At 38.5% G+C, this 57671-nt stretch carries 57 protein-coding genes and 1 riboswitch (1 of these 58 only partly in view); of the genes, 15 read left to right on the top strand and 42 right to left on the bottom strand.

Annotation, left to right across the window (positions count from 1 at the left end):
• The 3 genes in view from AC1Q6O_RS07365 to AC1Q6O_RS07355 are tightly spaced (at most 23 nt apart) and all read right to left on the bottom strand, a layout consistent with a single transcriptional unit that may run on beyond the window.
• Positions 1-499, bottom strand: the start of a protein-coding gene (locus AC1Q6O_RS07365; protein ID WP_008175749.1) for a FecCD family ABC transporter permease. Its footprint begins 503 nt before the window's first position; the window shows 499 of its 1002 coding nt (coding positions 1-499); it begins with the start codon at positions 497-499; the stop codon falls past the left edge of the window.
• Between the two features lie 23 nt (positions 500-522).
• Entirely contained in the window at positions 523-1449 is a 927-nt protein-coding gene (locus tag AC1Q6O_RS07360) for an iron-hydroxamate ABC transporter substrate-binding protein (RefSeq protein WP_008175747.1), read from the bottom strand.
• Between the two features lie 16 nt (positions 1450-1465).
• Positions 1466-2254, bottom strand: a complete 789-nt coding sequence (locus tag AC1Q6O_RS07355; RefSeq protein WP_036125139.1) for an ABC transporter ATP-binding protein — start codon at positions 2252-2254, stop codon at positions 1466-1468.
• A gap of 147 nt (positions 2255-2401) precedes the next feature.
• On the opposite strand from AC1Q6O_RS07355, the gene AC1Q6O_RS07350 reads away from it, so the two are divergent.
• Positions 2402-3451, top strand: coding sequence for an NAD(P)/FAD-dependent oxidoreductase (locus AC1Q6O_RS07350; protein ID WP_090001867.1), 1050 nt, complete (start codon positions 2402-2404; stop codon positions 3449-3451).
• Positions 3452-3501: 50 nt separating this feature from the next.
• On the opposite strand, the gene AC1Q6O_RS07345 is transcribed toward AC1Q6O_RS07350, so the two are convergent.
• Positions 3502-3747, bottom strand: coding sequence for a hypothetical protein (locus AC1Q6O_RS07345; protein WP_036225075.1), 246 nt, complete (start codon positions 3745-3747; stop codon positions 3502-3504).
• 182 nt (positions 3748-3929) lie between these two features.
• On the opposite strand from AC1Q6O_RS07345, the gene AC1Q6O_RS07340 reads away from it, so the two are divergent.
• The 4 genes from AC1Q6O_RS07340 (at position 3930) to AC1Q6O_RS07325 (ending at position 7636) form a co-directional block, all read left to right on the top strand.
• A complete protein-coding gene (locus AC1Q6O_RS07340; protein ID WP_239354471.1) occupies positions 3930-4637 on the top strand; it encodes a class I SAM-dependent methyltransferase in 708 nt (235 codons plus the stop codon).
• Between the two features lie 141 nt (positions 4638-4778).
• Positions 4779-5927, top strand: coding sequence for a DUF418 domain-containing protein (locus AC1Q6O_RS07335; RefSeq protein WP_492401018.1), 1149 nt, complete (start codon positions 4779-4781; stop codon positions 5925-5927).
• A gap of 78 nt (positions 5928-6005) precedes the next feature.
• Positions 6006-7034: a sensor histidine kinase gene (locus AC1Q6O_RS07330; RefSeq protein WP_375105506.1), complete on the top strand. Its 1029-nt coding sequence runs from the start codon at positions 6006-6008 to the stop codon at positions 7032-7034.
• Positions 7031-7636 carry a response regulator transcription factor gene (locus AC1Q6O_RS07325; protein ID WP_008175733.1) on the top strand — a complete coding sequence of 202 codons (606 nt, stop codon included), beginning with the start codon at positions 7031-7033 and terminating at the stop codon, positions 7634-7636. Before AC1Q6O_RS07330 ends, AC1Q6O_RS07325 begins: the two co-directional genes overlap by 4 nt.
• 58 nt (positions 7637-7694) lie before the next feature.
• Here AC1Q6O_RS07325 and AC1Q6O_RS07320 read toward each other — a convergent pair whose 3' ends face one another.
• The 8 genes from AC1Q6O_RS07320 to AC1Q6O_RS07285 all read right to left on the bottom strand — a co-directional run bounded on the left by AC1Q6O_RS07320 (position 7695) and on the right by AC1Q6O_RS07285 (position 15925).
• On the bottom strand, positions 7695-8780 hold the full coding sequence (locus AC1Q6O_RS07320) for an Ig-like domain-containing protein (protein ID WP_089984918.1): 1086 nt from the start codon (positions 8778-8780) through the stop codon (positions 7695-7697).
• Positions 8781-9056: 276 nt separating this feature from the next.
• Positions 9057-9767: an ankyrin repeat domain-containing protein gene (locus tag AC1Q6O_RS07315; RefSeq protein WP_107921848.1), complete on the bottom strand. Its 711-nt coding sequence runs from the start codon at positions 9765-9767 to the stop codon at positions 9057-9059.
• 141 nt (positions 9768-9908) lie between these two features.
• Positions 9909-10595 carry a response regulator transcription factor gene (locus AC1Q6O_RS07310; RefSeq protein WP_036125131.1) on the bottom strand — a complete coding sequence of 229 codons (687 nt, stop codon included), beginning with the start codon at positions 10593-10595 and terminating at the stop codon, positions 9909-9911.
• On the bottom strand, positions 10573-12051 hold the full coding sequence (locus AC1Q6O_RS07305; protein WP_089984921.1) for a sensor histidine kinase: 1479 nt from the start codon (positions 12049-12051) through the stop codon (positions 10573-10575). Before AC1Q6O_RS07305 ends, AC1Q6O_RS07310 begins: the two co-directional genes overlap by 23 nt.
• Before the next feature lie 184 nt (positions 12052-12235).
• Positions 12236-13597: a PepSY-associated TM helix domain-containing protein gene (locus tag AC1Q6O_RS07300; protein ID WP_089984923.1), complete on the bottom strand. Its 1362-nt coding sequence runs from the start codon at positions 13595-13597 to the stop codon at positions 12236-12238.
• Between the two features lie 391 nt (positions 13598-13988).
• On the bottom strand, positions 13989-15008 hold the full coding sequence (locus AC1Q6O_RS07295; protein ID WP_492401017.1) for a 2,3-butanediol dehydrogenase: 1020 nt from the start codon (positions 15006-15008) through the stop codon (positions 13989-13991).
• A gap of 17 nt (positions 15009-15025) precedes the next feature.
• Positions 15026-15670, bottom strand: coding sequence for a TetR/AcrR family transcriptional regulator (locus AC1Q6O_RS07290; protein ID WP_342532571.1), 645 nt, complete (start codon positions 15668-15670; stop codon positions 15026-15028).
• A gap of 87 nt (positions 15671-15757) precedes the next feature.
• A complete protein-coding gene (locus AC1Q6O_RS07285; protein ID WP_008175715.1) occupies positions 15758-15925 on the bottom strand; it encodes a hypothetical protein in 168 nt (55 codons plus the stop codon).
• Positions 15926-16141: 216 nt separating this feature from the next.
• Positions 16142-16330, bottom strand: a riboswitch (cobalamin riboswitch).
• A gap of 185 nt (positions 16331-16515) precedes the next feature.
• On the opposite strand from AC1Q6O_RS07285, the gene AC1Q6O_RS07280 reads away from it, so the two are divergent.
• The 4 genes from AC1Q6O_RS07280 to AC1Q6O_RS07265 all read left to right on the top strand — a co-directional run bounded on the left by AC1Q6O_RS07280 (position 16516) and on the right by AC1Q6O_RS07265 (position 19859).
• Positions 16516-17229, top strand: a complete 714-nt coding sequence (locus AC1Q6O_RS07280; RefSeq protein ID WP_164908689.1) for an MBL fold metallo-hydrolase — start codon at positions 16516-16518, stop codon at positions 17227-17229.
• Between the two features lie 11 nt (positions 17230-17240).
• Entirely contained in the window at positions 17241-17825 is a 585-nt protein-coding gene (locus AC1Q6O_RS07275) for a TetR/AcrR family transcriptional regulator (protein WP_008175711.1), read from the top strand.
• Between the two features lie 79 nt (positions 17826-17904).
• The gene (locus AC1Q6O_RS07270) at positions 17905-18270 is read left to right on the top strand and encodes a VOC family protein (protein ID WP_043989996.1); all 366 of its coding nucleotides are present in this window, start codon (positions 17905-17907) and stop codon (positions 18268-18270) included.
• Positions 18271-18512: 242 nt separating this feature from the next.
• Positions 18513-19859 (top strand): C40 family peptidase, encoded by a 1347-nt coding sequence (locus AC1Q6O_RS07265; RefSeq protein ID WP_090001856.1) that lies wholly within the window; start codon positions 18513-18515, stop codon positions 19857-19859.
• A gap of 49 nt (positions 19860-19908) precedes the next feature.
• On the opposite strand, the gene AC1Q6O_RS07260 is transcribed toward AC1Q6O_RS07265, so the two are convergent.
• Positions 19909-21282 (bottom strand): UDP-N-acetylmuramoyl-tripeptide--D-alanyl-D-alanine ligase, encoded by a 1374-nt coding sequence (locus AC1Q6O_RS07260; protein ID WP_258955257.1) that lies wholly within the window; start codon positions 21280-21282, stop codon positions 19909-19911.
• A 161-nt stretch (positions 21283-21443) separates the two neighbouring features.
• Entirely contained in the window at positions 21444-22838 is a 1395-nt protein-coding gene (locus AC1Q6O_RS07255) for a Mur ligase family protein (RefSeq protein WP_089984933.1), read from the bottom strand.
• A gap of 140 nt (positions 22839-22978) precedes the next feature.
• On the opposite strand from AC1Q6O_RS07255, the gene AC1Q6O_RS07250 reads away from it, so the two are divergent.
• Positions 22979-24190 (top strand): ATP-grasp domain-containing protein, encoded by a 1212-nt coding sequence (locus AC1Q6O_RS07250; RefSeq protein WP_008175700.1) that lies wholly within the window; start codon positions 22979-22981, stop codon positions 24188-24190.
• Positions 24191-24272: 82 nt separating this feature from the next.
• On the opposite strand, the gene AC1Q6O_RS07245 is transcribed toward AC1Q6O_RS07250, so the two are convergent.
• The 9 genes from AC1Q6O_RS07245 to AC1Q6O_RS07205 all read right to left on the bottom strand — a co-directional run bounded on the left by AC1Q6O_RS07245 (position 24273) and on the right by AC1Q6O_RS07205 (position 32161).
• Positions 24273-26507, bottom strand: a complete 2235-nt coding sequence (locus AC1Q6O_RS07245; protein WP_090001852.1) for a YheC/YheD family protein — start codon at positions 26505-26507, stop codon at positions 24273-24275.
• A 79-nt stretch (positions 26508-26586) separates the two neighbouring features.
• Complete coding sequence (locus AC1Q6O_RS07240) at positions 26587-27018, bottom strand: hypothetical protein (RefSeq protein ID WP_008175697.1); 432 nt, start codon at positions 27016-27018, stop codon at positions 26587-26589.
• A gap of 158 nt (positions 27019-27176) precedes the next feature.
• Complete coding sequence (locus AC1Q6O_RS07235; RefSeq protein WP_492401016.1) at positions 27177-27839, bottom strand: HAD family hydrolase; 663 nt, start codon at positions 27837-27839, stop codon at positions 27177-27179.
• A gap of 109 nt (positions 27840-27948) precedes the next feature.
• Complete coding sequence (locus tag AC1Q6O_RS07230) at positions 27949-28320, bottom strand: DMT family transporter (protein ID WP_342532559.1); 372 nt, start codon at positions 28318-28320, stop codon at positions 27949-27951.
• Between the two features lie 12 nt (positions 28321-28332).
• Positions 28333-28656 carry a DMT family transporter gene (locus tag AC1Q6O_RS07225; protein WP_008175689.1) on the bottom strand — a complete coding sequence of 108 codons (324 nt, stop codon included), beginning with the start codon at positions 28654-28656 and terminating at the stop codon, positions 28333-28335.
• Positions 28657-28699: 43 nt separating this feature from the next.
• Entirely contained in the window at positions 28700-28912 is a 213-nt protein-coding gene (locus AC1Q6O_RS07220; protein WP_008175687.1) for a helix-turn-helix domain-containing protein, read from the bottom strand.
• A gap of 11 nt (positions 28913-28923) precedes the next feature.
• Entirely contained in the window at positions 28924-29562 is a 639-nt protein-coding gene (locus AC1Q6O_RS07215) for a DUF2975 domain-containing protein (protein ID WP_427071650.1), read from the bottom strand.
• A 135-nt stretch (positions 29563-29697) separates the two neighbouring features.
• Positions 29698-31215: an ABC transporter permease/substrate-binding protein gene (locus tag AC1Q6O_RS07210; protein ID WP_492401015.1), complete on the bottom strand. Its 1518-nt coding sequence runs from the start codon at positions 31213-31215 to the stop codon at positions 29698-29700.
• Positions 31208-32161: an ABC transporter ATP-binding protein gene (locus AC1Q6O_RS07205; RefSeq protein WP_492401014.1), complete on the bottom strand. Its 954-nt coding sequence runs from the start codon at positions 32159-32161 to the stop codon at positions 31208-31210. The genes AC1Q6O_RS07210 and AC1Q6O_RS07205 overlap by 8 nt, the downstream gene beginning before the upstream one ends.
• Positions 32162-32435: 274 nt before the next feature.
• Here AC1Q6O_RS07205 and AC1Q6O_RS07200 point away from each other — a divergent pair, with 274 nt between their 5' ends.
• From AC1Q6O_RS07200 to AC1Q6O_RS07190, 3 genes are all read left to right on the top strand, one after another.
• Positions 32436-33830 (top strand): hypothetical protein, encoded by a 1395-nt coding sequence (locus tag AC1Q6O_RS07200; protein WP_427071649.1) that lies wholly within the window; start codon positions 32436-32438, stop codon positions 33828-33830.
• A gap of 156 nt (positions 33831-33986) precedes the next feature.
• Complete coding sequence (locus AC1Q6O_RS07195; RefSeq protein ID WP_008175677.1) at positions 33987-34745, top strand: glucosaminidase domain-containing protein; 759 nt, start codon at positions 33987-33989, stop codon at positions 34743-34745.
• A 114-nt stretch (positions 34746-34859) separates the two neighbouring features.
• Positions 34860-35303, top strand: a complete 444-nt coding sequence (locus AC1Q6O_RS07190) for a hypothetical protein (protein ID WP_237068764.1) — start codon at positions 34860-34862, stop codon at positions 35301-35303.
• A 639-nt stretch (positions 35304-35942) separates the two neighbouring features.
• Here the strand turns inward: AC1Q6O_RS07190 and AC1Q6O_RS07185 are convergent.
• The 14 genes from AC1Q6O_RS07185 to AC1Q6O_RS07120 form a co-directional block, all read right to left on the bottom strand.
• Positions 35943-36275 carry a histidine kinase gene (locus AC1Q6O_RS07185; protein WP_089984948.1) on the bottom strand — a complete coding sequence of 111 codons (333 nt, stop codon included), beginning with the start codon at positions 36273-36275 and terminating at the stop codon, positions 35943-35945.
• 132 nt (positions 36276-36407) lie between these two features.
• Positions 36408-36779, bottom strand: coding sequence for a hypothetical protein (locus AC1Q6O_RS07180; RefSeq protein ID WP_427071648.1), 372 nt, complete (start codon positions 36777-36779; stop codon positions 36408-36410).
• A 97-nt stretch (positions 36780-36876) separates the two neighbouring features.
• Positions 36877-37707 (bottom strand): C40 family peptidase, encoded by an 831-nt coding sequence (locus tag AC1Q6O_RS07175; RefSeq protein ID WP_090001841.1) that lies wholly within the window; start codon positions 37705-37707, stop codon positions 36877-36879.
• On the bottom strand, positions 37704-38489 hold the full coding sequence (locus AC1Q6O_RS07170; protein ID WP_139150581.1) for a serine hydrolase: 786 nt from the start codon (positions 38487-38489) through the stop codon (positions 37704-37706). Before AC1Q6O_RS07170 ends, AC1Q6O_RS07175 begins: the two co-directional genes overlap by 4 nt.
• 7 nt (positions 38490-38496) lie before the next feature.
• On the bottom strand, positions 38497-39429 hold the full coding sequence (locus tag AC1Q6O_RS07165; RefSeq protein ID WP_008175664.1) for a S66 peptidase family protein: 933 nt from the start codon (positions 39427-39429) through the stop codon (positions 38497-38499).
• Positions 39426-40379 (bottom strand): ATP-binding cassette domain-containing protein, encoded by a 954-nt coding sequence (locus AC1Q6O_RS07160; protein WP_216604677.1) that lies wholly within the window; start codon positions 40377-40379, stop codon positions 39426-39428. The genes AC1Q6O_RS07165 and AC1Q6O_RS07160 overlap by 4 nt, the downstream gene beginning before the upstream one ends.
• A complete protein-coding gene (locus AC1Q6O_RS07155) occupies positions 40366-41439 on the bottom strand; it encodes an ABC transporter ATP-binding protein (RefSeq protein WP_008175660.1) in 1074 nt (357 codons plus the stop codon). The genes AC1Q6O_RS07160 and AC1Q6O_RS07155 overlap by 14 nt, the downstream gene beginning before the upstream one ends.
• Positions 41432-42406, bottom strand: coding sequence for an ABC transporter permease (locus AC1Q6O_RS07150; RefSeq protein ID WP_008175658.1), 975 nt, complete (start codon positions 42404-42406; stop codon positions 41432-41434). Before AC1Q6O_RS07150 ends, AC1Q6O_RS07155 begins: the two co-directional genes overlap by 8 nt.
• Positions 42406-43350 carry an ABC transporter permease gene (locus AC1Q6O_RS07145; protein ID WP_036125095.1) on the bottom strand — a complete coding sequence of 315 codons (945 nt, stop codon included), beginning with the start codon at positions 43348-43350 and terminating at the stop codon, positions 42406-42408. Before AC1Q6O_RS07145 ends, AC1Q6O_RS07150 begins: the two co-directional genes overlap by 1 nt.
• Positions 43351-43433: 83 nt before the next feature.
• Complete coding sequence (locus AC1Q6O_RS07140) at positions 43434-45263, bottom strand: peptide ABC transporter substrate-binding protein (RefSeq protein ID WP_216604678.1); 1830 nt, start codon at positions 45261-45263, stop codon at positions 43434-43436.
• 196 nt (positions 45264-45459) lie between these two features.
• Entirely contained in the window at positions 45460-46254 is a 795-nt protein-coding gene (locus tag AC1Q6O_RS07135; protein WP_089984958.1) for a M55 family metallopeptidase, read from the bottom strand.
• Positions 46251-46817, bottom strand: coding sequence for a M15 family metallopeptidase (locus AC1Q6O_RS07130; RefSeq protein WP_338061743.1), 567 nt, complete (start codon positions 46815-46817; stop codon positions 46251-46253). Before AC1Q6O_RS07130 ends, AC1Q6O_RS07135 begins: the two co-directional genes overlap by 4 nt.
• Before the next feature lie 451 nt (positions 46818-47268).
• Complete coding sequence (locus tag AC1Q6O_RS07125) at positions 47269-48327, bottom strand: DmpA family aminopeptidase (protein ID WP_089984962.1); 1059 nt, start codon at positions 48325-48327, stop codon at positions 47269-47271.
• Between the two features lies 1 nt (position 48328).
• Positions 48329-49027, bottom strand: coding sequence for an aspartate/glutamate racemase family protein (locus AC1Q6O_RS07120; RefSeq protein ID WP_008175646.1), 699 nt, complete (start codon positions 49025-49027; stop codon positions 48329-48331).
• A 185-nt stretch (positions 49028-49212) separates the two neighbouring features.
• Here AC1Q6O_RS07120 and AC1Q6O_RS07115 point away from each other — a divergent pair, with 185 nt between their 5' ends.
• Positions 49213-50607, top strand: a complete 1395-nt coding sequence (locus AC1Q6O_RS07115) for an alanine/glycine:cation symporter family protein (protein ID WP_008175645.1) — start codon at positions 49213-49215, stop codon at positions 50605-50607.
• Between the two features lie 44 nt (positions 50608-50651).
• On the opposite strand, the gene AC1Q6O_RS07110 is transcribed toward AC1Q6O_RS07115, so the two are convergent.
• The 3 genes from AC1Q6O_RS07110 to AC1Q6O_RS07100 form a co-directional block, all read right to left on the bottom strand.
• A complete protein-coding gene (locus AC1Q6O_RS07110; protein WP_008175644.1) occupies positions 50652-52613 on the bottom strand; it encodes a methyl-accepting chemotaxis protein in 1962 nt (653 codons plus the stop codon).
• A gap of 364 nt (positions 52614-52977) precedes the next feature.
• Positions 52978-54657 carry a methyl-accepting chemotaxis protein gene (locus AC1Q6O_RS07105; protein ID WP_089984964.1) on the bottom strand — a complete coding sequence of 560 codons (1680 nt, stop codon included), beginning with the start codon at positions 54655-54657 and terminating at the stop codon, positions 52978-52980.
• 156 nt (positions 54658-54813) lie between these two features.
• On the bottom strand, positions 54814-55635 hold the full coding sequence (locus AC1Q6O_RS07100) for a hypothetical protein (RefSeq protein ID WP_089984966.1): 822 nt from the start codon (positions 55633-55635) through the stop codon (positions 54814-54816).
• A 104-nt stretch (positions 55636-55739) separates the two neighbouring features.
• Between AC1Q6O_RS07100 and AC1Q6O_RS07095 the strand changes: the two genes are divergently transcribed.
• Positions 55740-56294, top strand: coding sequence for a delta-aminolevulinic acid dehydratase (locus tag AC1Q6O_RS07095; protein WP_492401013.1), 555 nt, complete (start codon positions 55740-55742; stop codon positions 56292-56294).
• A 37-nt stretch (positions 56295-56331) separates the two neighbouring features.
• Here AC1Q6O_RS07095 and AC1Q6O_RS07090 read toward each other — a convergent pair whose 3' ends face one another.
• Positions 56332-56871 carry a DUF1572 family protein gene (locus tag AC1Q6O_RS07090; protein WP_089984968.1) on the bottom strand — a complete coding sequence of 180 codons (540 nt, stop codon included), beginning with the start codon at positions 56869-56871 and terminating at the stop codon, positions 56332-56334.
• 113 nt (positions 56872-56984) lie between these two features.
• Positions 56985-57593 carry an SCO family protein gene (locus AC1Q6O_RS07085; protein ID WP_089984970.1) on the bottom strand — a complete coding sequence of 203 codons (609 nt, stop codon included), beginning with the start codon at positions 57591-57593 and terminating at the stop codon, positions 56985-56987.
• Between the last annotated feature and the right edge of the window lie 78 nt (positions 57594-57671).

Genomic DNA, 57671 nt, shown 5'->3' with positions numbered 1-57671 from the left:
CAGCAACCGCTTGTAATAAAGCAGTAACTGCTGCACCAGCTAAAACAAGTCTCAATGGAGAGAAACCTTTCTTAGTAGAGGCACCGATCCCATAAACGATCATCATACCAATTCCAGCCCCAATAAAGCAGGCTAAAATTAACGTATAATAGGAAAATTTCGGGATAAACGCCATCGTTAAAGCAAGGGCAGCATTTGCCCCTGCTGTTAAACCAAGTAGCCCTGGATCAGCTAATGGATTGCGTGTAACCCCCTGCATAATCGCTCCCGCAACTGCGAGTGCACTGCCAACAAAAATGGCAGCAATGATACGAGGAAATCGAATTTCACGTAAAATCGTGTAATGCTTACCACCACTTTGTCCGACAATTGCTTGATAGACATCTTGAATGCTCGTATTCGCTGCACCTAAGCACAGCGAGATACTAGCCGTGCCGATTAATACGATCAATGCAAGCAATACCTGAAGCCAAAATGGTAACTGTCGAAACTTTGTCATTTGCCTTCGCTACTCTCTACTAATTATTGTAAAAATTTTTCTTCAAAGAACTTTAGTTGATGTTCTAAAGTGATCGGGTCATTGAAATAAAAGGCATTTGCATTCACTTCAAATAAATGACCATTTTTCACTGCTTCTAAATCTTTAAACCATGCTGCATCTGTAAATGAGTTATCTTGGTCTTGGAACATACTGAAAATCACATAATCCCCTGCATAATCCCCTAAAACTTCTTGAGAAATTGCATAGTAGCCAGGCTCTAAAGCTGTTTCTTTAACTTTTTCAGGCATTTTCAAGCCCATTTCTTGATATAAAATCTCTGTTCCACGACCCCAGTTATCGCCATAAATATAAAATTGTTTATTAAAGTTTTCCGCCACTGTTACAGTTGCATCTTCACCGATTTTTTCTTTAATTTTTTTACCTGATTCTGCTGCACGTGCTTTAAAATCTTCTACCCATGCTGTTGCTTCTTTTTCTTTATTGACAACTTTACCGATTTCAATAAATTGTTGTAAATAATCTACTTTCCCATACGTAAATAATACAGTTGGTGCAATTTCTGATAATTTATCAGCATTTTCAATACCATTTAAACCAATGATTAAGTCTGGCTCTAGCTCAAGAATTTTTTCAACATCTGTATTTTCAACAACTACTGCATCTTTAATAGCATCTTCAAAGTTTGGATTTTTTGCTGCCCATGCATCTACACCGACAACATCAACATCAAGCTGTAATAAATCCCCTACAAAAGAAGATAATACGACTACACGTTTAGGGTTTGCCGGTACTTCAATAGGACCTGCTTCTGATTGATAAGTAATTGTCTCAGCTGAAGTTGCTTCTTTCGAGCCTTCATCAGCCTTTTCTGTTTTCTCTTCTTTATTGCCGCACGCCGCAAGTACGAGTACAAGCATCATAAACATTGGTAATAACCACTTCTTCATTGTCTTTCATTCTCCTTTAAACGGTTTGTAATAAGTTATATGTAATGCACATTGGTTTGTTCGTTCGTGGATCTTGACCAATTACAGCATCAATATTAAACACTTTTTTTAATACTTCTGGAACCATGACTTCTTCAGCTGTTCCAAATTTCACAAGCTCTCCTTGTGACAGTGCCACAATATAATCAGAAAAACGTGCAGCTTGATTTAAATCATGGAGGACCATAACAATCGTGCGCCCTTGTTCTTCATTGAGCTTATAAAGTAACTCTAGAACCTCTAATTGATGTGCCATGTCTAAATAGGTTGTCGGCTCATCTAAAAATATAATGTCGGTTTCTTGAGCTAAAGACATTGCAATCCACACTCGTTGACGCTGTCCACCTGATAAAGCATCTACAGATTGTAAGCGGAAGTCTTCTGTTTTTGTCACTTGTAAAGCCCAGTCAATGACCTCTTTATCTTTCTGTGATAAATTGCCAAAGCCCTTTTGATAGGGAAATCGACCGTAGGATACAAGCTCTTCCACTGTTAAACCATGTGCACTTTCTGGGCTTTGCGGTAAAATAGCCAGTTCTTTCGCCAATTCTTTCGTGTTCATCTTGGAAATATTTTGACCATCCAGAATGACCTGTCCACTCTCATGCTTTAAAATACGTGTAATGGCCTTTAATAAGGTAGACTTTCCGCAACCATTTGATCCAATGATCGTTGTGATTTTGCCATCTGGAATTTGCAGCGATAAGTCATGCACAATCGTTTTATTCTCATAACCAACACGAATCGATTCTACTTCTAAACGCAATTCGGACCCTCTCTTTCTTTTTACTTCATTCCATGCTATTATAGGCACTGTTAAAAATGATAATCATTATCACTAAAATTAGTCTAATTTTATGATAAGATTTTGTCAATTACTTTTTTACTATTAATTAAGGATGTGGCAATAAAAATGCAACATGTGTATGATGTGACAATTATTGGCGGAGGCCCTGCTGGCTTGTATAGCGCCTTTTATAGTGGTTTACGAGGATTAAAAACAAAATTAATAGAGAGCCAATCTCAACTTGGTGGAAAAGTATTACTTTATCCTGAAAAGCTTATTTGGGATATAGGAGGTCACCCCCCTATTTTAGGCGAGAAATTTGTTAAACAATTGATCCAGCAAGCTAAAACATTTGACCCTACGATCCTAACAAACACAAAAGTAGATTTTATTGAACAACAAGAAAATCTATTTATTGTACATACAGCAACTGGTGAAAGGCATTATTCAAAAACAGTTCTACTAGCGGTTGGTGGAGGGATTATTAATCCTCAGAAACTAACGCTGGAAGGTGCTGAGAAATATGAAATGTCCAATTTACACTATACCGTTCAATCCTACAAACGTTTTGTAAATAGGGATATCCTTATCTCTGGTGGCGGCAATGCGGCCATTGATTGGGCTGTCGAACTGAGCCCTATCGCTAAAAGTGTGACAGTGGTTTACCGTAAAGAAACATTATCAGCGCATGAGGCAACCGTAAAAGAAGCTATTGATGCTGGCGTCCTTATTGAATGTAATACGACGATTACAAAGCTTTTAGCAAATGACGATAAAACGGCTATTCAATTAGTGAGATGTGAAAACTCAAAAACAAAGGAAAGCTACACTCGTCAAATTGATGAGGTCATCATTAGTCATGGCTATAATTGTGAAGCGTCCCTCACGTTTGATGAAGCGATTTCGATTCCTAAAAAGGATGATTATTATTTTGAAGGCAAAGCAACAGGTGAAACCGTACAGCCTGGTATTTTTGCGGCAGGAGATATTTTATCATTTGAAGGAAAAATTAATTTGCTACTTGGGACATTCCAAGATGCAGCCAATGCGGTCAACTCTATTAAAACTTATTTAGAGCCAACTGCTTATCGCCATGGAATGGTGTCCTCTCATAATGAACTATTTAAAGAGAAAAACCGCTCCATTATCGAAAAGGAACTTGTCCCATCCCATTAATCATAATAGAAACCCTCTTAAGAAAGCATTCTTATGAGGGTTTCTTTCTTTTATCTGAATAAACTTAATAGTGCCCCCATCTGTCTTAACATATTTACGCCATTCGTAATCGTTCCAGCATGACCCATAATTGTATTTAGATGATCTGGCAACCTCCCTCCTATTCTAGGACCTTGAAATTGCTGATTGGGTGGATAGTTAGGTTGCATCGCTCTACCTCGAAATGGAGGACCAAAAGTTCCCATATTGTTTGAAGGATAGACTCCTCTTCTATAATTCGGCTGAAAATGTGGCATTTATACACCTCCTATCTAAAAGCTCTTCCCTAGTATATGTGCGTCTTTTATGAAGGAATTAGACGTATGAAGAAGTATCAAAAATTATCTATTTTTGTCCTATAAAAAATAGGGATTTCTAGCTTTTTACCATATGTAAGGGAACCATACTAGTTTTCTTTTCATACTATATAAAAAAGAAGGTGGTTTTCATTCAAAATTCTAATTATCTCCAATTTTTAGCGAAATTTGGTGTGGGTGGTGCCCATCCTGGGGGCATTAATCTATCAAAGGAAATCATGAAGAATGAGCGTATTCTACCAGCCTCACATATTTTAGATGTTGGCTGTGGAACAGGACAAACAGCTGCCTATTTGGCTTCCCATTATGCAGCCCACGTAACGGGTATCGATATCAATCCCATCATGATAGAAAAGGCGCGTCACCGCATGAAAAAAGCACATGTATCAGTCAATATCATTCAAGGCTCGATTGAGGAAACATCATTACCCAATGAAGCATTTGACTTTGTCCTTGCTGAATCAGTTCTTGCCTTTGTAAATAAACAACGTGCATTGCAAGAGATTTTCCGTTTATTGAAAAAAGGTGGACGCTTAATTGCCATTGAATTTACCGTCCCTATGCTCCTTTCCACACAGCAGGCAGACGACATCCAACAATTTTACGGATTTGATGCGCTCCTCACGAAAAAGGATTGGGTTGCTTTATTCCAAGAGACAGGGTTTCAAGATATTCGCATACAAAAAAACAAGGATATCTTATCCAAGCCAGAATTCCACATTTCTAAGGATATCGAATCCACCTTGTATGATGTCATGGATCAGCATATGAGGATGAACGAAAAATACGATACTATTTTAGATTATCGCATCTATATATGTACAAAATAATCTTTTAGCCAGCATACAAAGCGTTGCTGGTTTTTTGTTATGACACCTGTCATATAGTTTCTTTGACTCGTGTGAATAGGTTTTCCCCTCCTGTTTTTCTTATCATGAATTTAAGAAAAACAAAGAAAGAGTGATAGAACAATGCAAACACAACAAAGGCTTCCCTTTATCGATATGCTAAGAGGCTTCGCTGTCTTAGGAACGCTCGGAACAAATATTTGGATTTTTGCTTATCTCGGTGATTTATCGTATATCACAACGAGTAATTATACTGGTTGGTGGTCTTTCAATGATTTTTTACGAATGTTAGTGCTATTTTTCGTCAATGGAAAGCTCCTAGGATTATTAACGATTATGTTTGGAGTAGGTTTACAGCTAAAATACCAGCAAGCACTTCGTAAAGGAAATGCTTGGCCAGGCATGTATCTATGGACGATTGTCTTTTTAGGGTTGGAGGGACTGCTTCATTACACACTTGTCATGGAATATGATATTTTAATGAGCTACGCCGTTACGGCTTTTATCGTGGCTATTGTAATTAGATTAGGCGACAAAGTGATGACATGGGCTTTCTATCTTTTTGGTAGCTTTCATGTCCTCCTCATTCTCTTTATTTTTGTCATTTCCTTGCTTGCTGGTAGCGTTTCCCTAAATGGTATTGAAACTGTTGCAGCCATCTATGAAAATGGTACATGGCTGGAGCAAGTACAGCATCGCGTAACAAACTTTTTATTTTATCGGACAGAAGCTATTTTTATTATCCCTATGAATGTTTTTTTATTTATTCTTGGCGTCAAGTTCATGCGCAATGAGGTTTTTTCACCAACGAATAAAGGTCATCAGGCTCGGCAAAAGCTGTTTACAATCGGTGTATTCATTGGCATTCCATTAAATTTGCTAATTTTTATTCCAGGGGGGCTTTTTGATTTACCTGTTCGTTATTTATGTGCTCCGATTCTATCGATTGGCTATATTGGAATTTTAGGTAAACTGGTAGAATATAAGAGGCTAGATTGGCTTTGGCAACGATTTGCCAATGTCGGCAAAATGTCATTAAGCTGTTATGTGCTGCAAAATGTGCTGGCGTCTATTATTTTTTACGGCTGGGGACTTGGCATAGGTGGTCATGTAAATAGCATTCTTATCATAAGTATTTGGATTGCCCTTTCTTGCCTACAGCTAGTACTAGCAACATTTTGGCAGCAGCAGTTCCATATTGGCCCGATGGAATGGGTACGTAAAAAAACGATTCACGCGCTGACAAAGAATAAGCAACAGAGGATGGTGTAAGCCATAAAAATATATCCCAGAGAACAAGTTAAACATTATTTAATTATCGATGTTGTATCTATAATTGTATTAGTAGCCATGGTGTTATGGTCTCAATCCGCTCTCCCTTTCATAGCTAAATTAGCTATTTTATTCTTGTACCTAGGTGCCTTCTATATGGCTTTATGGAATCGAGATTGGAAGCTACTACTTGCCTCAATTATAGGCTTCCTTCTTATTACCATCCTTGCTATTTACGAGGACATCTTCATGCTTATTTTCGGATTTACCTTTGCCGATTTATTAGGAAGAGCGAAATCAAAATGGCATATTGCTAGCGGAATTTTAGGGATGGCTGTCATGTTTTTAATCGTTTTCTTGGCGACCACAAATTCCCTAGCACTTGTTGATTCACAGGTACTAGTACCCATGATGATCATTCAATTGGTATTCCCTATCCTCATTTATTTTGTAGAAAAATCGAAAAATCTACAAAACGAATTGACAGATGTTAATACCCAGCTTGTTCAGCAGGAGGAAAGACAGCGCATTGCTAGAGATCTTCATGACACCATTGGTCACACCCTGACGATGATTAAAGTGAAAACAGAATTGACTACTAAACTTATCGACCGGGATCCTTCCAGTGTCAAACAAGAATTAAACGACATATTAGCTACAACGCGTACAGCCCTAAAGCAAGTACGTGAGCTTGTTTCGGATATGAATTTCGTGTCTCTACAAACGGAGCTGCACCACTGCCAGCAGCTATTACAAAGTGCCAATATTAAGACCACCATTCACAATCACTGTCCAAAAATTGTTCTTTCAAGTGTTGAGGAAACAATGCTAGCTTTATGTGTACGTGAGGCTACTACTAATATGCTAAAGCATAGTCATGCTCAGAACTGCCATATGCAAATCCACTGTCGAACTAGACAATATACCATTGCTATTCAAGATGATGGGATTGGTTTGGAACAAAAGGGACTGGGCAATGGCATGAACTCGATGAAAGAAAGAATGCGTGTTCTGCAAGGGGATGCCCTGTTTGAAGACAATACAAAGACAGGCACAAAGGTGATATTGAGCATACCCATTCAAGATGGAAAGGAGCCCCCGTCATGATACGAGTTTTACTAGCAGAGGACCAACAAATGTTACGTGGTGCCTTAACATCCCTTTTGTCATTCGAACCCGATATTGAAGTAATCGCTGAAGTTTCTGATGGTCAAAAAGCATGGGACTACATTCAGCAGGAATTACCCGATGTTTGCCTTGTAGATATTGAAATGCCCCATCTCTCAGGGTTAGAACTTGCAGAAAAAATTAAAGTGGCCAATTTGCCCTGCAAAGTGATGATTGTCACAACGTTTGCACGCCCAGGCTATTTACAAAAAGCAATGGATTGTGAAGTACACGGCTACTTACTGAAAGATGAACCGATTGATTATTTAATCGCTACGATTCGCAAGATTATGCAGGGTGAAAAGGTGGTCAGTAAAGATTTAGCCGCTACTTTATTTATGAAGGAGCAAAATCCTTTAAATGAGCGAGAAATTGCCGTGCTACAACTAGTGAAGGAAGGCTTAACCACTCACGAAATCAGTAAACAATTATTTTTAACTAAAGGTACCATTCGTAATTATTTATCAACGACTATACAGAAACTACAAGTAGAATCAAGACAGCAAGCTGCTCAAATAGCGAGTGATAAAGGCTGGCTATAAATCAAAAAATCTCGCCACCACTGTGACGAGATTTTTTTATAGGAGAACATATGACTGTTTATTTACCTTGTAGAACTACATTTGTCGCAGTAGCCCAATTATTTAATGGCATTACTGTATAGCTTACACCAGCTTTTAATGTGCCACCATTCGCAATATCAAAGATCCCTACTGCCCCTTTACGTGATGAATATCGATATTGAGCTTGTAATGTGCTGCCATCATTACCACGAAGTTCGACACTTCGGCCAGCTAATAAATCCGATTGGGGATCATTTGTTAATTGTAATTCAAATGATTGACTATCGATAGCATTAGCTGATTGCAATGTAAATGGTGCCTTTTTATTGGCAACAAAGCTCTTTTCATCAATTTCTGCCCATTGAGAATACACTCGGTATGTGACACCTTGTTTTAAAGTTTGACCTGCTGGTAATCTAAATTGAGGTGCTTGTTTACCATCAGCTGCTTGTGTGAAAGGCACATAATTAGCAACAAACTCCTCCCCTTCACTTGTTTTCACTGTCACATAGCGATCACGTAAAGAAGAAATAACATCAAATCGCTTCCCACTTGCATCACGATTTTGACGATTTATGCTAAATGCATGATCTCCACGTCCTCCACGGTAAGCCTCAATGATATTGGCATAATCCACCACACCATCCTCTTGGAATGACTCCAATGTAAAAGTATCATCAGTTACTTGCGTCACATTTCGTACAAGTACTTTTTCATCTGTCCCTTCAAAGACTCTATTACGTTGTTCTTTATAGCTCAATCTGTAGACGAAATCATCTTCCTGGAACGTAACAGGTACAATATATGTACTCGTAGAATCGGTCATTAATCGTGGAACATTGACAATCTCTAAATTTCCATTAAAATTAAAATCTTTTTTAATTGCCTCTAAATTGTTTGGATCAATATCGGCTGCTGCTAAAGGTTGGGTAAATGTAACTTGTAATGTCATTGTGTTGATTGGCTTAACTTTAGTAATTCTCGCCACCTGCTCATTGTTCGCAGCTGCTACTACTTTCTGACCTGCTGCATCTGCATTTAACGGCTCACTAAATGTAACTAGACCTGCTGATAATACCGATAAAGCTAGTGCTGCTGGGACAATACGTTTTCTCAATTTCATCTTACAAACTCCCCTTTTGGTTTAATTTGGTTTACAATATTTATCATAAAGTCCATATCTAAACTGCCAATAAATAAAATATTAAAAAAGAATTAAAAAATAGAGAAATATATTTAAGATTAGAGTTGACGATAGAAAAGAGCCATCGAGAGTGAACTTCTCGACGGCTCTTATTCAGGACGACTATTAGATGAATGACTTTAGGGAGAAATGAGAAATATAGTGCTTTATGCAGAAAAGTGCTTGGAACGAAGAGCGACGACTCCTGTACCGGCTTTATTTGGCTCCTGCGGCAATAAGGATTTCTTCAATCTCCTTAAACCCTTTCTGTTTCGCGTGCTGTAAGGGTGACACATTATTTTTATCTGGAATATTGACGTCAGCACCATAATCAACCAACAGTTGAATGGCCGTTTGCTGTGTCGGATTGCCGTTATTTAATACAATCGCTTCCATTAATGCCGTCCATCCCAAATGATTGACATGATTCACATCGATATTAGTGGTAGTTAATAATTCCTCAATGACATCAATATAGCCGTGCTCAGCTGCAGGAATTAATGCCGTTCCCCCATAGCGATTTACAATTGTAGGATCGGCACCTGCTTGAATCGTTAGCTTTAATATATCCAAATAGCCTTCCGCACCAGCATATAAGAAAGGCGTGTTTTTCATATCATCCTGGATGTTTACATCGGCACCTGCATCGATTAGTAATTTCGCTACTTCCACATCCTGATTATAAGTAGCAATCATTAATGCTGTTCGATTATTTGAGTCCTGCGCATTAATATCTACTTTTTCATTGATAACCCTTTTAAGCGATTCTATATTTCTATTTTCTACCGCTTGAAACAATTGACTAGCCAAATCTGTTGCCACCTCCTCATTTCCATCTTTATTAAGCTTTATGGCCTCCGTATCATTTGGGGCACATCCCTGCAGTAAAAATGATAAAGCGATCGTGACCGCTTGCATTTTTTTCATTTGCCATGCACCTTCCTCACTAGGTAATTTCGTTGTTATATTCTTAGTTTACAAGTCATTGCTAAATTGCCTATTAACCATTTCTTAAAAAAGTCTAAAATTTCAATAAAAAAACCTCGTCAAGACGACGAGGCGTTGATCTTATACATTTAGGCGGTAACCTGCACCCCATACGGTTTCCAAAAACTTGGGCTGTGCAGGATCACGTTCAATTTTTTCACGAAGCTTTCGTATATGCACAGTAACGGTGGAAACATCTGCAGCGGATTCATAGCCCCAGTTTCGCTCATATAATTGTTCTTTACTTAATACTTGATTTGGATGTTTGACAAAAAATACAAGCAAATCGAATTCCTTAGTTGTAAAGGCCACTTCTTCACCATTCACAAATACCTTACGAGCGGATGTATCGATCGTAATACCATGGATAGACAACATATTATTCGTTGGCTGGTTAGACGCTAAACGCTCATATCTTGATAAATGCGCCTTGACCCTTGCCACAAGCTCACTTGGACTAAAGGGCTTGGTAATATAATCATCTGCTCCTAAACCAAGCCCTCGGATTTTATCTATATCCTCTTTTTTTGCCGACACAAATAAGATGGGAATATTGTTCACTGCTCGAATTTGTTTACAAATTTCAAAGCCATTCATTCCTGGAAGCATAATATCTAAAATAATTAAATCATAATCTCCATGAAGTGCCTGCTTCAGCCCCTCATCGCCATTATGTTGTATATCTACCATAAAATCATTAATTTCTAAATAATCACGTTGGAGCTCTGCTATGCTCACTTCATCTTCAATTAATAGTATTTTTTTCATGATCTTTCCTCATTTCCTCATCCTTTTTCAATGAAATGAAAATGCTCGTTCCCTTTGTCAATTCGCTCTTTGCCCAAATATCGCCGCCCATTTCAAGGACGATTTGTTTTGCAATCGCTAACCCAAGACCGCTACCACCTGTTTGCGAATTTCGAGAAGGCTCCGCACGATAAAACCGGTCAAATATATGTGGTAATGCTGTAGGATCAATACCCGCACCATTATCCGTAACTTGAATGATGGCATCATCTACTCGTTCATGCAGGGAAATAATAATTTGCTTATAGGGTTTATCCATATATTTTTCACTATTGCTCAATAAATTAGATAAGACACGTCTTAACTTATCCCTGTCTGCCATAGCAAAAAGCGGTGAGCCTGCTGATATATATTGTAAATGAATATCTCTGGCAATAAAGTCAAAACTAGCATCCTCCACATAATCATGCATATATTGTTGAAGATTCACACTGTCCATTTGGAACGGAACCTTTTTCAAATCCAATTTGGAAAATAAGAATAATTCATCAATTAATACGTCCATATCCTTAGCTTTCGTATAGATCGTCGTTAAATATTTATCCATTTTCTCTTCGGTATTCGCTACACCATCTTTAATACCTTCTACATAGCCAATAATAGAGGTCATCGGTGTTTTTAAATCATGGGAGATATTCGATAAAAGTTCTTTCCGATTCTCTTCATATTGAAGCTGAATTTGTACAGACTCCTTGAGCTTGACTCTCATTTCCTCAAACGATCGATTGAGCTGACCTATTTCATCATTAGAACGAGATGATATTTCAAAATCTAAATCACCCGATTTAATTCGTTGAGCCCCTTCTTTTAAGGCTGTGATAGGGTTAATGATACTTCTAGACACTAAATAATTTAATAAACCAATAATCATTAGAAATAATACAAATAAAATACCTAATAAAATAGGTAATAATTCTCGCGTTATTTCCGCATGTGAACTTACCTCTCTTAAAACAAAGATACTCCCCTCCGTTTTGTCAGGGAAATAAAAATCAAACTTCACATACGTATAAAACGCTTGATTGATCATGATTGTGTCACGTGAATTAATATTGGTCGCCTCAAAACCTGGTAAACTTTGCAGTAATAATTGTTGATGCTCTTGCTGTGTGGCATAAACAATTTGATGGTCTTTCCGCACTACAATCTCAATGGAAGGAGCATTGATCGTTTGTAGCTGTTCAATATCTAAAAGCTGCTGGGGATTATTTTTAGCCAATAATTTCAAATCTAAAAAAGCATTTTCCTCTACTGTTGTTAAAGGCTTTTGGACATATGACTTTTTATAAAAATGCTCAATTGCTTTAACATCACCTGTGATCGCAAAGGCAAAAAGAAAAACAGCTGCAAGTAAAAGCGTGATTGCAATAATAATAACGCCTACATAAGATAGCAAAAACCTCGTTTTAATCGACATCTAAATTCCCCCAATTAGCTGAAACTAATAGCAATGTACCATACAAATCTTAAAACTTTATAAAATCGCGCTGAAAAATCTATAAATAATTTTTAGCATCAACATAGTATTCGGCTTACACCATATGAAATAATCAACACAAAAAAAGATACGACACCTTTTGGTTGTGCCGTATCCATTATCGTTATTTAGTTTCTTCTGCTCTTAGTTTCTTTTTAGTTTGCCATCCTAAAATGAAATATTCAATCAACACCACTGCGATCAATGAGGCACCGAATAATGGCATGATAATCCCTAAAATAATAAGGAAGATGACGAAAGGAAGTGAGATTTTATGTGAAATTTGTGGTGGAGCAGACAGCTCACCTTTTTTCCTACGTAAAATCCAAGTGCGAATTCCCCATACAATTACTGCTAAAAAGGCTAAACATACGAGTAAGTTTAACAGCTTATTTGGCCAGCCAAACAAATGTCCTTCATGTAAAGGAATGCCCCATGTAAAGAACTTCGCCAGCATACCATAATCCTTGTAGTTAACCTGATCAATAAACTTGCCGCTATATTGATCAAAATACATCGTTGCTTCGTCTGTAGGCTTGACATCAAGTCCTGTTACACCTGAATTACTAGCCTTTGCCACTGTATAAACGCCTTCTTCGTTTGACGGATAAATAATCGAATACGGTTTGGCGATATTCATGGCCGTGATTTCTTTTTCAAGATTAGCAATCGTCATTTGGTTGTCGTTTGTATAACGGACAGACCCACCACCGTGATGCTGTGCATGTTCTCCCTCAGATGTTGGAGCCTCTAATTGACGAGTTGCCCACGGAATCTCAGACACATCTGATGTTGGTGGCTTTTGCTGTAATAATGGGTAGCCGAAAGTTGGACTTTCTGACGCTATATTGGCCAGTATTGAACCTTGAAAAGCCGACCATAAAAGCCCTGTAGAAATAAACATCACCATTGGAATAGTAATGATGGTCCCAACAAGCGCATGGTATCTCTTACTTTTTTGTCGTTTATTTTCCGACTTGCGCTTTTTCAATAAATCGCCTTTAAATGTCATATAAAGTCCGGATAGCAATAAAAAGATCGTCCAGCATGCCGCAAGTTCTACTAAATAATTGACAAATGTACCACCAATAAATAGAGAGCTATGGGTATTTCTCATAATATTAGAAAATGTATAATTGGCATCCTGACTACCAACCATTTGATTTTGATCATCTAAAAATACATATTTCTGTTCATTGCCATTTGATAAAGTTAAACGTGTATTATAAGGCTCTTCCAACATAATCACTTTTGTCGTGGAGTATCCTGCAAATGCTGCCTCTGCTTTTTCCACTGCTTCATCAATAGTTAAGACCTCTTCTTTATGGCTATCGCCAAAAAAATAATCATCATATAAACGATTTTCTACATCTGTAAAAAACAAATAACCGATCCCACTTAATGTGAGAGATAGCAGTAATGGCGTAATACACAGAGCTGCGAAAAAATGCAAACGCCAAAACCTTGAATAAAGCAGATTTTTCATTTTTAATCTCCAATCTATTTGATCAAATACACCTCACCGTAATTGCCGCTGTTGTTAGGCTGCGACCAGATTTTGAAGAGGAGCTTGGCCGGAAAGTTCATCTTCAAAATCTGTGATATCCGCTTGAGGCATTATCTTGATTCAGTAGGCGTTTGAACACTCAATTAGCATGCATCCCCCTATGAAGGAGGAACCTTCTGTATTACAAACATTTGCTGAATGAAGATAAATATCAAATTTATTATATAAAGTAAAAGTGAAATATGAATGAAGTCCTAAAGGCAGTTTTATGACAAACAAATGTATTCCTAGTGGTATTATGCTATTTATCAATAAAAAAATCATAGCCAAACAAGTAATGATACAAATTTGGCTACGAATTAGGGTAAATTTATAAACTCATATTCACAAGGATTTTACATTGGCTACGATCTTTCATTAGTGCTTCAAATCCTTTTTCAACGATATCCTCTAAAGCAATTTGGCTTGTAATCACTGCCTGCCCATCGATTACCTCACGTGCTAGTAATCGAATGACCTCTGGGAAAATATTCACGTAAGCGAATGAACCGCTAATTTTCACTTCAGGTGAAACTACCGCATTCGGATTGAATTCAACTGGTTTTTCCCAAACACTGACGATTTTAAATTCACCACCCGGATGAACAGCACTTACGCCGCTTGAGAAAGTTGCTTGTACACCTGCTGCGTCATATGCAACATCCACACCGCCATTTGTTTTTTCACGAATAAAGGCAACAGCATCTGTGTCGATTGGATTAACGACATAGGTTGCGCCTAGCTCCAATGCTTTTTGGCGTCGTTCATCAGAAACCTCTACTACAAAGATTTCACTTGCTCCTGCTGCTTTCACAGCTTGCAAAATTAATAAGCCAATGGGACCTGCACCAAAAATAGCGGCTGTATCTCCTAGCTTTAATTGACTTTGACGAACAGCATGAACAGCTACGGCTGTAGGTTCAACAAGTGCGCCTAGCTCTAAGCTCATACCTTCAGGGAGATGATAAATATTTTCCTCACGAACAACAGCATATTCTGCAAAACCACCTGAAATCGTATAGCCATATGACTGGCCGCTTTTACATAAGTTTGAATAGCCACGTTTACAGTTCGCACATTTTCCACATGGGATAGGTGGTTCCACTGCCACACGATCTCCCACTTTGGTGTGAGTGACACCCTCTGCCACCTCCACCACTACTGCCGAAAATTCATGTCCTAATATTGGCTGTGTACGGAAGGCATAAGCACCTCCTACATACTCATGTAAATCACTGCCACATATCCCTGCAAATGCGATTTTTACTTTCACCATTCCATTTTTTAGTACAGGTAGTTCGGCTTCCTCTACGCGAATATCTTTCATGCCATAAAATTTTGCTGCTTTCATTGCGATTACCTTCTTTTTTAATAGTTTGTTTGTAGACCATTTAACACGAAATCGACTGCAAGATCTGCAATTTGTTCAGGTGTTAATGGCAATGCGGATCGATTTAAAAATGGATTATTGAGTGAGTACATTAATGTCCCCATGATGAAGTTAAGAGCAATATCAATGGAATCAAAATGAATTGATCGTTGCTCTAAACAAGCTTGTAAAATTGTCCGAAGCTGCTCCCAGGAAGGTAGAAATACGTCCTTCAGCATCTCTAATCGTGGACTATTCATCACAATTTCTTGCTGTAAAATATCAATTAATTCATGCTCATGTATGCGATAAAGGACAAAGTTTCTGCAAAAGCTACGAAGTGCTTCTAGTGAATTATTGACATCATAATGCGCATTCATAAAAGTATGGCGGAGTGGCTCGAATAGTGCATTAAAAACATTTTCTTTGCCACCGAAATGATAGGAAACAAGGGCGAGTGATACATTTGCTTCATCACAAATTTGTCTCACCGTCGTTCCATCGTATCCTCTTGAAGAAAACAATAATTTTGCCGCCTGTAAAATTTGATCTTTTACCTCTTTATTTTTTTCTTTTAGTATTAAATCTTTTTTATCGACAGGTCTCACCTCTTTTTTGAACAAATGTTCAAAACGATTGTTCAATAGAATCTTACGCCTCCTACAAAATGTTGTCAACAAATGCGCAATAAAAAAGGCTACCCCATAAAGAAGTAGCCCTTCAAACTTTCACTATCCAATTAATTCCTTCATCACATTTGCATACGCTGCTAAAATAGATTGCTCATGTGCCGTATCATGCCCAACATATTGTTCAACAAGCTCCTTCAAAGGCTTTGGCTCTTGCATAATTTCAAATTTAAATAAACTTTCATAGTACTCAACAACTTGTGGATTCATGTGGACCACTCCTTTAATAATTTACATAAAAAAGACATCTTTCCCTCATTAGAAAGATGTCTTTTATGACAAATACACGACATAATACGATGTTTGCCATATGGAAAAAAGCTTTCTATTATTCATAGAAGCTACCTTGTTAGCAATCATCATACTATGAGCATGCAGGAGAATTTCTCTAGTCACACTCAACACCCCCTATCCGCGTAGGTTTTTTGGCTGTACTGGATAAAGGCAGGTCTCCTGGCTTATGTTCATCACACCTTTCACCTTCCCATTACAAGGCGTAACAGTGGTCTCTTGAAATGTGCTCCCATTTACAGTTGCGGGACAGCGTCGGATTTTCACCGATCTTCCCTTTTAAACAAACCCAATTCGGTTTGTACCTCTATCCTATTATTCCGTTTTTATTATTATACCATAAGGTTTGTTCGATCTTAATAGATTCAAAAAAACTATAGTTTATTCACCCATTCAGCTATTTCCACCATATTTTTAGCATTGCACACCCTATTTAAAGTGAATATTGCAAAAACTAATTACATTAGTTAAAATAAAAATAAGATTAGCTTATAGGAGGTATTATAAGAATGAAGGTTTCGACTATTAACACCGTATATCAATTGTCATTTATGCCAAGAATATTTCCTGTTAATTGTTATTTTGTAGAAGAGCAACATGAGCTAACACTGATTGATGCCGCATTACCATATAGTGCAAAAAGTATTATAGATGTAGCTAAAACTATAGGAAAACCAATAACGAAGATCATTATTACCCATGCACATAATGATCATCTAGGAGCGTTAGATACATTAAAAGAAGAAATACCTGATTGTCAGGTGTACATCTCTTCAAGGGATGCCCTCTTATTGGAGGGGAATAAAACTTTGCTTCCTAATGAAAAGGCTGTACCGATTAAGGGAGGGCTTCCTAAAAACATTAAAACGAAACCAGACCTATTACTGGAAGAAGGTGCACGGGTTGGTTCATTAGAAGTGATTGCAACCCCAGGTCACACTCCTGGTTCTATTACTCTTTTCGACACACGCAATAGAAGTTTAATTGCTGGAGACGCCCTTATAACAAGAGGAAAGCTTGTCGTATCAGGTATGATGAATCCATTATTTCCGTTTCCTGCCCTTGCTACATGGGATAAAAGCACAGCACTTGAAAGCGCAAAAAAATTAAGTAAATTAAATCCAAGCCTACTAGCTGTCGGACATGGAAAGATGTTAATGCAGCCACAGAAGCTTTTGGAAATAGCTATTGCAGAAGCAGAAAGAAGTTTACTAAGACAATAGGAGATGAGGAAATGTCTCGTCGTATGAAATTAGATTTATCTATTATTGTACAAAAGGCAATAGAATTAGTTGATGAACACGGATTAGACCAACTGTCAATTGGGCTATTAGCAGAGAAATTGGAAGTGCGACCGCCTTCCCTATATAACCATCTTGATGGATTACCTGAATTGAAGCAAAAGTTAGCCATTCAAGGCGTCAAGAGCCTGCAAGCATCTATGCTTCAAGCAGCAGCGGGACGCTCAGGCGATGATGCCATCCGTGCAATTAGTAAAGCTTATATTCAATTTGTTCGAGAGCACCCTGGCTTATATGATGCTAGCACTCGCTTTCCAGATGCTAATGATCTAGATTTGCAGCAGGCTCAAGAATCTATCGTACAGCTTGTACTTCGTGTATTAGAAACCTATCATTTGCAAGATGAAATGGCGATTCATATGGTCAGAGGACTACGCAGTATTCTTCATGGATTCACCTCTATTGAACAATTAGGGGGATTCGGGATGCCTCTTGATAGAAATAAAAGCTTTTCCATCTTACTAAACACTTTTATAGAAGGTATTCATGCAGTTATGCTCAATCAGCCTGAAACGTAGATGTTGACACACCACCCTAATTTGTAAATATTTAGTGATTAATCTATAATTAGCTATAAATATAATGGGAGGTAAAACTATGATTATTGCTTTACATCATGTGCAAATTACTATTCCAAAAGGTTCAGAGGAGCAAGGGAAAGATTTTTATTGCGGTGTCTTAGGTCTAAAAGAAATAGAAAAACCCCATTCTCTTAAAGGTAGAGGCGGGTTTTGGTTACAGCTTGGTCACCAAGAGGTACATGTAGGAACAGAGGATGGCTTTGATCGATTGTCGACAAAGGCTCATATTGCGTATCAAGTTGAAGATATTGATTATTGGAAGACGAAACTAGCCAAACATCAAATCGAAATAGTAGAATCTGTACCTATCCCAAGTTATGAGCGTTTTGAATTCCGAGATCCATTTGGTAATCGACTAGAAATCATACAGGCAATTGCCTAAACTGTCCTATTTGAGGGCAGTTTTTTTAAATGAAACCCGCACATATTACAGTTTACTGAAACATTTGTAATATAACTGTAAATTCCTTCGATAAAGCCATTTATAGCAGGCGTTGAGGCACTCCCCACTTCTCCCTGGCAACATTTACCGTCAAGAAGCCCTATATTTTCATGCTACGATTATTTCCAGGCAAGACGATACAGGAGAAATCCTACTAGAAGCTTCAGGAGGTAATATACAACATGAATAAACGATTTTTATCTACAACACTTGCATTAACAATTGGATTTAGCTCATTCGGATTAGTCCAAACAGCGATGCAGCCAATTCAAGTAGAGGCAGCTACAACAAATGCACAAAACAACGCTCAGGCAGTTGCCGCTAAAGCCGATCAATTGATTCAAACTGGTAAAAGCTTAATGGGTCAATCGACATATAGCAATACGGTTTACAAGCCTACATATCCTTATAAATTTTCTTGTGCTTCATTTTTAATGTATATCTTCGAGAAAAATGGTGTAGATCTTGGGACGTATAATGAAAACTATATGATACAACAAGGCACATATGTAGCGCGAAACCAATTACAAAAAGGTGATTTACTATTCTTTAAGAGTAAAAAAACAGGCACGGATCCCGATCATGTAGGTATGTATATTGGTAACAATAAAATGATCCACATGGCTGATTCCAAGCAAAATATCGTAATCTCAGATTTAAATAGTAAACCATATTATACTGAAAACTATGTATCCGCACGACGCGTTTTACCTACCCTACTATCTGCCAACCCAGCAACAAAAGGCGATAAAATTGTAGAGAATGCGATAACGTATAAAAATAAAGCAACGATTAGTTCTTCAACGAATGAATCGAGCCTACGCTTTACAGCTCCAGCATTTGTCGATTTCGTCTATCGTAAAAGCGGTGTGACACTAGGCGCAAAAACGTTAACTGATTTAATGAACCAAGGATCAACAGTAGCACGTGCAAACTTGAAAAAGGGTGATTTAGTATTCTTTAATAGTGTGGCAGGCTCAAAAAATCCTTCAATTGTTGGGATTTATGCTGGTGATCACCGTATTATCATCCCTAATTCCGATGGTGTAATGACGAGAGTTTTATTAGTTGATTACTATAAAGAACACTATATTACAGCTAAGCGGGTTTTCTCTGACACCCCCTCGGTAAGTGCACCTTCAGCGAATACGTCTGCCGATAAGATTATTGCTACAGCTTCAGGTTTAACTAGCAAAGCAAAATTTGGCTATACGTATAATGAGAGTGCACTAACTTTCACAAGTGCGGGATTTACGTACTATGTATTTAACAAGAACGGCATTGATTTAAAGGATAAACTAGCGAGCAAACAGGCTTTAGTTGGTACAAAAGTACTCAAGTCTCAGCTTCAAAAAGGTGATTTATTGTTCTTCTCAACGAATGATGGAGGAGCAAATATTACACAAACAGGTATCTATTTAGGAAATAATCAATATATTAGTATGACTACAAACAATGTTGTCAAACAAAATTTAAGTTCCACTTGGGCGCAAAAGAATTATGTTACAGCTCGACGTGTGATAAAATAACAAAGCTTTAAATGGTAGGGTGTCTCAATATTGGAGACACCCTTTTTAGTTAGGATAGATTTTTAAGATTGTTGGCAAATTCAATCATGGATCTACTCGACATCGGTCCTTTTATGAGAACAATCGTGTCCGCGTCAAGCTTTGGTTTCAATATTTCTAATACACCTGTTACATCTTTAAACGTATGAACCTCTGCTTTAGTTCCATCTTTTTTTGCTTGGTCAGCAATTGCCTCTGCCCTTTTGCCGATCGTAATTAATGTATCTATCTGTCTTTCAGCTACTTTGGAGCCAATTTCCCGATGATATTTTTCTTCAAAATTTCCTAATCGCTTTATATCCCCTAGCACAAGAATAACTTTTTTCTCTTTTCCTACTGTATCTAACACTTTCAAGGCTGCTTCGACAGAAGTCGGATTATTGGTCCACGTATCATCAATAATCGTACTGTCACCTATCCCTTTCGTAAATTCTAAATGTCTCGCCATCTGTTTAAAGGTTCTTAACCCTGCAATGGCTTGACGTATGGAAAGTCCCATTTCGCTACAGGCAGCAATGGCGGCTAACGCATTATATACTTGATGCTCACCGTAACCAGGTACAAACACATTATACTTAGTGTCTGCTACTTCTAGCACGAATTTCATGCCTGTATGAGCAAATTCTATAGCGGAAGCTTTGTAATCAGCCGAATCCTGTAAGCCAAATTTAATAATTTTCCCTTTAAATTTTTGTAATGATATTTTTTCGATATTGGTATCATCTGCATTAATTAGTAGTGTACCATCTGCTCGAATTCCCTCGACTATCTCTGCTTTTGCTTTAATATAACCTTCAAGATTGAGACAGCCATCTAAATGGTGAACACCAATATTTGTAATAATGCCGATAGTTGGTTGATAGATCATGCATTGATGTTTTATATTACCTGTATTCCCTAAGCCTAGTTCAAAAATGGCTGCCTGTGTTTTATCATCAACACCCGTCAAATAGGGCAATGATTGCCTTGGCTCATTTTTACTACTAACAGATGCTTGCACTTGCCAATGTTTACTAGCGATATGTTTTAGCATCTCTTTCGTTGTCGTTTTACCACAGGTTCCTGTCAATGCCACTACCGGAATTTGAAAAAGGCCTCGATAATATTCAATAAATGTCCAGTATGCCTGTGCAACGCTTTTGACGTGTAAAACCGTTGTATTATCTAACGCATTTTTCAACTCAGTAGCCGGTTTATCGGAAATGACAAGGGAGGGCCCCTTTCTATCAATCTCTTGCCAATTGATTTTATCACTTCGACTAACAAACATAAGTGTGTGATTGTGAATTAAATCATGTCGATTATAGTAGATTGCATGCTTCACAGACCATTGATCTGATCCATGGATAATTTTCCCCTGTAGGACGCTTCTAATTTTTTGCACACTAATGGATTGCAAGTATACTACGCCTCCTTTCTTTATCAATCTTGTACAGACCTATTAATTCTCTTGATCAAGAATGCTACATTTCTGATCAATTACTATACGTTATTAGATTGGCATTCTATATGACACAGTTAATATCCTATAAATGAAGAAGTGAGCTAAATTGTGGGAGGTGGCGGTTTAAATTTAAGCTCAGCTGCTAATTTGGAAACCTGTTCACTATACATATCACCCTTTATAAGGACTATCGTATTTTCATCTACAATCTTCTGCAACAATGGATAAACAAGCGTGCTATTTTTATAGGTATAAACAGGAGCGTTAAACCCTAAATTCACAGCATGATCAGCCATGATTCGCGCGTGCTCTCCAATAGTAATGAGCACATCCACACCAATACGGTGAATTAATTCACCCGCCTGCTCATGAATAATATAGCCCCATGAACCCAAATCGGTAATCGTGCCAATAACAGCAATTTTTTTCTTGCCTTCTCCGAGATCATTCAACACTTTTAAGCCTGCCTCTAAGGAAGTTGTAGTAATACTCCATGTATCATCTAAAAGCATGGAATGATTAATGCCCTCAAAGAGCTGTAATTGCTTTTTCAATTGACGGAAAGATTGGAGTTGATTGGCTGCCACCGGAATGGGTACCCCTATTTCATAAGCCGCTGCAATGGCAGCAAGGGCGTTGTACACTTGATGTTGGCCAAACCCTGGTACAAATATGTCATAGATTTTTCTATTATGGTGCAGCTTAAAGTTCATACCCTTTTGATAATATTGGATATGGCTTGCACGAAAATGACAAGAATCATGGATGCCTACCTTCAATACGCGCCCATTAAACTTAGAGATATCTAGTTTTTTAGTATTCATATCCTCACCGTTTATGATGAGGGTCCCTTTTGGCTGAATGATGTCTAGCATTTCTCCCTTCGCCTGAATATAGCCTTCAAGCGTCTTACAATAATTCAAATGATGGGCACCAATATTAGTAATAATCCCAATAGTCGGCTTAAAATATTTTCCTGCATTCGTGACATCCCCCGGTGAGCCAACAGCTGTTTCAAATACAGCTGCCTCAGTGTCATCTTCAATATTCAGTAAATATTGCAATGATGCCGTTCTTGAGTTACTACTTAATGTCGTTGCTGTCACTTGTCGATCAGCAGAAAGAATATGTTTAATCATCTCTTTCGTTGTTGTTTTGCCTGAAGTACCCGTAATCGCAACAATCGGGATATGAAACTGATTGCGATAAAAATGAACAAATCTCCAATATGCCTCATCTACATTCGCAACCTGTATGATGATGATTTGGGTTGGAATGTCATTTGGCCGATATGCTCTGTCGGTCACTATTACAAGAGGAGAAAGTGGCTCAAGACTTTTCCAATTAACAATACGTTTACTTGTAAAAAGGGCTGTATTGGGCTTTTTCACTTGTTTTAATCGATAAGCACCATGCTGTATTAGCATTTCCTCAGACCCTTGCACTAAATAACCCGCCGTAATCATTGCTAAATTTTTCACCGAAAGAGGCTTCATATCTTTTCTCCCTCCTTTCTTTTCTAGTATATGTAACCTCTTAAAAGTTGCTTGGATGTAGACAAGATACACAACTAGAAGAAAACTATTTCGTTGCATATATATAAAGGTGATTAAGTATCTAAGTACCAATAGAAGGAGTGATATACCTGAAAGCGATTGTATTTATCGGTACAAACAAATCCGGGTCTAGTCGTGAAGCAACAAGAGCAGCTGAAAGATTAGGCTATTTCACAATACTTTTCACCAATAATGAAAAACAACTTCAGCAGCGCCGATCTTACCCCGATATTCATAGAATGATACTCATTGATACTTTGAATATCGAGAGAATGAAAGAGGAAATTGATAAACTAGGAAAAACCGGATTAGAGATAAAAAGTATCGTTAGTTTTGTTGATCCATTTGTCCATGTTGCTTCCATGCTATGTGATGAATTTTGTCATAACTATACATCGTCCTCCGCCATTGAAATTATGGAGGATAAAGAAAAGACTAGAAATTATTTAAAAAACCAACCATACTCACCAAAATTTTCACTCATGAAGCCTAATGAACCCATTGCGAAAAATTTAACATTTCCATTAATCGTGAAATCACCAAAGTCAACAGGTTCAAAAGATGTACTATTAGCAACAGATGCCGACCAGCTGAATAACCACCTCAAAGCATTGCGCAGTAAAAACCCCTATGAAACGATTATGATTGAAGAATATTTGGAAGGCCCTCAATATTTAGTGGAGGCGGTCGTATATCAACGTCAATCACATGTCATTGGCATTATTGAGCAGGAAATTACCCAAGGAAAACGGTTTATCATAACAGGCTATGGAGTATTAGTGAAAGCTCCTTTGGATATTCAGGCAGGCATTGAGGAAGTTCTTCAATCCATCGTCAAAGCTTTTGATATTGAAAATGGCGCTCTTCATTTGGAACTCCGCCTGACAAAAAACGGCTGGAAGCTCATTGAGATTAACCCAAGGATTTCTGGAGGTGCTATGAACAATATGCTTCAAGCGGCTCTCGGATTTAGTTTAGTGGAAGAAACACTAAAGCTCCTTCTTGGTGAAGAGCCTAATCTTAAGCCTAGACATAAAAAGTTTGTTTACACAAAATATGTCATTGTGGAAAGCAAAGGAATATTAGAAAAAGTGATTGGCAGAACAAGAGCGACGAATTCAACTGGAGTAGTTGAGGTTTATGTTAAGCCAAGGAAAGGTACTTTATTAACCCCTCCTTTATCAATGGGTCACCGTTATGCCTATGTCATTGCACAAGGTTCAACCCTATCAGAAGCTCGGACTCATGCAACAACTGCCGCCAAAGAAATTAAATTTATTTTAAGAGTATGAAAAAAAATCCCGAATAATTGCCGCTTGCCAGTGGACAGTTACTCGGGTTTTTATATTCATTCAGTTACCTTGAAGTCATTGATTATTCTTCTTTTAATGTTTGGTCCAAATATTTCACCGTTTCAAACATATTCGTTTTACTAGCACCCTTGACGAGAATCGTATCATGAGGTTTGATGAGTTTATCTAGCAGTGCATGCAAGGCATCTTTATTAATAAAATGGTGTACCCTAGCTGGGTCCATACCCATTTCAATCGCTGCATTGCTCATTTCATCTGTCCTAAATCCATAGGTAATGAATTCATCAATGCCTTCCTCGTAAATATACTCGCCAACCTTCCGATATTCTTCTTCCCTCAACACGCCAAGCTCACGCATTTGTCCAATAATCGCCACTTTACGTTTCTTAGCAATATTCGTCAATACATCAATAGCTGCTCGGACTCCTTGTGGATGGGAGTGAACCGTATCATCTATAACCGTAATATCATCGCGCAAGTTATAAATCGTTAAGCGTCTTGGTGGCTTTTTAAAGTTGAGCCCCGCCTGAATATCCAATGGACTAAACCCTAAATAATCTGCTACTGCTACAGCATTAAGGGCATTGTAAACATGATGCTCTCCCAGAATAGGAATATACAATTCTATTTCTTGCCCATGCAGCTTCATTTTAAAGGACATGCCAATATCCTTATACTGAAGATCATATGCTCGGTAATCAGCATCTCTTTTTATACCTACCGTTAGCATTTTCCCTTTAAATTGCTGTGTCTCTAAAAATCTTGAATTATCATCATCTTTATTCAATATTAATAGCCCTTGTTGATCCATCCCATGAATCAATTCAGATTTCGCCTTTGCAACGCCTCTTACATCCCCATCAAAGTTACCTACATGGGCTAAACCAATATTCGTCACAATACTAATATTCGGTTGAATGATGCTACAGTGATTCGTAATAATACCTGGATAGGCCATGCCATACTCTAATACGACAGCCTGATGGGAATCATTAATTTCTTCCTTATGCTTTTTTGTATGCTCTGTCGTATTCCAATAATCCTTTGATTCAAACACATTCCATTGTTTTGATAAAATCGAACCGACAAATGCTTTGGTTGTTGTTTTTCCCGCACTTCCCGTAATCGCAATAATAGGAAGGTTCTTTTTGATCTCCACTGGATTGCTTTTCTGTTGTACAATCTCCTTTTTGACCTCCACTGGATTGCTTTTCTGTTGAACCATTTTCTTTTTTACACGTTTTGGATTTTTTGCAAGATACATCGCATAGCGGATGGAATTAATCACGACATCTAATTCTAAATAAAAAGCAGGAGGACAGCCTGGGCGCCAATTTACCTCATACATCCAAATTTTTTGTTGTTGATCTAAACCGACATCAATGCCAATTTCATCAATGACTTCCCCAAATTTCTCCATTTGTATGTCATCTAGATGATGAGCCAGTGCTAAAGAGAAATGCTCGAGCATTCGCCGAATGTTGTAGGCTTCTTCCTTGAACTCTTGCTCTAAAAATGGATCTAAGTAATTGGTGAATCCGCCATTGTTAATATTCGGGATGATAGAGCCATTTGGAGCAATCCGAGGATAAACAGTCGTCACCACCCATTTACCTTCCCCATTCTTTTGGACATGCAGACGGAAATCATATACTTGGCCTGCCTTTGTAATCGATTGAATATAAGGCTGCATAATAAAAGTACCAGACGCTAGCTGCTCTTTTAACAAAGCATCTAATTGAGGCTTTGAATAGATTGTGTTCGTACTATCCTTTTTAACCTCAAAATTCTTCGGTCCCGCCTTCGTAATAAAATAAATTCCTTTTCCTTTACGTCCATCAATCGGCTTAAAGACAACCCTTTTATAATAATTAATGAACTTATGAAATACATCAGCATCCTTGACAATTTCAGAAGGAATCAAATACTGTTCGAATTCCTTGGCTTCCTTTAATCGCTTCATTACATTCCATTTATTCCCTATCGAATACGTCGTAAAGGGAATCTCTTCTTTTAAGCGATCAATAATCTCCTTGGACACAGATAGCTTTTCGGGACTCCCCGCATTATAAATAACATCTGGAAAAGGCATTGTTTTCTCCTGCCACTGCCCATCCTCATAAACCTTAGCTCGAATGGAACGTTTTGCAAAATCAACACTTTTAGGTGTAAAATAGAAAAACTGTGCCCCTTCTGCCTTTGCAACTGCTGCATACGCATAAGACTTGAGAACTGTCGTTGGATCAAGCCGATGATGCAGCATACCAATAATCGTCATAGCTAAACTTCCTTTCATTAAATTCTCTCTCTATTACATTCACACTTAATCCCTTTCATATAGACAGATGCTCTAGCTCTAGTAGTTTAATATGAGGCTACCATTTAGGCTCTATGATAAATTTCCCTTTTAGCATATCTGGCTTTAATAGTTGTATCGCTGAAATGCCACTAAGTTCAATGGATTTTTCTGTACTCGTTTTTTCTAGCCTCACAACATCTGCAAGGAAATTTGTATCGTTCCCCTCATAGTCAAAGGCGCGCAGCAATGACACCGTGCCACGATATCGATCCTTATCGACATCCTCTATACGGAAAAATTCCGTTTCAAAATTCTTTACCGTATCCATTAACCTTAAATGAGCGCCACTATTGGTAATTAAAAAAAACGGAATCGTATCACTCCCAACTATTTTGACAAGCAGCTGACCGAAATATTTAGAATGAAAATCCATCATAATATCCTGAAGATCCTTCAAATCGCATAAAGCTTCGCATAAAAAATGATTTCTTTTTTTCTCACTATTCAAATTGTAGCCCCCTTACTAGTCTGAATAAGTATCTTGGTCCCCGTAAGTTGCCCTCTCGTTATAATATGTAGCGATCAATAATATGACGACCTTTTCACAAAGAAACTAAAAAAACCTCTACCATTCGAAATGAATGGTTAGAGGTTCGAAGCATTTCATTATTTGACAAAGCATGCCAGTAGACCTTCTAAATCATATTGTTCCAAGGCATCTATTGTATGATGACCTGTAGCAAAGGGTAATTGCTTGGTGATGGTATTGGGAACAACTACCGTATGAAGCCCTGCTGCCAAAGCTGCACGTGCTCCATTCGGCGAATCCTCCATAGCGATCGCTTCACTAGCACTTACTCCTAACTGTTCAAGCGCCTGCAAATACAGCTCAGGATCAGGCTTAACATTTGTCACCGTATCAGCCGTACAATAACAATCAAAAAACTCGCGTATCCCTAGTGCCTCCACAAACCGATCAATCCATTGACGACTTGAGCTACTAGCAATACCCATTTTTAAACCCGCTTCCTTTGCTTGCTGCAAAAGATTTAAAATACCAGGTCGTATCACTTCCAATTCCATCAGCTCCGCATGCTTTGCTTGAATAGATGTACGAAATGCCTCCACATCCAAACCCATGTGATGATGTGTCACGAGATAAGTATAAGGATTAAAATCTTGAAGATTTGTCCCAAGGCATTTTGCATAAGTCTCTAACGATAATTCCACACCATATGATGCATAAGCATCCTTAAAAACCGTATACCAAGCTGTTTCTGTATCAATAATCGTCCCATCAAAATCAAAAATAATAGCCTTCATTAACATCCTCCTCCCCTAAACAGGTAATCTGCTATTCTCGCAGGCTTTCTGGCAAAGTGCCTGCTCTATCCGGCACTTTGACTGCTCTATCCGGCACTTTACCTGCTCTTTCCCTCTATTCCTGCAGGCTATCACGCTCTTCCACTTTGCTATCGGCCTCTCTGCCATTTCGATCTCCTTGATTCAGCAAAATCACGCCGCCTATTATGAGGGCGATCCCAAGTGCAGAGTAGAGGTTAAACAAATCGTTCCAAATGACAATGCCTACAATCACCGTCAAGGCGGTACCGACACCTGACCAGATGGCATAGGCTAGGCTTAATGGCAAGGTTTTCAAGCATAGGGATAGGCTGTAGAATGATATTCCATAGCCAAGTGCCACCGCTACAGATGGTTCTGGAACAGTAAATCCATCCGATAGCTTCAGCATAGTTGTCGCAAAAACCTCACTAATAATCGAAAGTGTTAAAAATAAATAGCCTTTCATGGCGTTTGCCTCCTAATGACCACCCGCAAGATTGAGCACCACGACACCTACAATAATACAAAGAATCCCTAGTACCTTCTTACGATTGAATATTTCCTTATACAGCACAACCCCTACAATGGCTGTTAGTGCTGTGCCTAACCCTGCCCATATTGCATAGGCGGTGCCAATGGGTATGGTTTTTAAGGTTAAGGCTAAACAATAAAAGGCCGTTCCATAGCCGACCACCACACCGAGAGATGGCCAAATACGGGAGAAGCCTTCGGTGCGCTTGAGCATGGAGCTAGCAAAAACTTCTGCTACAATGGCGATGAATAAAAAACTGAAAACCTTCATTTAAGGAAAACCCTTTCTTGCTACTATGTTTAGATGACGAAAATTAATCTTCATCCTCGACATACTCTAATATATCTCCTGGCTGGCAGCCCAAAGCCTTACAGATTGCATTTAAGGTAGAGAAACGCACGGCTCTTACCTTGCCTGTTTTTAAATTTGAAAGATTGACGATCGACACATCAACCTTCTCTGCAAGCTCACTTAGCTGCATTTTACGATCCGCTAGCATCCGGTCTAAGCGAATAATTATAGTCATATTTTCACTTCCTAAGCTGTTGCATCATATTCATCTTGGAGAAAAGCACCGTAACGGAAAATACGAGCAATGGTCCAAATCACCAAGCCACAAAGTAATAGTGTCCAATTAATGCCTGTGAAATGATAGCTGACCCCTGTAATAAAATCTGTCTTTAGCAATAGTGATTCAAGCTTAAATGGTTGCATCATTAGATAGACGATATATGTACGGAATGCACTCACAGTTAAGCTCAAGACTATCACACAATACGCAATTCTTTCTATTTTTTTACTATTATCTAGTGAAAATATGATCCCTTTTGATAAATTATTTAAAATATTCCTTACTTGAACAACCATCAAAAATAAAATAGTTATGTATATTGTAGCAGTTAATACTAATTTCACGACATCTATTTTGGAGTAGTGCATATCTTGAACTGTCTGCTCGGACAGCAGCATTTCCAGCCCCTCAAAATGGATGGAAGCTGTCACACTTGCCTTGGCTAACCAACCATTTACATCATTTTCTGACACAATCATTACGCCAACCAAAATAACTGCCATTAACGCCATGCCCAAAATCATAAGAACTATGATGATTGTAAAAATCATACGAAGCCCCTTTGTCAACAATTGAAATTCTTTACTTTGAATCGTTTTCTCCATTGTCAGCATCCCCTTCCCTCTATTTCATTATACAGTTTCTATTATCTCTATCCATAATAAATTAACGTTTATCATTAAATTATTTATGATAGAAATAAAACCCTCTTGCATACTAATGCTCGAGGGTCCTATCGTTTATTTCAGTAAGCCGGCATTTACTAGATACTCATTGGCTACTTCTGCTGCTAGCTTTCCTTCTACATTCACTTGATAATTCATTTCTCGCATTTCATCATCTGAAATTTGATCAGCCAGTTTATTTAAAGATGTTTCAATCTCTGGATACTTGATCAGTGTTTCTTGCCGTAATAACGGAGCTCCTTGATAAGGGGGGAACAGCGCTTGATCATCCTCTAATACGTGGAGCTTATATTGACGAATTTCACTATCCGTTGAATAAGCATCGAGTAGGTTGATATCTCCCGATTCAATCGCTTGATAGCGTAGCTTAGGCTCCATAGTTGCAATAGAGGGAAACGCAATATCATAGCGCTTTTGAATACCAACATAGCCATCTTCACGATCATTAAATTCTAATGTAAACCCTGCCTTAACAGCTTGTTCTATCGATTTAAGGTCCGAAATAGTTTGGAGCTGATACGTTTCAGCCAAATCCTCCGATACTGCTAACGCATACGTATTGTTATAGTTCATTGGGCTAAGCATAACCATATCAAATTGCTTTAGCATCCCATCTTTCGCCTGCTGATAGACATCTGCCTCACTGTTATTAATGGCTTCCTGCTTTAAAAACTCCGAGATGGCTGTGCCTGTAAATTCTGGGTATACATCAATACTGCCAGACTTCAACGCATTAAATACAAATGAAGTTTTTCCAAGTCCTGGCTTTAATTGCACCGTTAAGTCTGTATCCTGCTCAATTAATAACTTATACATATTGATGAGAATTTCAGGCTCCGCTCCGAGTTTTCCAGCGATAACAATTTCATCTTGGTCTTTGTTATTGAGAAGCGGAATGCAGATCATCATCAAAGCCGCAATACTGACGATACTTACAGTTGTTACTGTTTTTCTGAATGATAGCGATTCAAGCTTTTTCAGTAAAACATCGAAGATCAATGCTAATATCGCAGCGGGCACAGCCCCTAAAATAATGAGTGCGGTATTATTACGATCAATGCCTAGTAAAATAATATCGCCTAAACCACCTGCTCCAATTAAAGCAGCTAATGTGGCTGTTCCAACAATTAATACCATAGCTGTTCGAATACCAGCCATGATGACAGGCAAAGCAAGGGGCAATTCAACTTTTAATAAACGTTTAGGCGTGTTCATGCCCATTGCCAAAGCTGCCTCCTTCAATGAAGGGTCCACTTCCTTAATGCCTGTATAAGTATTTCGGAGAATCGGTAACAGTGCATAGACTACTAAGGCAATGATGGCAGGAACTTTCCCAATCCCGAATAAAGGAATTAATAACCCAAGTAACGCTAAAGATGGAATCGTTTGTAGCACGGCACTCATACCAATTATCGTTTCTGCTATTTTCTTTTTATTGGTTAAATAGATACCTAGAGGAATGGCTATAATGATAGCAAAAAAAAGAGCTATGAAGGAGATTTGTATGTGTTCGAGTAAGGCTGACAGAAGCTGTCCCTTTCGTTCCTGAAACATTGCTACAAAATTAGTCATGGCCTCGACCTCTTTCCTGGAAATCCTTTGCTACATATTGCAGTATAGTTGTTCGAGTCACCATACCAATCATCTCTCCATCCTCTTCCACGCCAAGAACGCTATGCTCTGTCAGTTTTTCAAGAATCGTTGTGATCGGCTCATTGATAGCAATAGTATCCCCTAGCTCACCAACACTTACGATTGGTTGCATAACCGTCCGAATATCAAACCTATTGTGAACTGGATTTACCCCTATAAATTGTTGGACAAAATCATTCACTGGATTTTCTACAATTTCCTGAGGAGATCCAACTTGAACAATTTCTCCATCTTTCATGACACATAGTCGATCACCTAGCTTCAATGCCTCCTGCATATCATGCGAGACAAAGACGATGGTTTTTTGAATCTTACGCTGCATATCCAGTAGATCATCCTGTAACTTCGTACGACTAATGGGATCTAATGCACTGAAAGGTTCATCCATCAAAATAATTTCTGGATCAGCCGCCAATGCCCGAAGAACGCCCACTCTTTGCTGCTCCCCTCCAGATAACTCCTTTGGCTTGCGCTGACGATACTTTTCAGGCTCAAGCCCTACCAATTCCAAAAGCTCTTCTACTCGCTTTTGAATTTTTGTTTTACTCCATTTTTTTAATTCTGGAACAATCGCAATATTCTCTTCAATGGTCATATGCGGAAAAAGAGCAATTTGTTGTAACACATAGCCAATACTCCAGCGTAACTCGTGAATATTATAATCACTAACTCTTTTTCCATTTATCCAAATAGTGCCCTCCGTCAATGGAATTAATCGGTTAATCATCTTCAATAAAGTAGTTTTGCCACATCCACTTGGGCCGATAATAACGAAGAATTCACCTTTTTTAATCTCCACATTGAGGGCTTTGACAGCCACATGGTCGTTACTATACATTTTTGAGACATTATCAAATGTTATCATCTGCCAGCTCCTTATAATTCGCTAATGACATAGTAAATTCATATTCGTCTATATATTTCACAAATAATAGCCCTTCCAAACATCTTTTCGAAAGCTAGTTGGTTACCCTCACCTCCAACTTCTCAGCAATTGGTAACAATGGTCATAAAACCTCTTTAAGATTTATCATAGCATTTTATTCCCAATTGCACATAACTCTACCAATCTACTAAATTGACTGTTAATTCCTCCGTATGAGAAGATAAAAAAAACGGCAATTGGGAGGTAGTGAACTATGAAGAATGTCTTTCAATTTATACCTATTAACAAACTGGCTGATAAGTTTCCCGAAAACTCTTGGTGGGCAAGCCATTACACGGATTTTAGTGAGAACGACCTTGTTGCGTACTATGAGGGAGATTTGAAGCTTCCTTTTCTTGATTTGGATTGGGACATTCCTTTCCCACAGCAAGACAATGTGATCATTATTTTTATTGATGGTCATTTGACGGTAGATCATTTATACAATGCAGAAACGGATGGTGCAATAGGACTGATGGTAATAGGCAATTTGACAGCTAAAAATATAGCTGTAGGTGGTCAGGAAATCTATGTTCACGGACATCTGACAGTAGAGGATATTTTGTGTGGCTCCTATAATCATGGGGAAACGATTGTCAATGGTCATCTTCAGGCAAACGTATTAGTTCAAGACGATGAGTATCGCTTTAACGTTCATGGACAGAAGTCACTGCAATGTATCGTCAACATTTGGCACGGAGATGGCGTTTTTCAGGAACTCCCTATCCGTATACAAGATGTGTTAATTGACGAGGTTTTTTATGATATGGATGACGATGAAGAAGAGATTGAATTTTCATTCGTCACATTGGTGAGTATCCTTAAAGAAGGACGCTCCGCACTGACTAATTTACAGGAAATCCCCCACATCAAGAAGGCAACTCATGTATATTTTACGGACCATCACATCGATGTGGAAAATATACTAAAGCTAACAAAGTGTATTTTGATGACTGGAGACAAGCCTTATTTTGACCTTGAGGAACATGGTGTACATTTCACTGTTCAGCGAGCGCATATCGATGATGACGGAGACAAGACGAATGATAGCATTTATATGAAAACCTCCCAGTATCATTATTTTATTTGGCTCAATGAAGATCAAACCGTCTCCCTATTGAGAAAATCATTCGATGAAGGAGATGAATGGTGGGACATTACGGATTTACCTCAGGAGCATTTAGTGGATATTCAGGATCACTGGATTATGTTATTAACTTGTGTAAATGTCGCTACCCTTTATGTGCCTAAAATCGAGGTTCAATATGTAGAACGAATTTTACAACATCCAGAAATTCAAGGGCTTGACGAGGATGACGATGGTTTCTGGGACGGTTCTAAATATTATAGTTTCCGTCAGGCCTATACGGATGAAGATGGTGATTTTATTCATGCTCGTATTGAAATTAGGACGCCTGATGAAGCGTATTATTTTTATTCATTAGAAAATCCATCCTATGTTTCTCGACACTACCAACCACCTAACCATTTTGGTCGCCAAGAGATAGCTTTTTTAAATACTAGACGCTGGGAGGCTTCCGAACAATATTTTGAGAGATTTAAACAATTTATGTCTCAAAATTTTAAGATAGACATTTTAGCGGAATGACATGGAACTATTTAACGTTCGCAACGTTCTATTAATGATACAAGCTATTTATATATACAGTTCTTTATTTCTCTTTCACTCTTTGTCATAATAAGAGATAGCTAATCTTTTAATAGAAGGGAGGGAGATGTGGTCACTACCAACATCAAGCCTACCATGAAATACGTAGTTAATTTTTTAAAAGGACTTATGATTGCTGTCGTTGTTATTTGTATTTCATTTTTTATGGTGACACAGTTGTTTAATACGACAGAAAAAGAAGAGCCTGTCGTCATTGATGATCGCCCGAGTGCGGAAGAATTTATCGGCGAAATCGCTGAAACTGCACGAAATCTTGGTGCCAATAATGACTTATATGCATCCGTGATGATTGCACAAGCTATTCTAGAAAGCGAGAGCGGACAAAGTGGTCTTGGCTCTGCCCCCAACTATAATCTGTTTGGCATGAAAGGCAGCTATCAAAATAATTCCGTAAAACTCGAAACGTCAGAGGATGATGGATCAGGTAATTTGTCGACCATTATGGCTGATTTCCGCAAATACCCTTCCTATGAGGCTTCTATGCAGGACTATGTAAAGCTAATGCGCAATGGTGTTTCGTGGAACAAGGAATTTTATGCAGGTGTTTTCAAAAGTAACACCAAATCCTATTCAGATGCGACAAAGTTTTTAACAGGCTCCTATGCCACTGATTCAAAATATAACGAAAAATTAAATTCACTTATCGCTCAATACGACCTACAACAATATGACAGCCCCGTAAAGAATAAGAAAACGATAACGGTCACGGATGGTGACTCTATAGTAGATATCGCCGAGGTCTATAATGTCAACGTGACTTCTATTAAACAGTGGAATCAGTTGCGTTCAGATCGACTTGAGGCTGGTATGCAATTAAATATTTATCACTATTAGTCGAAAATCTCCATGCTCAGAAATTGTGCATGGAGATTTTTTGTGCGAAACCATTCTTTTTTTCAAACGTCCTTATGTAAAAATGAGGCAAGGCAAGGAAAGGATAGGAATATAGTGACTCGTACACAACTGCTCAGCCTGATCATCATCAATCTAGTACTATTGCCAATCATTCAGCTTAGCTATAATTTATTATTTATGACTCAAATAGCTGAAAGTTTGTTTCAAATATTCCTGTTCCCACTATTCATTATTGTCTTGAACCTGTTCCTTTGTTGCTGGCGATTAAAAATATCATTTTATATCCATTGGATCTTTATTTATGTAGGACAGGGTACTGCATTAGCCTGTTATTTCGTGTGGCATTATAGTCAATTAACGCCCTTCCCACATATGCCTCTCGGTGAAGCAGCCTTTGATTTATACATGGTCACTTTTTTAATCGGGTTATGGCAGCTGGTCGCATTATTTATCATCAATATCTGTACATTTGTCGTTTATTTATTTTGGCAAACCATCCAAAATAATGACCATAAAAAAAAGCTTTATAGGATTTGACCTCATAAAGCAAGACAATAAATATGCACTGAATTGATTAGCTGGTGTATGACGGTTTCTATTTCAAACACACGCGTATCCTAACGCCCCTGTATGATTCTTTACTTGAAGCGCGTTTTTTTCCGTACATTGACCCAAAATTCCTCTCGACATATTTTTTGAAATTCTGCTTGTTTATCCTTCAAGCCTGTAATTGACGAGTGCTAATTCTTCTCTTAAAACGAAACGTAATAATTGATGTTAATCTTGCCCCAACTGTTGCTTTGAAATAAAGTTTGAGCAAAAATACCTCGAAAACCCTTATTTTCTGTTAAATTAAGAAGAATCCCTTTTGAAAAAAGATTGATCAAAACGGATTCTTCCTCTGTGAAGTATTGTTTCATTTTTATAAAAAAATTTGAGCATTTTCTGTGATCTAATCTTTAACAAATACCTATCCCTTTTCCTCTCTTAAAATGCAGGTATCGGTTTAGTAGCCTTTTGAAATTTTGAAAATGATGATTTATGAAATTGATTCAGTTAATTTTAAACATAATAAAAAAGCACTCTCTCAAGAATGCTTTATAAGTCGGAATATATTGTGGTATGCCTTTATATCTATCTCAAAATATTGCTGATACCGGTTGAAATAAACTTTCTTTAACTAGCTTGATTTTTAGGATGATTTTTACGATGAAGCTCAGTAAGATCTTTTATATAATATAATGAATAGTCATCGTTAATATCCACTTCGAAAAAGTAATAATTTTTAGTTTCTATATCTTTAACTTCTATTTCAAACAAACCCATTCCTCTCAAGTAATCGATTTCTTCTGATTTTAAATTTTCTCTAGCAATGCCATAGTTAGTCTCAATATAGTTTTCCACATAGTTGTATACGATAGCGTTTCGAGATTTAGAATTAAAATAATTGTAATTAACAAACATAACTACTATACAAAATAATAAATTAAAGATAATTATTTTTTTCATTTCCCTCTCCTTCCGCCCTATCAAGTATCAAGACTATACTTATTAATAATTACAATTTTTCAAACTATAAAAATTCGATTTTAGTGTCTTTACCTACCAATTTAACAATAAAGAAAATTTATAATAATACAATTAATTATTAATTGAAAAACTCACCATCGATATAATTGCAGAGTTAACGTTATAGTTTATATCACGTATAGTACTGTTAGGAGCTAACGTTTGAACTCTTAACATTGTACCTGTGGAAGCGTAGATATATCCAAGTCCAGGTGTCCAGTGATAATCATATGCATAATCTGCATTAGGTTCAAAAAGAGTAAAGTATTTATCAAATTTTACTGCAAGCGGTCTATTATTATCTATTCCAGTCTTATATGAGAAAAAATTATTAAAACTACTTGATGAAGCTGAATATCCTCTTGCAATCGCTTCATTTTCTAGACCTGAAAGCACACCATTTACACTCATACCATAGAAAGTGCCTCCACGATTAGCATACATGCTATTAATAATGCTCCTTTAGCAAATCAACACCACCTACTCCCCATTTGTCCTTTGAGTTTAGTATAGCTGCTTTATTGAAGTCAAAAAGAGAAGCCTATCGATTTGGCTTCTCCGGAAATAAAGAACCTACTTCTGTTAGGGTTGTGGCTAAATCATGGCGATAGAGTTTATGCTGTTTATCTAAGCTATTAATGGTCACTTCATTACCACCAAGTGAAGAATGCACATATAGATTATCGCCCATATATAAAGCGATATGGCCTGGGAAATAGAGCAAATCACCTTTTTGCCTATCCTCTTTTTCTATTTTCACAATAGGAAAGCCCTCTACCATTTTAGCATCCCGAAAAATAGTAACCCCATTTAACATATAGGCCATTGAACATAAACCGGAGCAATCAATGCCTAATGGTGATTTGCCACCCCAGCGATAAGGTGTAGCTAAATAGCTTAGCGCTGTTTGGACTACGTTTTCTCGAAAGGAATGCTCGGTTATTTGAGTTTGAGATGGCTTTTCCTGTAGCCATTTTGTGCGAACATAGCCTATTTTTCCCGACACTAATTGTATAGCAGACCACTCTTCCGGTACGTCCTCTTGCGTAACAACGCCTATACTAGAACCTTTCACAAGAGTCATCAGCTTTGTGCTTTGGATACGAGGCTGCTGTAAAACATCTGCAAAGCTTTGAATAATGATAGGCTGTGCTTCGCTGTGCCATTTAGCAGCCGTTTCTTCATCCAGTAGCAAATCAGCCTTCTGACAATATCCTTTATAACGATAAGCAGTTTGAACATATACCCAATCCTCATGACAGTCTGTCAGAATATCTACTGTCATGCCATAAAGTACCTCATCTATTAATTCGGAAGTTTCATCAGGCTTGGCATGCAAATTGGCAATCATGGCTGTTACGATAGACTTCATTGCTGTTCCTCCTTCTGCTCCATCATATGGTCATAAACAACCTTTGAAAGACGACCAATCAATTGGCGAGCCAGATCATTATCCGTTACATTTGTTATGAAAATACCAATCAGATAATCAAACGAGCTACCGTAGACAATTCCTACATCATGATCGACTGTGTCAAGCCCACCTGTTTTATGGGCCAGTTTTACATCATCAACGAGGTAACGCTTTAAGCCTTCATATACGCGCTGTCTACTTAAAATGTCGATGACCAGCTCATTGTAAGGTGATGCTAGTAAATCCTTTTGATATATTCGTGTAAAAAGATGGGCCATGTCCCGTGCAGACGTAAAGTTGTCATTCCCCATTGCAAGTCGCTCGACATCCATCATTTTTCGCTGTAGCAACGTTTCCTGTAAGCCTATTTGACGGAAATAATCATTTAAAAAATCCATTCCCACAACATCAATTAGGACGTTTGTTGCTGTATTGTCACTCGTTATAATCATCCATACTAGTAGCTCGTAAACTGTGCTTTGCGTCAGACATTGCTCACTTATTACACTAAAATCTACCCAATCAGTAGGAGTGATTGTTAAGGCTGAATGAAGGGATATGTTGTGTTTCCCGGTATATGCTAAAACAGCTAGAAGAATCGGCACTTTTATAATACTAGCGCTAGAAAATGACTCCTCTAGTTGATGACTAAATAGGAATTGCTCGGTTTTTGGATCTTTAACAAAGAGATGTACCTTATAGGGAGTTTTTTGGATGAGATCTTGGATTTGATTCTCCATTAGACACCTACCTAACAACACGAATTCGGTGATTATCTGCATCCATTGTAATGGTTCTTCCTAAAGGCAGTGACATCGTTGGTAAACAATGTCCACACGTGATCCCTGAAATAATAGGTTTGTTAAAAGGCACTAGAATTTCCTCGAAGATCGTTTGTAGCGATAAACTTTGCTCGGGCTTTTGTGGATTTTCAGGTCCACAATTTGTCCATGCTCCCAATAAGATACCTGCTACGTCATCTAATTTCCCCGCCAGTTTTAATTGCGTTAACATCCGGTCAACTCGTTGCTCACTTTCATCAATATCTTCTAAAAATAGGATTTTTCCTTTTGTATCAATTTCATAGGGTGTACCAAGTGATGCAGTCACTAATGTTAAATTGCCCCCAATAAGTGTACCTGTAGCACTACCAGCTACGAGCTTGGACATTGGTTGGTCTACAGGATTTTCTAAGTCATACTCCTCTACCCCTACCGCCATTATTTGCTGGCAGAAGGATTGCCATGTGTAATCGTCCATCTCCTGCCTAATAAATTCAGTCGATGGCATTGGTGTATGGTACGTAACAAAGCCACTAAGCTGGTTGAAGGCTATATGTAGAGCAGTCACATCACTATAGCCTACAAAGACTTTAGGATTCGCCTTAATTACCTCAAAATCTAAAAGCGGTAAAATTTTTGTAGCCCCATAGCCACCGCGAACACAAAAAATACCGTCAATCGTTGGATCTTGAAACATTCGATGAACATCCGCTGCCCGCTGATCATCAGTGCCTGCTAAATAACCATGTCGCGCGTGACACGTCTCTCCTACAACCACCTTCAACCCAAGCTTTTCAATACTAGCTATAGCTGGCTGTAATCTATCGGGTGGAGTAGCTCCTGAAGCACTTATTAGACCAATTGTGTCACCTTTTTTCAATGCCTTTGGACAAATCATTCATTTACCTCCCGTTTCAATGAAGTACGATAAACCGTTAGCTCTTCTTCATTAGCTAAAATAAAATGGCCATCCTCAATTTCCACAAATGACGGAGGACTGTCCGCATAACGATGTTGTGCTGGATCATATATCTCAACAACTTTCTCTCGCTCCTTATAAGGATTTGGCTCCGGTACAGCTGATAACAAAGCTCTCGTATACGGATGAAGCGGACGGGTGAAAAGCTGTTCTGTTTCAGCTAGCTCGACAATTTTTCCTTGATAAATGACGGCCGTCCGATCCGTGATAAAACGGACAACGGATAGATCATGGGCAATAAATAAAAAGGTTAAATGATTTTTTCGTTGAAGATTAGCTAATAAATTCAACACCTGTGCCCGAATGGATACGTCTAAGGCGGATATTGGCTCATCAGCAATAATAAATTCTGGCTCCATCACTAAAGCACGAGCAATGCCAATACGCTGGCGTTGACCACCTGAAAACTCATGAGGAAATCGATTCGAAAATTCCGGAAGTAGACCAACATTTACTAATGCCTTGCGTACCTTTTCTTGCCGTTCCGCTTCATCTTTATATTTTTTGGAAGGGTATAATCCTTCCGCCACTATATAATCAACCTTGGCACGTTCATTGAGCGACGCCATCGGGTCCTGAAAAATCATTTGGATTTTCTGTGTAATTTCCCTATCCCAATCTTTTGGAATTTTCCCATGAATAGTTTTGCCATGATACAAAATTTGTCCTTCGGTGACCTCGTTGATGCGCATAATAGAACGACCAATCGTTGTTTTCCCTGATCCTGATTCACCTACTAAGCCAAATGTTTCGCCTTTAAAAATATGAAAACTGACATCATCAATGGCCGTAAATTTATGCTTCCCCTTACCAAAATCAACGGTTAAATTTTTCACTTCCAGTACTATTTCTTTTTCACTCACTAGCATACTGCCTCCCCTCTGCAAAAAAAGCTTGTAAGGCAGCAGGAGGTTCTACCTTTGGAGCAAGCGGATCTAATAACCATGTTCGTGCATAATGCGTGTCACTAACCTGAAAAAAAGGTGGGCGCTCGATAAAATCGATTTTCAGCGCATATTGATTGCGCGGCGCAAAGGCATCCCCCTTTATTTCCTGAAAAAGATTGGGTGGCGACCCTTTGATCGAATACAACGCTTCTCCCTTAGAGCCGAGCTGCGGCAGGGAGGAAATAAGGGCCCATGTATATGGATGCTTACTATTAAAGAAAATTTCATGAGTTTTCCCAACCTCAATTACATCACCCGCGTACATGACCGCAATACGGTCAGCCACCTTGGCGACCACACCTAAATCATGCGTAATATAGACGATCGTTAAGCCATACTTAAGTTGAAGATTTTTTAATAGCTGTAAAATTTGTGCCTGTATCGTTACATCTAGAGCGGTTGTTGGTTCATCACATATTAAAATATTTGGCTTACAGGCAATCGCAATCGCAATGACAATACGTTGGCGCATACCTCCTGAAAATTCATGAGGATATTGCTTATAGCGTTTTTTCACATCATGTATTCCAACATCTGTAAGTAGTTTTAATGTTTCTTCATAAGCCTCCTTCCCCTTTAAGTCCTGATGCAACACCACACATTCCTCAATTTGCTTACCAATCGTTTTAAGTGGATTTAAAGATGTCATCGGGTCCTGCGTCACCATGGCTATTTCCTTCCCTCGTATATGGAGCCATTCTTGCTCTGTCGTAAATTGTCCTAGATCCTGTGCTTGGTAAATGATTCTGCCCTGCTTAATGCTGCCATTTTTGTCGAGCAAGCCCATAATAGACTTCATTAGCACAGATTTGCCCGAACCAGATTCTCCAACAATCGCTAGACTTTCCCCTTTATATAAATCAAGAGAAATATCTCGAATTGCAGTTAAAACACGACCACGTAATGTGAATTGAATAATTAGATTTTGGATAACTAATAGGCGTGATTTTTTAGATGTCACTGATTTCATCTCCTTATACATGGTTTTTTGGATCTGCTGCATCTGCAAAGGAATTACCAATTATATAAAATGCAATAGTAATGACACTTAACACAATACTCGGGAAAATCAGCTGATATCGTAAGTCTGGCGACATCATGAGCACACGCCCTTCATTGATTAAATTACCTAAGGACGGTTCACTAATTGGTAGCCCTAAGCCAATATACGTTAAAAATACTTCTGCCCCTATAGCAAAGGGAATAGCTAGACTCATACGTAACATAATGACAGAAATTAAATAGGGTAATAGATTTTTTACAATAATACGGTAATCAGGTGTCCCTAAACATTTAGAGGCTAGGTTGTATTCACGGTCCCGCAAAATAACAATTTGATTGCGAATAAACCTAGCCATTTCCACCCACCCCGTTATACACATGGCGATAATAATCGTTGATATACTTGGTCGCAAAATATAAGACATTAAAATGAGTACAATGGTTGTTGGAATATTATCAACAACGTTATACAGCTGTGTAATAGGTACCTCTAGCTTTCGCGAAAAGCCCCATAGTGTACCAACTGTAATCCCAACCACAGCTTCTACTAAGGCGACTACACAGCCAATAAATAAGGATGTCCTTGTCCCCGCCCAAATTCGTGACCATAAATCCTGCCCAATTGAGTTTGTACCAAACCAAAATTCAGCATTGGGGGTAATATTACGTGCCTGCATCCCTGTTTGCTCATCTAGGTAAATTTCCGTTGGTGATTTTTGTGCTGGTAAATACGGCTGAAGGATCGTAAAGCCAACAATAATAAGCACGCCTACTAATAAAAAAACAGCTAGTCTATTTTTCAAAAAGGATTGCCATGTGGAACGCCAATATGAGTAATTAGAATGGCCTGTTTCTTCTGCTTGTCGCGCATCGACTTCCGCAAATTCAAACAATGTTTCCCGTGATTTATTAGAAATATTATGAATTTCATTCGAATACATGCCCATTAACGTACTCCCCCTCCTTTGCCGAGTTTAATCCGAGGATCAACAAGTGCCATGGCAATATCCCCTAAAATAAGTCCGATAATACCAAGGGAGGAGAACACCAGCACTAAGCCTTGAACAATCGTATTATCCTGTCGTTGAATCGCATCAACGAGTAAGCCCCCCATCCCTGGAATGGAATACAAAGATTCGATATAAATGGAGCCTGTAATGGTGAACAAAATGGTTGCAGGTAAATATTGCGCCATTGGGATAAAGGCATTTCGCAAAACGTGCTTGAACATTAATGTTCGTTCCTTTACTCCTTTAGCCCTCGCTAGTTTAATATAGTCCTTGTTCAATTCGTCCACCATATAACGCCTCATCCACATCGCGTAGGAGGCTGTAGGAGCCAACGCCATAGAAGTTAGTGGGAGAATCCATGTAATCGGTCTATACTCATCAAAGAGCATCGGTAATTGAAAGAGATCAGTAATATACATTTGTATCACTAAATAATAAACGGCTGCAGGTACAGCAACGACAAAAACTATATAGCCTGTCCCAAGTCGATCGAGCCAACGCCCCTTACGATAGGCCATCATAATACCTAGCGGCACACCAATTAGGAGTGACAGGACAACGGCCCCTAACCCAAAGAGTAGTGAATACATAATTTTGTCCGCAATAATCGTTGTAACAGGTACATCTGTACGATAGGTCACCGATTTCCCGAGATCCCCTTGTAATAATTTCGTGTAAAAGTTTCCTAGCTGAATAAGCAATGGATCACGTAATCCTAAATTCGTTAAATAAATTTCTTGCTGAGCAGGTGACATTTTATCGGCTGCCGCACCTAAATATCCTTCCTCCGGCATTAATCGTAATAATGAAAAAACAATTGTTATAATAATAAAAAGGGTTAACACAGATTGTAAGAGTCGTTTTCCTATATATTGCAACATCGCGCCATCCTCCCATGTCAAAAAGACTAAAGGAGATGCCGACTGTTCCTTTCGGTATCTCCTTTTTTATCTACGATCCCCTACTACTTTTTAGCATTCGCTAAAGCGTCAGCACGCTCTTGTTCCCACTGAGCAAGCGCTTTCTTAAATTCATCATTACTCATTGGCTTTTCCAATACTTGCTGACCTTTAAATTTCTCGGCAGTTACACCAAATGGTGAATACTGTGCCTCGAAAGGATTTAATTTGGATGCAACATAGCCACTACCTCCAACGGAATATGGAATCACTAAGGCTTCTTCAATTAAAAAGGCCTCTGCCTTCGCAAACAGCTCATACCGTTTTGCCACATCAATCGTTACCTTTGCTTCATCCACAAGGTTTTGATACGTCGTTTTTCCATTGGCTTCTGTGTAACCCTCAGCTAATTCAGGTTTATTATAAGTACCGTCCACTGTAAATGGATCTGTATACGTGGATGGATCTGCATAATCTGGCCCCCAGTTAGCTTCTAAAAGTGCAAATTTCCCAGGACGACGCACCTCAGATAAAAAGCCTGTCGCTGGACCTGCCTCTACAATAATGTCGACATAATCTGTCCCCAGTAATTTTTCAATTTGCTGCTCCACTACTTGGGAACGATTTGCCCAGTCTGGACTACCCGCATTATATGGCAATAACACTTTTACAGGGAATGTAGCTTTACCCGCTAATGCCACTTTTGCTTTTTCTTTGAATTCAAGTGCTAGTTCTTTATTAAAGGAATCCTCATTGGAAATAGTTGCAAATGGCGTTAATTGTGTGTAATCTACCCCTGCAACATCTACAAAGTTTTTGGGGGTAATCGTGTTGCTCAGCAAATCGGCTGGATTATAAGGCTCCACCGTTAACATGGCGGAAACACGGTCCAGTGCATGGAATATTGATTTTCGGAAATCTTTGTTGTTGACGGCGATCTTCCAGTTATCTGGTTCATATTCTGCGTCAAATTGTGGGTTAAAGTTGAGAGCGTAGAAGTAGGTATAGAAGTTATTTTGTGTTTGACGAACTTGAGATTTTTTCTTATCATCCTTAAACCATTCATCAATAATGGAAGTAGGAATACTAGCGGAATCAATTTCTCCACGTAAAAACAGTTCGGGTGCTACCGTTGCAGCTTCTTTATTATATTTATAGCGGATACGATCAATCAGTACTTTGTCTTGATCCCAATACGTATTGTTTTTTACAAGAACACGCTCATTTTGCGGCTCAAATTTATCTAAAATATAAGCGCCATTATAAAGGAAATTTTCACGTGTTGTTCCAAAGTCAGCCCCTTTTTCTGCAATGAACTTACCATTCACTGGGAAGAAACAAACGTAGTTTAACATAGAAAGAAAATAAGGTGTCGAAGCTTCTAAAGTATATTCTACTGTATGTTCATCCAACGCCTTTATGCCTACCTGCTTGAAATCTGTCATTTCACCGTTATAGAATGCCTCTCCATTTTTGACAACTGTCGCAATCCAGGCTGTCGAGGATTCATTTTTGGCATCAAGGACATACTGCAAGCCGTCCACAAAATCCTGTGCAACTACATCCGCATATTCCTTCCCTTCATGTGTCACCCATTTGGCATCATCACGTAACTTGAAGGTCCATACGGTTGCATCTTCATTTGCCGACCATTCTTTCGCTAATCCCGGCTGGACTACCCCGTATTTATCATACTCAATAAGACCATCTACCATATTCGCCGCCACCGCAAACTCATTCGTTTCAGACGTTTTTAAGTAATTTAATGTTTTAATTTCCCCTGAATATACCACACGATATTCTGATCCTTTTTCACCCGATTTTTCATCATTGCAGGCTACACAAAATAATACGACCAAACATACGAAAAGCCACCAATATTTTCTCACATGCATCCCCCTAGTCATCTTTTTATAATGAAAATCCTATTGGAAGGACCGATGTCATGACCTTCAATAGGATTTTTCAAACATAAGCTAGGTCCCTCTATATGGACCCTCTCTCTATATACGAATCCAAAATTACTTATTCCACATGACAACAGCGTGTCCTATTGGCACACACACTCTAAGCAAAAGCTCATCCACACAGTCAAGTTAAAAATTGTAAAATACGTAATACTTCATAAAAATCGTCTGTGACGAATTCTACTGTATTATGTGGTTTAAATGTGGCATTTGGATAAAAGGAATTACGATAGGCACGTGTATGATCTCGATAGATGATTTCTACCATAAAGCGTTTTGGTAATGGTACCTGAATATGTTGACGTGGCACCTTCATCGAGGAAGCTACCAGTCGCTTGGTTTCCATAATCGTTAGCTTCGGGCTGACACTAATAGTTGCATTCCCTATTCCTTCTTTGGTCGCAAAGGTCACAATGTTTTCATTAACGGCATGAATTTCTTCGGTCAAGCCAACATCACCACTGACAAATGAAACAGGAACACCATGTAATGCTGCTGCATACGTATTAATTAAAAATTCACTCGCATACTCACCATTTATTTTGACATCCGCATACGTGCAAAGCGTATGGGATAGCGGATTACGCTCGCTTCCCCCTTTACTGTGATAGCCAATAAAAATCGCACGATCAAAGCTTTGATCGAGACCTGCTACCATACACATCGGATCGTAGGTCCAGCCACGGATTACCTTACAGTTGATAGGTAAATTCGAAATATCGAGATTGCGTGCTGAATCGTGCGCATCCTTCAATAGTATTTCTGTTGCGCCACCCGCTATAGCTCCTTCAATGGCCGCTTCTACTTCTCGAGTCATTTGTTTTTGAAAAAATTGATAGTCAGGTGCATTTAACTCTGTCTCACTCCACGTAGTGGTACCCGTAATGCCTTCTATATCGGCGCTAATATAAACTTTCATTGATATCGAATCTCCTTTATTTCATGATCATGTATCGTTACCTGAATGGCTCCATAACAGGCTATTTTAGCTTGCACTCGTCTCGCCCACGCCATATTATGGAAATCGTAATGCCACCATTCCTCTCCATAATTACTAAAGCCTACTTGTGTCATACAGTTGTATAATAAACGTCGATGTTGACAAGCCTCTGGATTCTCGTTTAGGTTATGTTCAAAATAGCGTGTAGCTGATTTTTCATTCATTTCATCAAAGGCTGAACCGAGATCCAAAGCTTTCCCTTGTCTATCAGCAAGTGTTAGATCAATAGCTCCACCTGTTAAATGGGGTGCCAAATGAGCAGCATCTGCCCTTGGCATTGCGACATACTTTTTGGTCGCCTGCCGTAATTCTAGTTCTGTGGCGTGAGGCATAATGCGCGCCAATTGCAGTGAAAAATAGTTAAATAAATACTGTTGAACTTGGAATGGGCGATAGCCGTCATAGAGGAGCAGGCTATACTCCTTCGGTAATAGTGTCAAAGCATGCTGCAAGCGTTCAACTACACCAGCACGTACATAAATGGCTCGTAAACTATTAGGAATCTTTTGCTGATCGTAGATAGGTTCTATAAAAATTCTTTTATATGCAGCAGTAATCTGTATTAGAGGCTCTTGGCTTTCGCTAACAGATGGGCTCTCAGGAGAGTTTCCATTCGAAGCCGTTCCAATCGGTTGAAAGAGGTTTACAATACTAGAACACCCCCGTTTAATTATTAGATAATTCAGTTTTTTAAAATGAATAGTATCATATCTCTCTATTATTGACTAGATAAAAATACAATTATTACAAATTAATGGCTATTTTCTTATAATGATTCATAATCCAGCAAAAAATCGTCGAAAAATCTCCTTTATCCTCTAGTTAAGAATTTATTCATCTCATGACCCACACATGCTAAAAAAATGTGGAATCTTATGTACTTACGCAAAAAAAGGTTATCGAAACATTATCTATGTCTCAATAACCTTTTCGCTATGCCTTTTGAAATGAGTAGGCTTCTACTTGATGTCCGTTGCGACCAATTGTTGTTTGTGCCTGAGCTAGTGAATTGAGAATGGCTTCCTCAGTTGCCTCTGCCGCAGCTACAAATAACTGATTCATAACGGGATGATCCTCACGGAGCTGTATTCTTGTTTCTACAAGCTGTTCAGACATATGCGGGATGTTATGTGCAGTTGTAAAGCCTATCACAATGTCTCCACTGCCATGTGAGTAATGACTACCTGTCCGACCTAAACCTATCCCACAGCGTTTAATGACTCTCTTCAATTGACGACTGCTAAGTGGAGCATCTGTAGCAAGGACTATCATAATCGACCCATCTGTAGGAGCTAGAGTCGAGACACATTGGTTTGCAGGAGCAACATAACGTTCCGCTAAAAATTCCGAACTATGACCAAAATTACTAAGTACCATGCAGCCCACCGTATAGCTAATTTCATTTTTATCGACTTTGACAATACGAGAAGAGGAACCAATTCCCCCTTTATAGCCAAAGCACATCATCCCTTTTCCAGCACCAATGGCTCCTTCCTGTGCTGTATTCGGAGAGGCATTTTGAATGGCTTCTACCGCATGCTCAGCTGTTACTGAACATGCTCGGATGGAATTTAAATAACTATCATTGCATTCGCCCACAACTAGATTGATGGTGCCAGTCGTATGCCCAATGTCCTGATTCATGTCGAGCATATATCGCAATGTTCCCTGCGTAACTGCTGGTACCCCAAATGTATTCGTGAGCATTATCGGTGATTCGATCACACCTAGCTCATTCACCTGTACGAGTCCAGTTGTTTTGCCGAAGCCATTTAACACATAGCTAGCCGCTGTAACTTTATGCTGAAATAAATTCTCCCCATGCGGTAAAATAGCTGTGACTCCTGTACAGGCGTAACCACCTTCATGATCTAATGACTCATCCAATGTGACATGGCCTACTCGTACCCCTGCAACATCGGTAATACAATTTTTCTGCCCAACCGGTAATGTACCCACTTCAATGCCGAATTGTCTTACCTTTCCCTGCATATTACGTTTCCTCCTGAATCGCCATTGACACAGCTGCCTGTGCATGAATTGCCGTTGTATCAAATACTGGAACATCGATATCCTGCTGTTGTATAAGTAAGCCAATTTCGGTACAGCCAAGAATTACTCCTTGCGCTCCTGCCTGCACAAGGTCATTAATCACTTGGATATAATAGGACTTTGAATTTGGTACAATGCTCCCCAAACATAATTCCTCATAAATGATCCGGTTTACTTCCATACGTGAGTGGTAATCTGGCACAATAACCTCTATTCCATACCCCTCTACCCTCGACTTATAAAATTCCTGTTCCATTGTGTACATAGTTCCAAGGAGCGCTATTTTTTGTAGTCCAGCCTCTTTTATTTGGTTAGCTGTGGCATCTGCAATATGTAAAATAGGGATGGTGATGGCCTCCTCAATAACCGCTACGACCTTATGCATCGTATTTGTACAAATAACGATAAAATCTGCACCTGCCTGTTCAAGTGACTGTGCGGCTTGAGCTAGCACGAAGCCAGCTTTGTCCCATTGTCCCCTCGCTTGAAAATGCTCAATTTGCTGGAAATCAACACTATACAAAATACATGTTGCAGAATGAAGGCCCCCAAGCTTTTGTTTGATCTGTTCATTTAGAAGCTTATAATATTCGGCTGAGGATTCCCAGCTCATCCCACCAATCAATCCGATTGTTTTCATCTTCCAATCTCCCTCCTTTATTCTATTATTATACGCGTTTGCAAAATAAAAATAAGAGAATTTTCGGAATTTACCACTCTTATAGGAAAACTCAAAACTTTATTATAATTTATTATATTAGAAAGGTTGATTTTTCATAAAAAAACAGTGTAGACTAAAGCGTACTGTGAAAGGAGGAATAACTTATGGAATGGATTTCAAATATTGTTGATAGTGGAAATAATATTTTATGGACATATATCCTGATTATCTTATTATTAGCTGCTGGACTATATTTTTCATTTGGTACAAAATTTGTACAAATTCGTCTTTTTCCTGAAATGTTTCGTCTGATTGTCGAAAAAAGGGAGGGAGACTCAGGGGTTTCGCCATTCCAAGCCTTTACGATTAGTGCCGCTTCACGTGTAGGCACTGGGAACATTACAGGTGTTGCCTTAGCCATTGGTGTCGGTGGACCAGGTGCAGTATTTTGGATGTGGATTATTGCTATATTAGGAATGGCAACAGCCTTCATTGAAAGTACTTTAGCACAGGTCTATAAAGTAAAGGATGGCGATACGTTCCGAGGTGGACCTGCCTATTACATGGAAAAAGCGTTAGGTCAAAGAAAACTAGGTATCATTTTTAGTATTCTATTAACACTAAGTTTTGGATTTATATTTAATGCAGTGCAGTCTAACACAATTGCTACTTCGGTTGGGGAAGCATTTGATATAAGTCCAAAGCTCATTGGAGGCTTACTTGTAGCACTAACAGCATTAATTATTTTTGGTGGTGTACAAAGAATTGTCAAGGTAACGCAAGTCCTTGTACCGGTTATGGCCATCTTCTATTTACTTGTAGCCCTTTTTGTTGTGGTGACAAATTTATCAGAAATACCAAATGTTTTTAAATTAATTTTCACACATGCATTTGGTCTACAAGAAGCTGCTGGTGGAGCAATTGGAGTCGCTATTATGCAAGGGGTACGTCGTGGTTTATTTTCAAATGAAGCTGGGATGGGTAGTGTGCCAAATGCTGCGGCGACTGCTAATACCTCACATCCTGCTAAGCAAGGGCTTGTACAAAGCTTAGGTGTCTTTTTCGATACGATTATGATTTGTACAGCAACAGCCTTTATCATTATTTTAGCTGGTTTATATGATAAAGGTGAAAGTAATGGTATTATTTTGACGCAAAATTCCCTAGCTGTACATGTTGGGGATTGGGCTCCTTATTTTATTGCCATTTCCATTATCTTCTTTGCTTTCAGTTCGATTATCGGTAACTATTACTACGGTGAATCTAATATCGAATTTATAAATGCCCATAAGGGTTGGATGATTATGTATCGCATACTAGTACTAGTCATGGTTATGTTCGGCTCTGTAGCACAAGTTCAACTTGTATGGAATTTAGCAGATTTATTTATGGGGCTTATGGCTTTCATCAATATTGCTATCATCATGATTCTTGGTAAAATTGCCTTCCTTGTATTAGATGATTTTACAGGCCAACGCAAAGCAGGTAAAAATCCTGTCTTTTATGCCAAATCAATTCCGACATTAAAAAATACTGATTGTTGGGAAGAAGATCGATAAAATAGGAACGCCCCTCCATTGTAATGAATGGAGGGGCGTTTTTTTTAATATTTGAACTGACTAATTAGTTGTTTTAATTCATCTGCCATATGTGCAAGTGCTTGTGCCGAGGCATTGATTTCTTCCATTGATGCTAACTGTTCCTCTGTTGAGGCTGCAACATCTTCAGAAGCGGCAGCATTGCCTTTGGCTGAGAAGGCTAAATCCTCCGTCACCGCTGCTACCTCTTGCACACCAGCAGACATTTGCTCGGAGGCAGAAGAAACCTCTTCCATTTTTGGCGTAATTTCATTCATACTTGTCCTAATTACTTGGAATTTCGTAATGGCTTCATCAGAAATATGTAAACCACTTTGAACATCCTCCGTTACCTTAGCCATAATACTTACAGATTGCTCTGTTTCTTGTTGAATCCCACGTATTAGATCAAATATTTGTTTAGCCGATTCCTGTGATTGCTCGGCTAGCTTACGGACTTCGTCTGCGACAACCGCAAAGCCTTTTCCATGCTCCCCTGCTCTTGCTGCTTCAATAGCGGCATTTAAAGCCAGTAAATTAGTTTGATCCGCAATGCTTGTAATAACATCTAAAATGGATGTAATTTGCTGTGAACGCTCATGTAAGGTTTGAATTTTAGCATTGGAATCAGCAACAGATAAATGAATAGACTGCATTTGATCCTTTGTATTTTGGACAGCTTGTCCGCCCTCATCTGCTTGTAATGTCGCATGCTGTGAAAGGTCCGTCACAGCGGAAGAAATTTCAGCAATATGAAGAATGGCTGTTGAAAGCTCATGTAATGATTCTGCATTTTTATTGGCACTCATAGTCTGACCATCTGCACTTGACGCAACATCTTGAATAGAAATAGCGACTTTTTCGGTTGCTATACTTGTTTGATTCGCATTAGCTGTTAGCTCTTCAGCAGACGATGCCACTTCCTCTGCATTTTGTTCAATTTTTTGAATAAGCGTCCGCAAACTTTCCTGCATATCGTTAAAGGCTTGTCCTAATTGTCCAATTTCATCCTTCGAAGTTATTGTAACAGTCTCTGTCAGATCACCTTTACTGATCGTAACGGCACTATCTTTTAATGCTTTAATTGGTTTAATGACAGCCTTCATCACGAAGTAGAAGATTATAGAACTAATCACGACAGCTGCAAGCAGAACTATGATGGTATGAGTTAAAATCGATGAAGCCGATTCATCAATTTCCTTAGAAAAGATCGTACCTGTAATTTTCCAATTGGTTACCTCATTCGTCGTATAGAACAAAATACGATCATCGCCGTTAAAGACGTATTCATAGGTGCCAGAGGGACTTTCGTACATTTTATCTAGGAAACTTTCTTTTAGCTTGCCACCCGCTTCTAATGTAGGATGTGAAATGACCAGATTGTCTTCCCCAAAAATAGAGGGATACCCATTTTTCCCAATTCGAATGGAATCTGCAATTTTTTGAAGGTTTGTTAACTTAATATCAATAGCAACAACCCCTGACCGGTCCTTGATCTGTTTAGCAACCGTTACAACCATATCACCAGTTCCCGCATCTTTATAAGGGTTAGTAATTAACGTTTCACCTTTTAAAGCAGTCGCTTGTTTATACCAATCTCGATCTAATGGATTATAGTCCGCATCATTCAATTTTGGTACCTGAGAAAACGAACCATCATTTGTTCCAACATAAATACTTAAAACGTCTGGATTAAGCTGTCCATATTGCTTAAACTTCGATTCGATAGAAGCTTGTGATTGCTTAACTTGTTGTGCATCTATTTCACTACTAAACACTTGAATGTCATTCATCTTATCAGTAATAGTTTGATCGATAAGCTTATTTAAAATGCCCACACTTTCATTGGCACTAAATAAGATTTCTTCTTCTATCGAATCTTTAGCTGATAAATAAGATAAACTACCTACAGATATAACAGGGATTAGTAATACTAGTGCAAATAGCGTATAAAGCTTGCCCTTAAAACTGCTAAATATTTTCTTCATATATTATTCTCCTTTTGTTTCTTGAAGTGAAAAATATCACTTGTCAGCCTGATATTTGCTACAACCATTCCCACTCTGTATCTGTTTTACATCTCTCCCATAGCTTTTATCGGATGAAATATTATTTTTCAAACATATTTATGATTTTTCTATTATTCAGTCTTTACAGATAACTATAAATCCCTGTAATTGTCAGGAAGAACAAACTATTAGCCCATCACTTCCTAATCATGACTATATGAAAAATGGCAACTATTGATCCCGATTCTAAAGGAATTTGAACTTGCTGGAATGATTGGAAAGTAAAAATAAAGAGGTTGTCCAATGATCTATTTGACCATTAGACACCTCCTTTATCATGACCTTAATATTTAAATGTTTGTATGGATTCCTGTAGATCTATCGCCATTTTCGCTAAATGGGTGGAAGCTGCCGCTACTTCCTCCATCGCCGCATTTTGCTCTTCCGAAGAAGCGGCAACGCTTTGCACATGACGGCTTGATTTCATAGATACTTCACCTATGTAATTGATCTCTTGGACCAGCTTTTCAATATCTTGATGGATAGTACGAATGGCTGCGGTAACTAATTCCGTTTGTGCTTGTACATCCGTAATGGCATCATCAATTTGTATAAAATTATCTCTTGCCACATTGACCTTATCACGACCTACATGCACCGAATCATTGCTATTGACCATATCTTCTTCAATTATTCTTGTACTGTCAGTAATCTGTGCTACTACTTTTTCAATTTCCACTGCTGCAAGATTCGACTCATCTGCTAGTTTGCGTACTTCCTCAGCGACAACGGCAAACCCTTTCCCATGCTCACCGCTCCGGGCTGCTTCGATGGAGGCATTGATAGCAAGCAAATTGGTCTGTGTCGCAATACTTTTAATGACGTTCACAGCGGCTACAATGGCTGCTGAATTATCATCTAAATCTTGGACGCGCGTATTTAATTCACTCGTGTTGGCTGAAATTTCATCCATCTGTACCGTGGCAACATGGACAGAAGAACGACCTAAACTCGCCATATTTTTCGTTTCGACGGTTGCATCATTAACGTTTTGAATGCTAGTGGAAATATCATTCATTTTCTTCAAAATATGGGCCGATAAATTTCGTACATCGCCTGTTAACGTATCCTGCTCATCAATTCCTTGTGCAATGTCTTGAATTGATTCAGTGACGACTTCCGTTGCCTGTGTAACCTCCAAGCTACTAGCCGTTAGCTGCTCAGAGGTAGCGGCTACTTGCTCAGAGGAATCTCCTACTTGCTTCATCATTTGACGAAGTTTTTCTGACATGCTATTGAATGACTCGGCTAGATGTGCAAATTCGTCCTTTGTTTTGAATTGTAGATGAGCATGTAAATTCCCCTCTGAGAATGTATCCATTTCTCTGACTGTTAGCTGAATGTTTTTAGCAACTCTTCTACCAAATACAGTAGCAATAATGATGCTAATGAGGAGAGAAATTGCCGCCAATATCATTATTTCAATACCACTTCTTTCCCCTTTTTCCTTTGTCGCCTCAATATGTGCTAGCATGTCTTCCTGTTGTGCAGTAGCCATTGTCTTACCAAAGACTACAAGCTTCAAAGAGCCATCCCCTAAAATCGGCAAGGCTACTTGCTGAGCCTGTTCTATTTCGCCACGTTTATAAAGCGGAATAATCTGTCCATCTATCGCCTTTTCCCAATCATCAAGCTGTTGTAAAAATTGCTCAAAATCTTGATTGCGAGCGCCTATTTCTTGGAGGCGATTAATGGATGTATGTAAGGTATTGCGAATTTCATGATGATTGTTCAACATTTCTTCCTTACCATATAATATAAATCCTCGAATAGCTGCATTTGCACGCACTGTTTGGAACGAGATATCTTGATATAGATGGATTAATTCCGTATTGTCTTCGATTTCAGCTAGTGTCTTATTATTATTTGTTAAGAAATACATCGCAATGGCTGTAATCATTAATAAGAAGGCTAGCACTATACCAAAAGCCATTTGTAGTTTACGTTCCACAGTTAATCTCATATGATTCCCTCAATTCTACTGTAATCACCATAGAGTATATCCTATCTAAATCTATTATCCTATAGAATATGTACCTTTCCTCACAAAACATAGCTAAAATTTAACAATAATGCAAACTCCACCTGAAAACTATTGACAATAATATCCACTATTTTGCTAGTTAAAATAGGAAATAATCCATTGAAAGCCATGGAGATAAAACGAAAAGATCGGGACAAGCAGGACCATTTTCATGAAAAGCTCTCTTTTTTCAACATATTCTCGAATACCTGAAGTAAGCATCATGACACTTAATAATAATAAGCTATGCTGAGCCCCATATATTTGCATCGAAATGGTGATGATTAATGGCAGGATGATAGGAAAAAGAAAATCAGCTGAAAGTCGCTTCCCTTTCTGTTTAATTAATTTTGTCGAAGTTGTTTTCGATGTACCTCCTATTAATTTCTTTGCAAGCAGATAAGCTAAACTAAAAAATAAAACGGTATAAATAATAAATAAAAACAACGGCATTCGGCTTTCTTCATTCAACCAACGAAAATAATCTACCACTTCTGCTGTTGGCAGTTGATAATACTGCATCGTTTTTTGGTCCATGAGAAATAATTCTTCATCCTCCACCATTACCTTGACGGCCATTTCCTTTCCATTATCAAAACGTATATATAAATCACTTGTTGGGGTAGGTTGGGCGGGTCGACTGATAGGGACTTTTTTAGTTCGTAAAGCTTGTAGAAGGTGTTCTGTATCTTGTACCTCATAACGGTTAAGGTAGAACACATGCTTTAATGGATATAAATATTGCTCCTTGCCATCACTTCCAGACATATACCATGCCTGTTGGATAGTTTGAAATTGACTATAAGAAAGAGATACTAGTTCGTCTCTTTGCCTCTCATTGTCCAAAAACAGTAAGAGGGTGATAAGGCTAAGCGTCATGCCAAGTAGTAATGTAAGTAAATGTCCAATCCGTTTCATAGCTAAAACTCCTTTAACCTTTACATATATAGTAATTATTGTAATATACAGTTTACCCATCCAATAGGTTTCATCTATACTAAAGGAAGGAGGTGGAACGGCAAATGAGCAAGCCAGAATTATACGTTAATGTAGTAGTAGGACCTAATTGTGATTTCGAATCAATGGCCATCCGTGCTGCACTTGAATCCTTTGGTGCAAGGGTAACCCTTCATTTAATTGGTAGACCCAATGATTTGATTGATGTTTTATCAGGCGTTGATCTACATGGCAAGATGGATTATCTAATTTTGAACTTTCACGGAGATGAAGGACGGTTTTGTCTGCCTGAGCTAGGGGAGGATGTTTATGAAGTTAATGAACCAAAGAGTATATACTTTGGTCCATTGGATGTACAAACTTATAGCCGCCTCCAAGGTGTAAAGGTTATTGCAGCAGGCTGTACATTAGGGTGCGAACAGCTCGCAACAGCATTTTTGCAAAATGGCTGCCACTCCTATTTAGCACCAGATGACTATATCGATGGTAACGCCAATCTTATGTTTCTAATTCGCTTTTTCTATGAGATCATCTCTCATCATAAAAATCAGCAGGAAGCATTTGAACTAGCTCAAGCCATTGATTCGGAGACTGCGATGTACAAGCTTTATTTGTCATAAAAAAGATCGTAGCAACTACTAATTGCTACGATTTCTCTTATTTTTCATGGCTATTTTCAAGCATGGCCTTGTTAAACGCTTGCGACTGTCCTCTCGCTATACTTAACGTTTGCCACTCAGCTCCCTTTACTTGCTTCGCGATATAAATCATTTGACCAATATGCTGTGAATAATGAGCCATTTGCCTTTCTATCGCATCAATTACCGCTAGCTTTTCCCCTCTGATTGTAACATGCCCCTGCAAATCGGATTCTTTAATACTCGCCAAAGCATCTAAAAATACTTGCCAGCCCTCTTCCCAAACTGCGAGAATGGCTTCTTTTGTAGACAGACTATTAATAAACTCATCATCCCGATTTCGTGTAGTTTTCTCACCATCTGTCGTTAAAAAATCAGTCCAGCGCGAAAGCATATTACCACTAACATGTTTAACAATGACCGCGACACTATTGGATTCTTCATTATATGCCCAGTGCAACTCAGCCCCTTCTAGTTGGGCCAGTGCCCCATCCCCTAGCTCTTTCACATTGTTAAACCTTTTTTGGATGACCTGTAAATATGTTTGTGCAATCGTCATAAGCGAATCCCCATCCCCTCTTTTTTATTATTATAAATGGAAAATCTTACTGTTTACCAGCTAATAGTCGTCATATAATTAAAACCGTCTCAAAAATTCGAGACGGTTGCTAATTATAAATTTTCATCAACATATGTTTCAATATCAGAAGCTATTGTATCAATTGGTACATCTTCAATATTTTCAGCGAAGCCATTATACATTTTAACGATTGTTCCATCTTTATCGACTAGGAAAAATTGATTACCATGGATAACTTGATCACTATTAGGATCGTTTTTCACTAAAATTTTCGTATTTTTAACCGCAAACTGTTCAATATATTTTTGTGAATAACCTGTAAGAAGATTCCATTTAGAATCATCTGGCACATTATATTTACTAATATAGTTGGCTAATACTTCTGGCGTATCAACATCTGGATCTACGGAAAAGGCGACGATATTATAATCCTCTACTCCTTTTTTCTGTAGCTTTTCTTGGACTTGTGCCATATTCAAGGACATTGGTGGGCAAATCGATACACAATTCGTGAAAATATACATACCAATCCATGGCTTGCCTTTTAAACTTTCAAGTGAAACCGCCTCTCCACGTTGATTGACATGTTCAAAATCAGGTATTTCCAAACTATAATCTGCTTTAAATTTGGAATTCCCACAGGCACCTAGAACAGTCGCACAGGCTAAAAGCAATACTAGCCCAATTAGTTTATGTTTCATGTTAACACTCTCCCTAACCTACACTACCCTCATCCTAACTTAGGCTGTAAGCGTTGACAAGAACTTCTAGGTGACAGC

It is taken from the genome of Lysinibacillus sp. GW823-FHT06C08 (assembly GCF_058795135.1).
Note: the sequence above shows the minus strand (reverse complement) of the source record. Positions and strands in the feature narration are given on the sequence as shown.

Coding starts and splice junctions, on each gene's coding strand:
- AC1Q6O_RS07315 (WP_107921848.1), bottom strand. CDS start 9,767: ATGAAAAAAATGCAAGCGGTCACGATCGCTTTATCATTTTTACTGCAG.
- AC1Q6O_RS07310 (WP_036125131.1), bottom strand. CDS start 10,595: ATGAAAAAAATACTATTAATTGAAGATGAAGTGAGCATAGCAGAGCTC.
- AC1Q6O_RS07205 (WP_492401014.1), bottom strand. CDS start 32,161: ATGATAACATTTGATAATGTCTCAAAAATGTATAGTAACGACCATGTG.
- AC1Q6O_RS07295 (WP_492401017.1), bottom strand. CDS start 15,008: ATGAAAGCAGCAAAATTTTATGGCATGAAAGATATTCGCGTAGAGGAA.
- AC1Q6O_RS07185 (WP_089984948.1), bottom strand. CDS start 36,275: ATGAAAAAAATAATTATCTTTAATTTATTATTTTGTATAGTAGTTATG.
- AC1Q6O_RS07335 (WP_492401018.1), top strand. CDS start 4,779: ATGCAAACACAACAAAGGCTTCCCTTTATCGATATGCTAAGAGGCTTC.
- AC1Q6O_RS07125 (WP_089984962.1), bottom strand. CDS start 48,327: ATGCAGGGAAAGGTAAGACAATTCGGCATTGAAGTGGGTACATTACCG.
- AC1Q6O_RS07140 (WP_216604678.1), bottom strand. CDS start 45,263: ATGCATGTGAGAAAATATTGGTGGCTTTTCGTATGTTTGGTCGTATTA.
- AC1Q6O_RS07220 (WP_008175687.1), bottom strand. CDS start 28,912: ATGACTATAATTATTCGCTTAGACCGGATGCTAGCGGATCGTAAAATG.
- AC1Q6O_RS07180 (WP_427071648.1), bottom strand. CDS start 36,779: ATGTATGCTAATCGTGGAGGCACTTTCTATGGTATGAGTGTAAATGGT.
- AC1Q6O_RS07225 (WP_008175689.1), bottom strand. CDS start 28,656: ATGAAGGTTTTCAGTTTTTTATTCATCGCCATTGTAGCAGAAGTTTTT.
- AC1Q6O_RS07345 (WP_036225075.1), bottom strand. CDS start 3,747: ATGCCACATTTTCAGCCGAATTATAGAAGAGGAGTCTATCCTTCAAAC.
- AC1Q6O_RS07320 (WP_089984918.1), bottom strand. CDS start 8,780: ATGAAATTGAGAAAACGTATTGTCCCAGCAGCACTAGCTTTATCGGTA.
- AC1Q6O_RS07165 (WP_008175664.1), bottom strand. CDS start 39,429: ATGATTTGTCCAAAGGCATTGAAAAAAGGTGACACAATTGGTCTAATA.
- AC1Q6O_RS07245 (WP_090001852.1), bottom strand. CDS start 26,507: ATGAAAGGAAGTTTAGCTATGACGATTATTGGTATGCTGCATCATCGG.
- AC1Q6O_RS07300 (WP_089984923.1), bottom strand. CDS start 13,597: ATGAAAAATCTGCTTTATTCAAGGTTTTGGCGTTTGCATTTTTTCGCA.
- AC1Q6O_RS07255 (WP_089984933.1), bottom strand. CDS start 22,838: ATGAAGCCTCTTTCGGTGAAAAATTTAGCAATGATTACGGCGGGTTAT.
- AC1Q6O_RS07095 (WP_492401013.1), top strand. CDS start 55,740: ATGAGCAAGCCAGAATTATACGTTAATGTAGTAGTAGGACCTAATTGT.
- AC1Q6O_RS07285 (WP_008175715.1), bottom strand. CDS start 15,925: ATGAATCCACAAGTTGTTGAGTACTATGAAAGTTTATTTAAATTTGAA.
- AC1Q6O_RS07230 (WP_342532559.1), bottom strand. CDS start 28,320: ATGAAAGGCTATTTATTTTTAACACTTTCGATTATTAGTGAGGTTTTT.
- AC1Q6O_RS07305 (WP_089984921.1), bottom strand. CDS start 12,051: ATGTCGATTAAAACGAGGTTTTTGCTATCTTATGTAGGCGTTATTATT.
- AC1Q6O_RS07110 (WP_008175644.1), bottom strand. CDS start 52,613: ATGAAGAAAATATTTAGCAGTTTTAAGGGCAAGCTTTATACGCTATTT.
- AC1Q6O_RS07215 (WP_427071650.1), bottom strand. CDS start 29,562: ATGGAGAAAACGATTCAAAGTAAAGAATTTCAATTGTTGACAAAGGGG.
- AC1Q6O_RS07135 (WP_089984958.1), bottom strand. CDS start 46,254: ATGAAAGTTTATATTAGCGCCGATATAGAAGGCATTACGGGTACCACT.
- AC1Q6O_RS07120 (WP_008175646.1), bottom strand. CDS start 49,027: ATGAAAACAATCGGATTGATTGGTGGGATGAGCTGGGAATCCTCAGCC.
- AC1Q6O_RS07115 (WP_008175645.1), top strand. CDS start 49,213: ATGGAATGGATTTCAAATATTGTTGATAGTGGAAATAATATTTTATGG.
- AC1Q6O_RS07265 (WP_090001856.1), top strand. CDS start 18,513: ATGAATAAACGATTTTTATCTACAACACTTGCATTAACAATTGGATTT.
- AC1Q6O_RS07150 (WP_008175658.1), bottom strand. CDS start 42,406: ATGGGCATGTATTCGAATGAAATTCATAATATTTCTAATAAATCACGG.
- AC1Q6O_RS07325 (WP_008175733.1), top strand. CDS start 7,031: ATGATACGAGTTTTACTAGCAGAGGACCAACAAATGTTACGTGGTGCC.
- AC1Q6O_RS07160 (WP_216604677.1), bottom strand. CDS start 40,379: ATGCTAGTGAGTGAAAAAGAAATAGTACTGGAAGTGAAAAATTTAACC.
- AC1Q6O_RS07090 (WP_089984968.1), bottom strand. CDS start 56,871: ATGACGATTGCACAAACATATTTACAGGTCATCCAAAAAAGGTTTAAC.
- AC1Q6O_RS07105 (WP_089984964.1), bottom strand. CDS start 54,657: ATGAGATTAACTGTGGAACGTAAACTACAAATGGCTTTTGGTATAGTG.
- AC1Q6O_RS07145 (WP_036125095.1), bottom strand. CDS start 43,350: ATGTTGCAATATATAGGAAAACGACTCTTACAATCTGTGTTAACCCTT.
- AC1Q6O_RS07235 (WP_492401016.1), bottom strand. CDS start 27,839: ATGTTAATGAAGGCTATTATTTTTGATTTTGATGGGACGATTATTGAT.
- AC1Q6O_RS07350 (WP_090001867.1), top strand. CDS start 2,402: ATGCAACATGTGTATGATGTGACAATTATTGGCGGAGGCCCTGCTGGC.
- AC1Q6O_RS07195 (WP_008175677.1), top strand. CDS start 33,987: ATGAAATACGTAGTTAATTTTTTAAAAGGACTTATGATTGCTGTCGTT.
- AC1Q6O_RS07085 (WP_089984970.1), bottom strand. CDS start 57,593: ATGAAACATAAACTAATTGGGCTAGTATTGCTTTTAGCCTGTGCGACT.
- AC1Q6O_RS07280 (WP_164908689.1), top strand. CDS start 16,516: ATGAAGGTTTCGACTATTAACACCGTATATCAATTGTCATTTATGCCA.
- AC1Q6O_RS07100 (WP_089984966.1), bottom strand. CDS start 55,635: ATGAAACGGATTGGACATTTACTTACATTACTACTTGGCATGACGCTT.
- AC1Q6O_RS07200 (WP_427071649.1), top strand. CDS start 32,436: ATGAAGAATGTCTTTCAATTTATACCTATTAACAAACTGGCTGATAAG.
- AC1Q6O_RS07360 (WP_008175747.1), bottom strand. CDS start 1,449: ATGAAGAAGTGGTTATTACCAATGTTTATGATGCTTGTACTCGTACTT.
- AC1Q6O_RS07170 (WP_139150581.1), bottom strand. CDS start 38,489: ATGGAGAATCAAATCCAAGATCTCATCCAAAAAACTCCCTATAAGGTA.
- AC1Q6O_RS07210 (WP_492401015.1), bottom strand. CDS start 31,215: ATGACTAATTTTGTAGCAATGTTTCAGGAACGAAAGGGACAGCTTCTG.
- AC1Q6O_RS07175 (WP_090001841.1), bottom strand. CDS start 37,707: ATGAAGTCTATCGTAACAGCCATGATTGCCAATTTGCATGCCAAGCCT.
- AC1Q6O_RS07275 (WP_008175711.1), top strand. CDS start 17,241: ATGTCTCGTCGTATGAAATTAGATTTATCTATTATTGTACAAAAGGCA.
- AC1Q6O_RS07330 (WP_375105506.1), top strand. CDS start 6,006: ATGGTGTTATGGTCTCAATCCGCTCTCCCTTTCATAGCTAAATTAGCT.
- AC1Q6O_RS07155 (WP_008175660.1), bottom strand. CDS start 41,439: ATGTATAAGGAGATGAAATCAGTGACATCTAAAAAATCACGCCTATTA.
- AC1Q6O_RS07270 (WP_043989996.1), top strand. CDS start 17,905: ATGATTATTGCTTTACATCATGTGCAAATTACTATTCCAAAAGGTTCA.